A 57,671-nucleotide genomic window follows, 5' to 3' on the forward strand; every position below is an offset into this window, starting at 1 on the left:
TCTGCGAGGTGATCGCCGAGACCCTGGGCGCGGGGATGCCCGCCCCGCTCGCCGAGCTGCGTGACCGGGGCGTCGCCGTGGTCCCGCACGGGGTGGCACTGTCCCTCGGCGGCGCGGAGCCGGTCGACCCCGCGCGGGTGGAACGGCTCGCCCGGTGCGCCCGGCTGCTCGACGCCCCGCTGGTCAGCGAGCACGTCGCGTTCGTCCGGGCCGGTGGGGTGGAGGCCGGGCACCTGCTGCCGGTGCCGCGCAGCCGGGAGGCGCTCGCCGCGACCGTGGCCAACGTCCGGCGGACCCAGGCGGAGCTGGCGGTGCCGCTCGCGCTGGAGCCGATCGCCGCGCTGTTCGACTGGCCGGACGACGAGCTGACCGAGGCGCAGTTCCTCACCGAACTGCTCGACGCGACCGGCGCGCTGCTGCTCCTGGACGTCGCCAACGTGTACGCCAACGCCCGCAACCGGGGCACCGACCCGCTCGCCCTGCTCGACGCGCTCCCCCTCGAACGGGTCGCGTACGCGCACGTGGCCGGGGGCGCCGAGCACGCCGGCCTCTACCACGACACCCACGCGCACCCCGTGCCGCCGGAGGTGTTCGCGCTGGTCGGCGAGCTGTGCGCCCGGCACCGGCCGCCGGGGCTGCTCCTCGAACGCGACGACCGGTACCCGTCAGCCGTGGCGTTGCGGGCCGAACTCGACGCGCTGGCGGCGGCGTCCGGCCATCCCCGTGTCTGACCGGCCGTCGCCGGAGACGTCCGCGCCGCCCGCAACCGGGCCGGCCGAACCGGCGCAGCCACCACCCGAGCGGGCCGGTCTCGCCGAGCGGCAGGCCCGGCTCGTCGCAGCGCTGGTCGCCGGGGACCCGCCGCCGCCCGGCTTCGACCCGGCGCTGCTCGCCGCCACCACGGCCGGGCTGCTCGCCAAGCGGGCCGGAGACGCGGCCCGCGCCTGGCCGGAGCTCGCCGCGAGCCTCGGGACCGGGGCCGGCTGGGCCCGGTGGTTCGCCGCCTGGGCCGCCGGCCGCCCGCCCGGCGGGTCCTACGCCGACGGCCTGGCCGCCGCGCGGGACCGGGCCGCGTCGGGTGACCTGACCGGGGCCGCGGCCGTCGAGCTGGCCGTGCGGGAGGTCGCCCGGCTGCCGTGGCGGTCGGTGCGCTGGAACCGGGCGGCCCGGGTGCTGCGGGTCGCGGGGCGGACCTTCGTCCTGCGGGGACAGTGACGCCGGACCGGTACCGAAAATTCACGTCATACCGGGACGACAAAACCGTCAGATGCGTATGATGACGACGCCGAAGCCCGGTGACCTGCTGGTTCTCGACCGCGACGCCTCACCCCAGTTCGCCGGGCGGGCCCTGACCGTCCGGGTGATCCGGATGACGGACCGACACTCCTCCGTGGGCGGCTGGGGGTGGGCCGAGGTGTACGTGCTGGACAGCCGCGGGGACGCGACCGGCAGGCGCGAGGTGTTCGTCCATCTCGCGGGGCTCCGTCCACGGAAGAGCTAACCGAACCCGAATGATATTTTACGTTCGTTCATGATCGGCGATAAATGTACGGGGGGCGCGGTGGACGAGTTCGCCAACGTGCTGGACCTCGTCGGGGTGCCCGAACGCGCCCGGCCCGCCGACCACAACCCGCTGACGGTGTTCGCCGACCTGGGCGCGTGGCACGGGTACGCGCTGCCCGACGCCGGGCACGCCGGCGGCTTCACCGGCCCGTTGTACGTGGCCGAGGAGTACCCCTGGTGGCTGGCGACGGTGTTCAGCCGCCTGGGGCTGACCGACCTGGACACCGGCGAGCCGGTCGACCTGGTGCTGGAGAGCGCCGACGCGCTCCCGGGACGGCTGCGGCAGGTGTGCGTCGGGGCGGGGCTGACGGTGACGCTGGGCCTGTGGTACACGTCGCATCGCGGTGCCACGGTCGAGGCCCGGGTCCGGCACGACGGTGACGGCGCGCGGCGGCTGGCCGTGTCCTGGACCGGCGCGCTGCTCCCGCACGGGTACGCGCCGACCCTGCGCGCCACGGCCACCGGGGTCGAGGCCGTGTTCCGGGAGGTCCGCGACCGGCAGGCGTTCCTGTCCACGGCCGACGCGCGGTTCGAGGTCACCCACGACGCACCGGTGATCAGCGTCGTCACGGGCGACAGCTACCGCACCGACCGGGTCGCCCCGTTGGTCGTGACCGGCGAGGCCCGGCTGACCTGGCAGGAGAGCTACACGTTCACCGCCGCCGAACGCGACCGGCTCGCGGCGGTGCGCGCCGAGCCCCCCGACGCCCGCTGGGCCCGCTACCTCGCCCGGGCCCTCGACGGCGTCGCCCCCGACCGCCGCCGCCTGGCCGCCAAGGCCGTCAGCACGCTCGTCACCAACTGGCGCAGCCCGGCCGGGGCGCTGCGCCGCGACGGCGTCACCCCCTCCCTGAGTTCCGCCGCGCACAACGGCTTCTGGTCCTGGGACTCGTGGAAGCACGCCGCCGGGGTGGCCACGTTCGACCCGGCGCTGGCCGCCTCCGTGATCGAGTCCGTGTTCGACCACCAGCGCGACGACGGCATGGTGCCCGACGCGGTGTTCTACAACCGCGACGGCGCGAACTGGAACGAGCGCAACACCAAGCCGCCCCTGGCGGCGTGGGCGGTGTGGCAGGTCTACCACGCCGGCCGCGACCTGGCGTTCCTCCGCCGGCTCTACCCGCGCCTGGTCGCCTACCACCGCTGGTGGTACGACGCCCGCGACCGGCTCGGATCCGGCGTCTGCGCGTACGGGGCCACCCTCGACCCGGCCAACGACACCGACAAGGCCGTCGCCGAGGCCGCCACCTGGGAGTCCGGGATGGACAACGCGCCCCGGTTCGACGACGTGACCGTGCTGCCCGCGCGGGCCGGGTTCACGCTCGAGCAGCAGTCGGTGTGCCTGAACGCGTACCTGGCCGCCGAGAAGGACCATCTCACGCTGATCGCCCGTGCGGTGGGCTCCGCGGACACGTTCCCGTCGAAGCACGTGGCCGGCTATGTCCGCGACCGGATGTACGACCCGGCGACCGGCTGGTTCTACGACACCGTCGACGGCGAGCCCCTCGTCGGGCGGGGCAAGGGCATCGAGGGCGTCATCCCGCTGTGGGCCGGCATCGCCACCCTGCCGCAGACCGTGGCGGTGCGCGCGGCGCTGCTGGACCCGGGCCGGTTCGGCACCCCGGTGCCGTGCCCGACTGTGTCGGCCGACAGCGCGTCGTTCGCCCCGGACCGGCGGTGGCGGGGGCCGGTGTGGCTGGACCAGGTGGCGTTCGCCGTGGAGGGGCTGCGGCGGGCCGGGTTCTCCGGGGAGGCCGGGGCGCTGACGGAGCGGCTGTTCGCGCACGCCGACGGGCTGGCCGGGGACGCGCCGCTGCACGAGAACTACCACCCGTTGACCGGTGCCCGCCAGGGCGTGCCAAACTTCAGCTGGTCGGCGGCGGCGGTGCTCCTCCTGCTGCGCGGCTGAAAACCTTTTCCGGTTACGGTGGGGCCTGACCCGGGTTCCATCAGCCCCTCTCGTCGGGGAAAAAGGGCCCGGCCCTGGGTGTATCACTGCTTGCGGCCGGGATGTGCGGTCTGTCTACACATCTCGGCCGTAAACCGTGATCATCGAGGTAGTCAGGTCAGTCCAGCGCGCGGCGGTAGAAGCCCTTCAGGCCGGTCGCCGTGAGGACAGCCCCCGCCACGGTCAGCGCCGTCAGGCACAGCCACGGCGGCAGGTGCGGCACGTCGGGAACGAGCGCGGCGCGGACCCCCTCGGACAGGTAGGTCAGCGGGTTCGCCGCCGTCACCCACTGGAACCACGGCAGCGCGTGCAGCGACTTCCACGGGTACTGCGTCGCGCCTGTGAACATCAGCGGGGTGAGGATCACGGCGAACCCGACGCTGATCCGGTTCGGCGGCATCCAGGTGCCCACGTTCATGCCGAGCGCCCCGCCGACCCAGCCGCCGAGCAGCAGGGCCCCGACCAGCAGCGGCAGGCCGGCGGTCCGCCACGGGGCGTGGCCGAGGACCAGCGCGCCGATCGGGAACATCAGCACGGCGGCGACGATCGACCGGATGACGGCCATGCACAGCTTCTCCACCGCGACGAGCCCGATCGGCAGCGGGGCGAGCAGCCGGTCCTCGATCTCCCTGGTGAACGAGAACTCCATGACCAGCGGGAACGCCACGCTCTGCAACGCGGTGAGGAACGCCGTCAGCGCCACCATGCCGGGCAGCAGCAGCCGGCCGAAGCCGGCGGACACGTAGCCGGCGCTGCCGAGGACCTTGGCGAACACGAAGAGCATGAACAGGGGTTGCAGGGCCACCTGGAGCAGGAAGACCCAGAACTCCTTGCCCGTGACGAACAGGTCCCGCCACAGGATGGCGAGGAACGCCTTGCGGGTCACCGCAGCCCCCTTCCGGTCAGGTTGATGAAGACGTCCTCGAGGCTGGGTTCGCCGAGGTGCACGTCGGACAGGCCGGCGTCGTGCGCGCCGAGCAGGGTGGCGACGGGGGCGAGCAGGTCGGGGCCGGGTCTGGTCAGGTACAACCGGAGTCTGGAGTCCTTGACCTTCTCGACCCGGTCCACGCCGTCGAGGTCGGCGACGAGACCGATCAGCGCCGGATCGTCGCGGGTGACCGTGAGCTCCAGGATCGACTGTCCGGACAGGCTGTGGGTGAGCGCCGCCGGGGTGTCCAGGGCGAGCAGGCTGCCGTGGTCGATGATGCCGACCCGGTCGCTCATCTCGGCGGCCTCGTCCATGTCGTGCGTGGTCAGCACGATCGTGGTGCCCCGGTCGCGCAGGTCGCGGACCCGGTCCCAGAGGAAGAGCCGGGACTGCGGGTCCAGGCCGGCGGTCGGTTCGTCGAGGAACAGCACCTCCGGCTCGTGCATCAGCGCGCGGGCGATCATGACCCGCTGCACCATGCCCCCGGAGTACTGCTCGACCTTGTCGTCGGCCCGGTCGGCCAGCCCGAACTCGCCGAGCAGCGTCGCGGCCCGCTCGCGCCGCTCGGCCCGGGGCACCCCGTGGTAGGCGGCGTGGAAGACCAGGTTCTGCCGGGGGGTCAGCGAGCGGTCGAGGTTGCCGCGCTGGGGCACGACGGCGAGTTTCGTGCGGGCCAACACCGGGTTGGCGATCACGTCGACGCCGCCGACGCTGGCGGTGCCGCCGGTGGCCCGGACCCGGGTGGTGAGCACGCCGATCGTGGTGGACTTGCCGGCCCCGTTCGGGCCGAGCAGGCCGAAGATCTCACCCCGGCGGACCTCGAAACTGAGGCCGTCGACGGCGTTGACCTCCTTTTTCGGGTACCGCTTGACCAGGTCCTCGACGACAACCGTGGCGTCAGCCATCGAGCTCGACCTCCTCGCAAGTCAGAGAGATCAGCTCCATCAGGTACTCCCGGACCACCGCCTCCTTGGCCGGGTCGGCCTCGACGGCGCTCGGCGGGAACACGGTGCTCAACCGGGGCATGATCTGGCCGACCCTGGCCCGGCCCGGCTCGGTGAGGGAGATGAAGACGACCCGGCGGTCGCCCTCGTCGCGCTCGCGGGCGACGAGGGCGGACTTCTCCAGGGTGTCGACCACCCCGGTGAGGGTGGCCGGCTTGATCCAGCTCAGTTCGGCGAGGTCGCGGCTGGCGACCCGGTCGCCGTGCCGGGCGAGGAGGAGCAGGACGGAGGCCCCGGCCGGGGTCAGGCCCTCCAGGTCACTGAGTGCCGCGGCCCAGTTGCGGCCGACGGCGCTGCCCGCGATCGCGACCAGCCGGCGCAGGGGCGCGCCGTCCAGGCTGCGGGCGAGATGGGGTGGCAATGGCATGCCAAAAGATTAGCCCCCGAAAGATTTGGGGCCAAACTATTTAGCGGCCGGGTAGTTGATCCCCGCCGCGAGCAGCTCGAACGCCTCGTCGAGGTTGTCCGACAGCGGCCGGCCGCGGTCCGCCTCGTGCCAGGTCATCGCGACCTGGATCGCCGTGATCGCCATCGACGCCACCAGGTACGCCCGGCGGTCGTCGGCCAGCACGCCCATCCGCGCGGCCAGGCACCCGGCCAACTCGTCGGTGCGCACCGCGCTGACGGCCCGGCACCGGGCGGCCAGGGCCGGACTGGCGGCCATCAGGGCCTGCATGCACGAGACCTTCTCCGGGTCGAAGCCGTGGGTGCCCCGCTCGGCGGCGCGGACCACCTCGACCGCGGCGTGCCGGACGACGTCGAGGACGGCCTCGTGCGCCGGGCGGGCGCGGATCAGGTCGAAGAGCAGCGCGAACTGCTGCTCCTGGATGGAGAGGAGGAGGTCGTCCTTGCTCTCGAAGTACCGGAAGAAGGTGCGGGCGGAGACCTCGACGGAGTCAGCGATCTCGTCGACCGTCGCCGCCTCGTAGCCCTTGCGCTGGAACAGGTCGAACGCGGCGTCGACCAGCGCCTCCCTGGTGCGCTGCTTCTTGCGCTCGCGCAGGCTCGCCGTCTCCATGGCCCGAAGTGTATCCCATGGTCAGCCGATGACTAATGTCACAGCTTCGCCTTTGTCGGTTGACGGCAGATGTCAGTGGCTGACAAATTACCGGGTATGACACTCACGCTCGACGCCCCGGCCCCCGAGGCCGCCCGACGCGGCAGCCGCAACCCCTGGCTCACCCTCGCCGCCGTCGCGATCGGCATCGCGATGGTCGGTCTCGACGCGACCGTCGTCGCCATCGCCAACCCCGCCATCGCCCGCGACCTCGGCGCCGGCCTGTCCGGCCTGCAGTGGGTCACCAACGGCTACCTGCTCGCTCTCGCCGTCTCCCTGATCATCGCCGGCCGGCTCGCCGACCGGTTCGGCCGCAAGAAGCTCTTCCTGCTCGGCGTCGTCGGGTTCGCGGTCGCCTCGGTGGCGATCGGGTTCTCCGGCAGCATCGGCATGGTGATCTTCTGGCGGGTGATCCAGGGCCTCGCCGGGGCGCTGCTCCAGCCGGCGAGCCTCGCGATCCTGCGCAACGCGTTCCCGGCCGAGAAGCTCAACATGGCCATCGGCATCTGGGGCGGCACGTCGGCGCTGTCCATCGCCAGCGGCCCGATCGTCGCCGGCCTGCTCGTCGAGAACGTCGACTGGCAGAGCGTCTTCTTCCTCAACGCGCCGCTCGCCGTCGCCGCCGTCGTCCTCGGCTGGTTCGTGATCCGCGAGTCCAAGGACCCGGGCGCGGCCGGCTCCTTCGACCTGCCCGGGGTCGTCCTGCTGTCCGGCGCGCTGTTCTCCCTGGTCTGGGGCCTGATCAAGGCGCAGGAGCACGGCTTCGGCGACGCCCTGCCGCTCGGCTTCCTGATCGGCGCGCTCGTCCTGCTCGCCGGGTTCGTCGTCCGGGAGTCCCTGACCCGGCACCCGCTGCTGCCGCTGAGCCTGTTCCGCAACGTCTCACTGTCGGCCGGCACCGCGCTGGTCACCCTGGCGTTCTTCTCCCTGTTCGGCGCGTTCTTCTTCCTCACCCTCTACCTGCAGCAGGTGCACGGCATGGGACCGGTCGAGGCCGGCGTCCGACTGCTGCCGCTGACCGCCACGTTCATGTTCTCCGCGCCGGCGGCGGGTGCGCTGACCGCGAGGTTCGGGCCGCGCCTGCCGCTGGTCGCCGGGATGGGACTCACGGCCGTGGCATTGTTCGGACTGTCGCGGGCGGAGGTCGACGCGGAGTACGTGACTCTGTGGCCCTGGTTCGTGCTGCTCGGGCTGGGCTTCGGCCTGGTCATCGTCGCCGGCACCGAGGCGATCGTCGGCAACGCCCCGGTCGAGCTCGCCGGGGTGGCCGGCGGCCTGCAGCAGACCGGCGCGCAACTCGGCGGGGTGCTCGGCACGACGGTGTTCAGCACGATCATCGCCAGCCGGGTCGGGGACGTCCTCGTCCCCCGCCTGACCGAGTCGGGGGTGCCGGCCCAGGTGGCGCCGCAGTTCCAGGCCGCGGAGCAGTACGTCGCACAGGGGGTGGCCCCGGTGCCGCCGGGGACGCCGGCGGACCTCGCCCGGGCCGTCACGAACGGCGCGCACCTGGCCTTCATGGACGGATTCCACACCACGCTGACCGTGGGGGCGATCGTGGCCCTGGTCGGGGCGGTCGTGGCGCTCGTGGTCCGCAGGGGCGAGAACGCGGGAGCCGGCGTAGCACTGTAGACAAAGGCGCTTCGCATTGGTTACCGTCGATGCACCTTTAGTAAAGTTTCCTAAAGGTCACTTGATGGAGGACCCCTCATGCAGAAGCTCATCAGACACGGATGGGTCGTCGGCCTCCTGGCCGGCGCCCTGTTCCTGCTCGGGCTCGGCGTCACCGGTCACACCGCCACCGCGACCACGGCGGTCGGACCCGGCACGACGAGCACGGTCACCGGCGGCCCGGACACGTTCACGCAGGTCCAGCCGACCGGAGCTCCCTCGGAGTACGACAAGCCCCTCGAACGGTGCGCCAACGGGACCAGCCACCCCATCTCCGGACCGAACCCGATCCTGTCCGAACCGGCCACCACGAAGTTCACCAGCAACCTGCCGCTCACGCTCAGCGTGCGGACCAGCGGCGACATCTGGTGGGGCCAGACCGCACTCGTGTTCACCAACCGGTCGAACACCGCGTTCCACATCGACTGCGCCGTGATCACGTTCGTCGCGCCGTCCGGCTCCGGTGACCACAGCTTCCAGAACACCGTCACCTTCGGCCACCCGCAGCAGGACTACGTCGAGGTGCCCAAGGGCGGCGGCAACTCCTACTACATCATCCGGCTCGGGTTCCACGACGTGCCGCTCGCGCAGCGGATCGCGCAGCCGGGCAAGCCGTTCGAGTACCAGCTCAACGGGCCGGGCAGCTCGATCGCCCGCGAGGCCATCCGCGACTCCGTGCGCTTCTACGGCGACCTGGACCTCAAGGCCAACGACGCGCTGGTGAAGAAGTACGGCACCGACCGACTGACCAACTGACCGCGTGTGGACCGTGCCGGGTGGAGCGGCACGGCACACTGGTCGGATGGACATCATCGTGATCGGACTGGGCGTCGGCGGCGAGGAAGTGGCCGGCCGGCTGGCGGAGGCGGGGCTGGACGTGCTGGGCGTCGAGGGTCGCCTGGTCGGCGGCGAGTGCCCGTACTACGGCTGCATCCCCAGCAAGATGATGATCCGGGCCGGCAACGCCCTCGCCGAGGCCCGCAGGGTGCCGACGTACGCCGGGCAGGCCGCGGTGCGCCCCGACTGGGCCCCGGTGCACGCCCGGATCCGCGACGAGGCCACCGACAACTGGAACGACCAGGTCGCCGTCGACCGGTTCACCGGCAAGGGCGGCACGTTCCTGCGCGGGCACGCCCGGCTGATCGGCCCCGGCCGGGTCCAGGTCGGCTCCGACGTGTACGAGGCGGGCCGCGGCGTCATCATCGCCACCGGCACCACCCCCGTCATCCCGCCGATCCCCGGCCTGGCCGACAGCCCCTACTGGACCAACCGCGACGCCATCGAGGCCGCCGAGCTGCCCGGCTCGTTGACGGTGCTCGGCGGTGGCGCGATCGGCCTGGAACTCGCCCAGGTGTTCGCCCGGTTCGGCGTCGCCGTCACCGTCGTCGAGGCCGGCGACCGGCTGCTCGCGATGGAGGAGCCCGAGTCCTCGACGGTCGCCCAGCGGGCGCTCGCCGGGGACGGTGTGACCGTGCACCTCGGCCGGCGGGCCGTGAAGGTGGACGGCACGACCGTGTTCCTCGACGACGGCACCGAGATCACGTCGGAACGGGTCCTGGTCGCCACCGGCCGCAGGGTCGACCTCGCCGGCCTCGGGCTCGACACTCTGGGCCTGGACCCGGGTGCCCGCGCCCTCGAGGTGGACGAGTGGATGCGGGCCGGCGAGGGCCTGTGGGCCGTCGGCGACGTCACCGGGCGGGACGCGTTCACCCACATCGCGATGTACCAGGCCGACATCGCCGTCCGCGACATCCTCGGCCAGGGCGGGCCGGCGGCCGACTACAAGGCGCTGCCCCGGGTGACGTTCACCGACCCGGAGATCGGGGCGGTCGGGCTCACCGAGCACCAGGCCCGCGAGAAGGGGCTGGCCGTCGGCGTCGGACACACCCCGCTGGGCTCCTCCACCCGGGGCTGGATCCACGGCGTCGGCGACGAGGGGTTCATCAAGCTCGTCGTGGACACCGACCGGGGCGTGCTGGTCGGGGCCACCTCCGCCGGACCCGACGGGGGCGAGGTGCTCGCCGGGCTCGCCGTGGCCGTGCACGCCGAGGTGCCGTTGGACACGCTGCGCAGCATGATCTACGCGTACCCGACGTTCCACCGCGCGATCTCCGAGGCGGTCCGCACGATCCACTAGTGTCGGGGGGATGACGGGCAGGCGGGAGCAGGAACGGAGCCGGACCACCCGGTTGCGGCTCATGCGGGCCACCGCCGAGTGCCTGGTCGAGCTGGGCTGGTCGGGCACCACCACCACCGCGGTGTCCGAACGCGCCGGCGTGTCCCGCGGCGCGCAGCTGCACCACTACCCGACCCGGGCCGAACTCGTCGTCGCCGCCGTCGAGCACGTGGCCGTCGCGCGCACCGAGGAGCTGCTGCGCACCGCCGACACCCTGCCCCGGGACGGGCGACGGACCCTGGCGGTGCTGGAGCTGCTCGCCGAGCTGTACACGGGGCCGCTGTTCGAGGCCGCCGTGGAGCTGTGGGTCGCGGCGCGGACCGACCCGCAGTTGCACGCCGTGGTGATGCCGCTGGAGGACCGGCTGGGGCGGGAAGGGTACCGGCTGGCCCTGGAACTGCTCGGGGTCGACGACACCCGGGCCGAGATCCGCGACGCCGTCGGGGCGACATTGGACCTGGTGCGCGGCTTCGGGCTGGCGAACCTGCTCAGCGACGACCGGTCGCGGCGGAGCAGGCTGCTGCGGCAGTGGGCGGCGATGCTCGACGCCGTCCTCGCCGAGCCGGCGCCCGGCCGGGACCGGGAGCCGCCGACGGGGGCCGGGTCGGGGACCTCCGTACCCGTCTGAGGGTGTGATCGTGCCGGCCAACGGCGCCGGCGGGGCCCCACGGTCCGGGGCGGCGGCGCTGGCCGGCGCGCACAGGCCCTACGTCCTCGGGCGGGTGCCGATCACGACCGTGGCGTACAGCTCCTCGGACGTCGCGATCCGCGACACCAGTCCTGCGGCGGTGAACACGTCGAGGGTCCGGGGCGCCTGGTCCTCGCTCGTCTCGACCAGCAGGTGACCGCCCGGGGCCAGCCACTCCACCGCCCCGGCGGCGACCCGGCGCTGCACGTCGAGCCCGTCCGAGCCGCCGTCGAGGGTCACGTGCGGCTCGTGCAGCCGGGCCTCCGGCGGCAGGAACCCGATCTCGTCGGTGGGCACGTACGGGGCGTTGCAGACCAGCACGTCGATCCTGCCGCGCAGCGTGGCGGGCAGGGCCGCGTACAGGTCGCCCTCGTGGACCTCGCCGGAGGGGCCGAGGTTGCGGCGGGCGCAGCGGACCGCGTCCGGCTCGATGTCCGCGGCGTGCAGTTCGACGCCGGGCAGGGCTGTGACCAGGGCGGCGCCGACCGCGCCCGAGCCGCAGCAGAGGTCGACGACGACGGGGCGGGCGGCGGTGGCGTCCGCGGCCTCGCGGGCCAGGTCCGTGGCCTCCCGGGCCAGGAACATGGTGCGGCGACGGGGGACGAACACCCCGGGATCCACGGCGATGCGCAGGCCGCAGAACTCGGCCCAGCCCAGGACGTGTTCGAGGGGTAGTCCGGCGACCCGGCGGTCCACCATGGCGGCGAGCTCGACCGGGGACGCCCCGGCGGACAGGAGCAGGTCGGCCTCGTCCTCGGCGAAGACACAGCCGACGGCCCGGAGCCGGGCGACGATGGCGGACGCGGAGAGATGCGACAGTGCGAGTGACATGAGAGAACCTTTCGGGGGGTACCGACGGGGGCTCTCTCGGTCGACTACGTCAGGAGGACCGCGCGGCCGTACGAGGAGAGCACCCGGCCTGGACTAACGGTCATGGGTTCCCACCTCCTCGATATGTCCGGCACCGGCACACATGACACTACATGATCCATACCACCGCCCACAATCATCGCTACCGACCCAGATAGGCCCCGCCGTTGACGTGCACGACCTGGCCCGTGAGGTGCCCGGCGGCCGGCGAGGCGAGGAAGTCCACAGTCGCGGCCACGTCCGCGGTGGTGCCCGGCCGGCCGTTGCGGGTGGCCGCGACCCGCTGGGCGACCCCGTCGTCGGTGAGCCGGTCGCGGAAGAACTCGGTGGCGACGATCAGGCCCGGGGAGACCACGTTCGCGGTGATGCCGCGCGGGCCGAGCTGGGTCGCCAGGGACGCCGTCCAGGCCTCGACCGCCGCCTTGGCCGCGCCGTAGGAGTTGGCGCCCAGCCGGGCGGCGATCGAGCCGATCGTGACGATCCGCGCGTCGTCGGCGAGGCGGGGGGTCAGCGCCGTGGTGACCAGGACGGCCGACAGCAGGTTGGCGTCGAGGTTGGCCCGCCAGTTGGCGGCGAGGGCCGCCAGGTCGTCCCCGTCGTCCGGCCGGTCGAAGTCCGTGTTGCCGCCGGCGTTGTTGACCAGGACGTCGACCGTGGCGGGCAGGTCGGCCAGCGCCGCGGCGACGGCGGCCGGGTCGGCGGCGTCGAACGGCACGGCCGTGGCCCCGAGCCGGTCGGCGGCCTCGCGCAGCGCGGACTCCCGCCGGCCGGTGATCACCACGTGGTCGCCGGCTCGGGTGAAGGACTCCGCCACGGCGTACCCGATCCCGGTCGCGCCCCCGGTGACGACAACTGTCCGCATGCCAAACTCCTTTAGGCCTAAACTAGTATCCGGGGAGCACGTTAACACGAGGAGCGCGCCATGGACGATGCCGTCGACCTGATCCAGTCCGCCTGGGCCCGCGAACGCCCGGGCACCCCGGTCGAGTCCATCGGCGTGATCACCCGGGTCTGGCGGATCGGCAAGATCCTGTCCGACGAGCGCCGCAGGACCCTGACCCGGCTCGGCATCGACGCCGCGACCCTCGACCTGCTGAGCACCCTGCGCCGGTCGGGGACCCCCTACCGGCTGCCCCCGGGTGAACTGGCCCGGTTGTCGCTGGTCAGCGCGGGGGCCATCTCGCAGCGCGTCGCCCGGGCCGAGACCGACGGGCTGGTACGCCGGGAGAAGGGCGGGCCTGACGGGCGCTCGGTCCTGGTGACCCTGACGGCCGCCGGGCACGCGCTGCTGGACCGGTCGGTGGACGACCTGCTCACCCACGAACAGAGCCTGCTCGGGGCGCTCGCCCCTGACGAGCTGGGCCAGCTGTCCGCCCTGCTCAAGGCACTTCTCGCCGGGCTGAGCGAACCACTCGCCGACCCGGAGTGAAGGTGCGGTCACCCGGATTTTGCCTGAAGGTGGTCATTCGCTAGTCTCTCGGGACCGGGGACCCATCATGCGTCAGCATGCCCTCGCGCCAAGGAGCCGCACCGCGATGTCGTTCGCTTCCCCGATGTTCCTCTGGTATTTCATGCCAGCCGTCCTGGGGGCGTACTGGCTGCTACCGGCCCGGGCGCGCAACTGGGTCATCGCCGTGGCCAGCCTGCTGTTCTACGCATGGGGAGCCGGCAGTTTCGTCCTGCTGCTCCTCGGGTGCATGGTGCTCAACTTCGCCTCCGGCCTGGCCATCGACGGCGGATGGCTCAAGGCCCGGCGACGCCTGCGGTCGGCGCTCCTGGTCGCCACGGTGGGCGCGGACCTGTCGATCCTGGTGATCTGGAAGTACGCCGGCTTCGGCAGCACCCAACTGCACCACCTCTTCCCCGACGTCCCGATCCTGCACATCCTGCTGCCGATCGGGATCTCGTTCTTCACCTTCCACCACCTCAGCTATGTCGTGGACGTCTACCGTGGCTCCCGACCGGCACAGCGCAACCCCGTCCAGTTCGTCACCTATATCGCGATGTTCCCGCAGCTCATCGCCGGACCTATCGTGCGATACCACGAAATCTCCGAGCAGCTCGCCCAGTCCAGGGCGGGACAGCGGCTGCGGGACTTCGCCGACGGCTTCCCCCGGTTCGCGCTCGGTCTGGCCAAAAAGGTGATCATCGCCGACTCGATCGCGCCGATCGCCAACGCGGTGTTCGGCGCGCCCGTGGACCAGCTCGACTGGCGGACCGCGTGGATCGGGGCCCTGGCCTACACGATCCAGATCTACTTCGACTTCTCCGGATACTCGGACATGGCCATCGGCCTCGCCGCGATGTTCGGCTTCACGCTGCCGGAGAACTTCAACCGGCCGTACGCCGCGCTGTCGATCACCGACTTCTGGCGCCGCTGGCACATGTCCCTGTCCCGGTGGTTCCGCGACTACGTCTACATCCCCCTGGGCGGCAACCGCGGCTCGTCGATGGCGACCTACCGCAACCTGTTCACCGTGTTCGTGCTCACGGGCTTCTGGCACGGCGCCCAGTGGACGTTCCTGGTCTGGGGGCTGTTCCACGGCGGCATGCTGGCCCTGGAGCGGCTGACCGGGCTCGCCAGGATCGACGCCACCCGCTGGGTGGCGCCCCGCCGGATCCTGACCCTGCTCGCGGTGATCGTCGGATGGGTCCTGTTCCGCGCCGACAGCCTCCCGCACGGGTTGGGCATCCTGAAGATCATGGCGGTACCCCGGTTCACCGGCACGTCCGCCGTCCTGATCGACGCGGGGATCCGCAACCAGGCGCTGATCCTCCTGGCGTTCGGGCTGCTCGTGGTGTTCATCCCCGCGCGCTTCACGATGGGGCGGTTCCTCGAGGACAGCCGCACCCGACTCGCCGGGGCCGCGCGCCTGGCCTACAGCGTCGTGGCGGCACCCGCCGCCGCGATCCTGGTGGCGGCCGGCACGTTCAGCCCGTTCCTGTACTTCCAGTTCTGAGCCCAGACATCGTGCGTGACGTTGACGGAGCCATTGTGACCATCCGGGATATCTCCACCGAGCAGGAACACGCCACCCCGGACCTTCCCACCGGCGGGCGGGTCCGGCGGCGGTGGCCGGTCGGCAGGATCGCCGTAGGGCTGGTCGCGCTCCTGTTCTTCGGGGGCCCGGCCCTGGCCGGTGCCGCCGGCGAGCGGTCCGGGAACATCGAGAACCGCGCGCTGGCACCGCGGCCCTCGATCTCCGACGGGTGGGAGTTCTTCCCCGAACTCAACAAGTGGGCGATCGACCGCCTGCCGCTCCGCGACCGCGCCGTGCGGGCCAACGACGAGGTCAGCGAGGCCGTCTTCGACGAGCTGCCGGCCTCCGCCGGGGGCAAACCGCCGGTGATGATGGGCAAGGACGGCCGCCTCTTCCTCGCCGACGACTTCGGGTACGCGTGCCGGGGCAACGAGCACATGGCCGACGTGGGCGCGAACGTCGCACGGCTGGGCCGGCTCATCGTCCGGGCGGGCGCCACCCTCACCACGTTCGTGGCACCGGACAAGACCTCGATCGAGACGGAGCAACTGCCCGGCCGGTATCCGTCGGACACCTGCGGCAACGCCGGGAAGCTGGCCCTGCGGCAGAAGCTGGCGAGCACCCCGCCGCAGGGGTACGTCGACCTGTACGCCCCGATCGAGGACGTCCGGCGCGAACACGGCACGGCGTACCTGCGGTACGACACCCACTGGAACGACTACGGCCGGATCCAGTTCGCCAAGGTGTACGCGGGCCATCTCGACCCCGCGCTGCTGAACGGGGTCCGCACCGAGGTGGGGAGCCCGCAGCCGGTGCTCGGGGACCTGAATCTGCTGCGCGGCCGGCAGGAGAAGACGCCGATCGAACGCGCCTCCCTCGTCCGGCCCGGGGTCACGACCGTGGCCGGCGTCCAGACGGTGGAGAACACCGCGCTGGACGTCAGCGTCTCCCGGAGCACCGGGGCCCCGCTGCACCCGGGGCGGACCGTGATGATCGGCGACTCGTTCCTGCACAGCGCGACACCGGCGCTGCAGCCGTTCTTCAGCGAACTCGTCATCGTCGCCCCGACCTTCCGGAAGATCGACGCGGCGAATCTGGGCCGGCTCCTCCTGACGGCGGACACCGTCGCGTTCGAACAGGTCGAGCGGTACTACTACGGGGCCGACGCGGGGATTCTCTCGACGGAGTACCTCGACGAGGTGGAGCGGGCGATCGACGCTGGCCTGGCGGGCCGCTGAGTCACCAGCGGCCCGTGGGGCCAGGCCGGTCAGTAGGAGCGGGGCAGGCCCAGGGTGTGCTGGGCGACGTAGTTGAGGATCATCTCGCGGCTGACCGGGGCGACCCTGGCCACCCGGGAGGCGACGAGCAGGGCGGCGACGCCGTAGTCGACGGACAGGCCGTTGCCGCCCAGGGTCTGGATCGACTGGTCGACGATGCGCGCGGCGGCTTCCGCGGCGGCGTACTTGGCCATGTTCGCCGCCTCGCCGGCCCCCTCGTCGTCGCCGGCGTCGTAGAGCCACGCGGCCTTCTGGGTGAGTAGCCGGGCCTGTTCGAGTTCGATCGCGCACACCGCAAGGGGGTGCGCGATGCCCTGGTGCGCGCCGATCGGGCCCTGCCACACGGTGCGGGTCTTCGCGTAGTCCACGGCGGTGTCCAGGGCCTGGCGGGCCATGCCGAGGCTGAACGCTGCGACCATGATCCGTTCGGGGTTCAGGCCGGCGAACAGCTGTCGCAGACCGGCGTCCTCGTCGCCGACCAGCGCGTCGGCCGGCAGCGCCACGTCGTCGAGGAACAGCGCGAACTGTTTCTCCGGCGCGACGAGTTCCATCTCGATCGGCTGCCAGGTGAACCCGGGCACGTCGGTGGGCACGATGAACAGGGCCGGCTTGAGCCTGCCGGTGCGGGCGTCGGCGCTGCGGCCCACGACGAGGACGGCGTCGGCCTGGTCCACGCCGGAGATGAAGACCTTGCGACCGTTGAGAACCCACCCTTCCTCGGTACGGGTCCCCGTCGTCGTCAGGTTGTGGCTGTTGGAGCCCGCGTCGGGTTCGGTGATGCCGAACGCCATCGTGGTGGAGCCGTCCGCGATCCCGGGCAGCCACCTCTCCTTCTGGGCCACGGTGCCGAACCGGGCGATGATCGAGCCGCAGATCGCCGGGGAGACGACCATGAGCAACAGGGGACAGCCGGCGGCGCCGAGTTCCTCGCACACCGCCGCGAGGTCCGCGATGCCGCCGCCCCCGCCGCCGTACTCGGCCGGGATGTTGACGCCCAGGTAGCCGTACCGGCCGGCCTCTTCCCACAGTTCCGTGGCGCGGCCGTCGGTGCGGACCTTGTCGCGCATGTAGCGGTGGCCGTAGCGCTTGCCGAGCTCGGCGACCGCCGCGCGCAGGGCGCGACGCTCGTCGGATTCGTGGAAGTTCACTGGTGTGCCTCCAGTACCGCGAGAAGGGTGTCGGTGTCGACCTGGTCGCCGACGCGGACGTGCAGGGCCGTGAGTGTCCCGTCGGCGTCGGCCGTGACGGGGAAACGCATCTTCATGGCTTCCAACTCCAGGAGCAGCGCCCCGGCGGGCAGCCGTTGGCCGGCGGTGACGTGCACGGCGACCACGGTGCCGGGCATCGGGGCGAGCAGGGAACCGGCGGCGTGCGCGGCCCGGGGCGGCGGGAACCGGTCCACCGGGACCAGGGTCACCGCTCCGAGCGGCGAGTCCACACACACCAGGCCCGGGTAGGTCGCCACCTCGAACGTGTGCCGCAGGCCGTCGCGGGCCAGCACCACCCGGTCGGGGGTAGCGGAGACCAGTTCCACCCCCGACAGGTCGACACCCTGGTGGGTCGCGGCCAGGCCGGTGCGGGTCAGGCCGTAGGTCACCTCGTGGCCCACGAACACCTTCACCTGCTGGCTCGATGGCACGTTCCGCCAGCCGGACGGGATGCCGCCGAGCACCGGCGCGCCGGCTCGGTTCCGGGCGGCCGCGGCCAGAGCGGCGGCCAACACGGACAGCCTGTCGACCTCCGGGGCGGCGGTCAGGGCGTGCCGGGCGAAGAAGCCGGTGTCCGTGGCACCGGCCAGGAACTCCGGATGGCGCAGGGTGCGCACCAGCAGGTCCCGGTTCGTGGCCAGGCCGTGCAGGGCCGCGCCGGCCAGCGCCGAGGCCAGCCGCCGGGCCGCCTCCTCCCGGGTCGGGGCCCAGGCCACCACCTTCGCGAGCATCGGATCATAGTGGACACTGACCTGGTCGGCGCCCGCGTCGTCGACCCGCAGGCCGAATCCGACGGGCACCGCGAACCGCGCGTCGATCCCCGGAATCTCACACCGGTGCAGCGCGCCGGCCTGGGGCAGCCAGTCGCGGGCCGGATCCTCCGCGTACAGCCGGGCCTCGATCGCGTGCCCGGTCGGCTCCGGGGGCTCCGGGGGCAGCGCCGCGCCCTCGGCGATCCGGAGCTGCCATGCCACCAGGTCCAGCCCCGTGACGCACTCGGTCACCGGGTGCTCGACCTGGAGCCGGGTGTTCATCTCCAGGAAGAAGAACTCGCCGGTCGGGGCGACGAGGAACTCGACGGTGCCGGCGCCGGTGTACCCGATGGCCCGACAGATCCCGACCGAGGCTGCGGCGAGCTGGCCGCGCAGCGTCCCGGTGACGAACGGGGACGGGGTCTCCTCGATCACCTTCTGGTGGCGGCGCTGCAGGGAGCACTCGCGCTCCCCCAGGGTCCAGACCGTGCCGTGCGTGTCGGCGAGGACCTGGACCTCGATGTGCCGGCCGTCGGCGACATAGGGCTCGACGAAGACCTCGGCGTCGCCGAACGCCGCGGCGGCCTCGGCGCGGGCGATCGCGAGCTCGGCCTCCAGGCGGGCCGGGTCGTGCACGATCCGCATGCCCCGGCCGCCGCCGCCGGCGTCGGCCTTGATGAGGACGGGGAAGAAGGCTTCGTCTCCCGCACCGGGAGCGGCGTCGACCGGGCGGGCCGGGGTGGGGGGTGCCGCCTCGGAGGCCGGGCCCGACGAGGGCGGCCCGAGGGTCCGGGACGACAGGGTGGGGACGCCGGCGTCGATGGCCAGCTTCTTCGCCGCCAGTTTGGAGCCCATCGCGGCGATCATCTCCGCCGACGGCCCGACCCACGTCAGCCCGGCGTCGTGCACCCGCAGCGCGAACTCGGCGTTCTCCGACAGGAACCCGTATCCCGGGTGCACCGCGTCCGCGCCCGCGCCGAGCGCCGCCGCGATGATCAGGTCGCCCCTCAGGTACGTGTCCGCCGGCGTCACCCCCGGCAGCCCCACGGCCAGGTCGGCCTCCGCGACGAATGGCGCGTCGGCGTCCACGTCGGAGAACACCGCCACCGTCTCGATGCCCAGGTCACGGCACGTCCGGAGGATCCGGCGGGCGATCTCTCCCCGGTTGGCGACCAGCAGTCTGGTGATCACGGCCGGAACACCCCGTATCCGTCGGTGCCCTTGACCGGGGCGGAATGGATGGCCGACAGGCAGATGCCGAGGACCGTGCGGGTGTCGCGGGGGTCGATCACCCCGTCGTCGTAGAGGCGGCCGGACAGGAACATCGGCAGCGACTCCGCCTCGATCTGCGCCTCGACGGCGGCGCGCATCATGGCGTCGCGGCCCTCGTCGTACCGGTCGCCGGCCGCCTGGCGCGCGATGATCGACAGGACACCGGCCAGCTGCTGGGGACCCATCACCGCGGCCTTGGCGCTGGGCCAGGCGAACAGGAACCGGGGATCGAACGCCCGGCCGCACATCCCGTAGTGGCCGGCGCCGTAGGAGGCTCCCATCAGGACGGACAGGTGCGGCACCCGGCTGTTGGAGACCGCGTTGATCATCATGGCACCGTACTTGATGATGCCGCCCCGTTCGTACTCCGCGCCGACCATGTATCCCGTCGTGTTGTGCAGGAAGATCAGCGGGGTGTCCGAGGAGTTGGCCAGCTGGATGAACTGGGCGGCCTTCTGCGACTCCTCCGCGAACAGCACGCCGCGCGCGTTGGCGAGGATACCGACCGGGTAGCCGTGCAGCCGGGCCCAGCCCGTGACGAGACTTGGCCCGTAGAGGGGTTTGACCTCGTCGAACTCTGACCCGTCCACGATTCTCGCGATCACCTCGCGCGGATCGAAGGGGGTCTTGAGATCCTCGGGGATGAGGTCGAGGAGGTCTTCCTCGTCCTTCAGCGGGGGCCTCGATTCCTGTGGTGAGGGGCCATGCTTGCGCCAGTTGAGCCGCGCGACGATCCGCCGCCCGATCCGGATCGCGTCCCGCTCGTCCTCCGCCAGGTGGTCGGCCAGCCCCGACACCCGGGCGTGCATCAACGCCCCGCCCAGGGACTCGTCGTCGGACTCCTCCCCCGTGGCCATCCTCACCAACGGCGGACCGGCCAGGAACACCTTCGACCGGTCCCGGATCATCACCACGTGGTCGGACATTCCCGGGATGTACGCCCCGCCGGCCGTCGAGTTGCCGAACACCAGGGCGATCGTCGGCAGCCCCGCCGCCGACGCCCGGGTCAGGTCCCTGAACACCCGGCCACCCGGGATGAAGATCTCCTTCTGGCTCGGCAGGTCCGCGCCCCCCGACTCCACCAGGTTGATCAGCGGCAACCGGTTCTCCATCGCGATGTCGGCCGCCCTGAACGTCTTCTTCAGCGTCCACGGGTTGCTGGCCCCGCCGCGCACCGTCGGGTCGTTGGCGATGATGACGCACTCGACGCCCTCGACGACCCCGATCCCGGTGACGACGCTGGCCCCGACCGGGTAGTCGCTCCCCCAGCCGGCGAGGGGGGCCAGCTCCAGGAACGGGGAGTCCTCGTCGATCAGCAGCTCGATGCGTTCCCTGGGCAGCAGTTTGCCCCGCTGGTGGTGTCTGCCGGTGTACTTCGCGCCTCCGCCCGCGACGGCCTTGGCGTGTTCCGCGTCGAGTTCGGCGAGCTTGGTGAGCATCGCCGTGCGGTTACCGGTCATGGGTGGGTCCTGTTCGCGATGGGCGGGTGGGGCTGGTCGGATCGCCGTCCGGTCCGGGTCGGGGACTGTCCCGGGTCGCCGGATCCCGCTTCAGGAGGTCCTCCGGAATGTCCACGAGACGCGAGCGCAGCCATTCCCCGACCGCCTTGCCCTGCGGGTCGAAGCGCACGCCCTCGGCGACCCCGCTGCCGAGCAGGCCGTCGATGACGAACAGGACGGCGTGCAGGTTGGGCAGCAGGTGTCGCGTGACGTCGTGTGCGGCCGTCTCCGGGAGCAGGGTGCGGAGCCGGTCGGAGGTGAGGGTGGTGGTGAGCCACGGCCAGGCGCGCGGGTCGCGGACCCAGACGCCGAGGGTGACGGCCCCGCCCTTGTCCCCGGACCGGGCCCCGATCAGGGTGCCGAGCGGAACGCGGCGGGTGGGGCGGTCCGGGGCGCGGTCGGCAGCCGGTCCGGGCTCGGTGCTTCCGGCTTCCGGCGGCTCCGGGACGGTGGTGGTCGCGATCGGCGCGCGGCTGGCGGCATGGTCCTCCGCGACAGCGCCGGAGCCCACTGGGGCGGGCTGGACCTCGCGGCGGGTGGCGTCGGGGAGGACCAGTACCTGGGTGATCTCGGATGCCGGCAGGGACTCGGCGTGGTAGTCGCCGTACGGGACCGCCTCGCCCGGGAGGGACGCCAGGTGGAAGCCCGGGACACTGGCCAGGGCCAGTTCGACCACGCGGGAGCTGAACGCCCGGCCCACCGTCTTCGGGTCGCCGCCGCGGACCACGCAGCGCAGCAGTGCGCTGGCCTCCTCCTGGACATCGGCGTCGGGATGGTCTGTGCGGGCCAGGGTCCACCGGGCGTCGGGGAGGTCGAGCTGCATGCGGATCAGACCGGCCTTGGCGTCGACGTCCAGGCCGGTCAGGACGAAGAGCGCCTCGTTGCGGTATCCGCCGAGGGATGTCACCGCCACCTTCACCGTGTCGGGTGGTGGCTCGCCGCGCACGCCGCTGACCAGCACCCGATCGGGGCCGGCCTGCTCCAGGGCGATCGTGTCGAAACGGGTGGTCACGTCGGGGCCGGCGTAGCGGGGGCCGGTGATCTCGTACAGCAGCTGGGCGCGGACCGTGTCGACCGTGACCGCGCCGTCCGTGCCCGGATGCTTGGTGATCACGGCCGAGCCGTCGGCGTGGACCTCCGCGACCGGGAAGCCCGGGTGCCGCAGCGCCGGCAGCTCGGTGAAGAAGGCGTAGTTGCCGCCGGTGGTCTGGGTGCCGCACTCCAGCGCGTGGCCGGCGACCGTGGCCCCGGCGAGGGCGTCCCAGTCGTCGCGGGCCCAGCCGAAGTGCGCGGCGGCCGGGCCGACCACGAGCGAGGCGTCGGTGACCCGCCCCGTGATCACGATGTCCGCGCCGGCCGCCAGTCCCTCGGCGATCCCCCAGGCCCCGAGGTACGCGTTGGCCGTCAGCGCCCCGGGAAACCGGTCCCGGACGTCGTCGCCCTCGACGTGCGCGACCGTCGCGTCGAGTCCGAGGGTCGCGGCCAGGGTGCGCAGCGCGCGTGCGAGTCCGGCCGGGTTGAGGCCGCCGGCGTTGGTGACGATCCGTACCCGGCGGTCGAGAGCCAGGCCGAGGCACTCCTCCATCTGGCTGAGGAACGTGCGGGCGTAGCCCAGGCTCGGGTCCTTCAGCTGGTCACGGCCGAGGATGAGCATGGTCAGCTCGGCCAGGTAGTCGCCGGTGAGCACGTCGAGCTCGCCGCCGGTGAGCATTTCCCGGACGGCGGACCGCCGGTCGCCGTAGAACCCGGACGCGTTGCCGATCCGCAACGTCCTCACGCGTCGACCCCCGACCGGTCCGGCGCGACTGCGCCACTGGCCAGAGGGCCGCCAGCGCCCGGAAGGTGGGCGCCACCGGCCGGGGGGCGACCGGCGCCTGGGGGGCCTGCGAAGGCCTGGGCGATGTCCAGCCACCGGTCGGCGACCGCGCCCTCCGCGCGCAGAGCCAGGTCGGAACGGTGCCGGCGTTGCGTGACGAGGAGGCAGAAGTCCAGGGCCGGGCCGGTGACCCGTTCGGAGCTGTCGTCTGGGCCCCAGGTCCACAGGTCGCCGTCCGGGGCGGTCAGTTCGACCCGGGGCTGGCCGGCCGGTGGTTCGAGGCCGCGGACGGCGAACCCGAAGGACCAGGTGCGTACGCCCAGGTGCGCGATGTGCCGCAGTCGCGCGGTCGGTCGGCGGGCGACGCCCAGCGCCTCGGCCACGTCCTCGCCGTGCGCCCAGGTCTCCATGATCCGGGCTGTGGCCATCGATGTGCCGTTCATGGGCGGCCCGTACCAGGGGAACGTGGCCTTCGGGGTCGTGGCCAGGGCCTCGGCGAGTCGGGCGCGCGTGTCGCGCCAGGCGGCGAGGAGCGCTCGGGGTGTGCGGCGGGCCCCGGCGGCGGCGCCCTCGTCGACGAACCGGGCCGGGTCGATGTCCGCCAGGTCGGCGAGGAAGCCCGTCGGGTCGGTGACGGCCTGCAGTGCCCGCTCGTCCGTCCAGGCGAGGTGTGCGACCTGGTGGGCGATCGTCCAGCCGGGCGCGGGGGTCGGCCGGTGCCAGCCGGCGTCGTCCAGCGGCGTGACCAGGGCCTCGAGGCTCTCGCCCTCCAGGCGCAGGTCGGTCAGGACGTCGGCGAGCTCGACCATGGCGTCTCCACTGTGCCCGCGGGGCTACGACTCTTCGACCATCCCACTCCCGTACCCGAAAAACAAGCTGCTCTGACTGTTTATCTCGGCGGCTGTTCCCACATCGGCTCGTCCCCCTGCGGCCCGAGGTCCGCGGCGACCCTGGCCCGGACAGCGGTCAGGCCACGACCCACCGACGCCGACCCCCGACCGCCCCCGCCCCAGGCGCCCACGAGGCCGGCGGTCACACCGGGAAACCCGTCAGGCCCCCACAGCCCGGAAGCGTCACCGACAAACACCGAGCCCCCGACCGGAACGGCCAGGGGCTCGATGGACGTCGAGATGTCAGTCGCCGTCGAAGAGGTCGTCCAGGATCTCCCCCGCCACGAACCCGCCGACCAGACCGGCCGCGATCCCGCCGACCATGCCCGCCCCGCCGTGGTGCCCGTGCCGGTACCCGTGGCCGCCGTGGCCACCGTGGCCGTAGTGCGGCTGGTGGTGGCCGTAGTGCGGCTGCGGCGGGTAGTGCGGCTGGTGGTGGGTCTGCTGGTGCGGGCGGCGGGACATGGCCTGGCGGACCCAGCCGTCGACGACGCCGGCCCAGTCGGTGGAGTCCACCGAGCGGTAGTCGACCTGGTAGGTGTTGATGACGTCGTGGCCGCTGGTGAACAGCCCGCCGCGCTTGTCGAACTCCAGGACGACGGCCATGCCGTGCGGGCTGGCCACGAAGGTCACCTCGGCGGAGTTGATCCCGTGGTACTGCCCCGGCGGGTAGAACTCGATCTCCTGGTAGAACGGCAGGTGCTGCTGCACGCCCCGGATGTGGCCGCGCTCGCAGTCGGCGCCCTTGAACCGGAACCCGAGCCGCGCGAACGCCTCGACGATCCGCTCCTGGGCGGGCAGCGGGAACACGTTGACCTGGTCGAGGTCGCCCTTGTCCACGGCGCCGGCGACGGCCAGCTCGGTGCGCAGGCCCATCGTCATCCCGTGCAGCCGCTGGCCACCCTGGATGTTGGTCAGCGGGGTCTCCCACGGCACCGGGAACTGGAACGGGATGGAGATCGGCTGGCCCGGGTGGACGGGGAACCGGCCGGCGATGTTCAGCTTGTGGAACTCGGTGTGCTGGTTGTACTCACTGTCACCGCTTTCCACCTCGACCTTGGTGACGAGGCCCAGCGACACGTACTCAATGTCGACCATGTGGTCGCCACCGGTGATGTTCACCCGGCCCTCGAGATTGAGGCCTGGCCGGGTGTTCGGGTTGGTCAGGACCGTGTCCACGGACGGACCGCCCACGCCGAACGCGCGCATCATCTTCTTGAAGACCACCGGATGACTCCTCCTGTCGGACTACTACACCGAGGTTAGCGGAGCGTCGCAACGTTTCCAGTGGACGTAAGAGCAGGCTGAGGCTTTCGGCAGCACTTGCCCCGCTGTCGAAATGCGTCAGGAATCCGACGGGCACCCGAGCACTGAGCGTGACAGCCGCCAGGAGTGAACGCGAGAAAGTGTCACAGGCGGCGGTTAGTCTGCGGGCGAATCCTGGAGGAGGAACCCATGCACAGCCTGTCCTTGTCCGGCCCCCACCTGCCCGAAGCCCGGGTCCGGTGGTTCGACCTGCCCGGTGACGACGAGCGCCCGACGCGGGTCTTCGTGCCCGGCCCGGACGACGCGGCCGGCTATGTGGAGGCGGCCCTGCACCCGGCCCTGGCCGGATCCCGCACCCTGCTGGTGGACCTGCCCGGGGCGGGCGCGAGCGACAGACCCGAGCTCTTCGGGTACACGGTGCCGGAGCACGCCGCGACCCTCGCCGCCCTCCTCGACCACGTCGGGGTGGCCGGGGTGGAGCTCGTCGGGCACGGCACGGGCGCGGCGGTGGCGATCGCCCTCGCCGGGCACCGGCCCGAGCTGGTCGGCCGGCTCGTGGTGGCCGGGCCGGAGCTGGCCTCCGACGGGTTCGCCGACCTGAAGTGTCCGCGGGCGTTCCTGGTGGGTGGCCGGGACCGGCCGGCTGGCGGGGAGGCTGTGGCGAAGGCCGCCGGGGTGCCGATCGTGGAGGTGCTCGACGCCGGGCACGACCTGGTGGCCGACAACCCTGCCGGGTATCCGGAGGCGGTCGCAGCGGCCCTGCTGGTGGCCCGCTGAGCCGCGAGGCCGTCGGGCCCGCCCGACCCGCCGGCCACAGAGGCCCTGGTGAGGCCCCACATGCCACACCTCAGAGGACGGACAGCCATCGACTGCCGTTGTCCGCCCACCTCCTTGACCCGGGGTCGGGCTGGCGATAGATTGCCCTCACTGTTTATTTAGGAAACCTATCTATTTATTAACAGTGAGGCCCCTCATGCAGCTCCGTACCCCTCTTCTGGCAGCGTTGAGTGCGGCGGTCGTCTCTGTCGGCGCGATCCTCGCCGTCTCGACCCCCGCACAGGCCGCGAATCTCGTGGCGAACCCCGGCTTCGAAACCGGGAACCTCTCCGGCTGGTCCTGTTCAAACGGCTCCGTCGTGTCCAGCCCCGTGCACGGCGGCGGCAAGGCCCTCGCGGGCGGCGTCACCGCGTCCGACACCGGGCAGTGCACGCAGACCGTCAACGTCGCCCCCAACACGGCGTACACGCTGTCGGCGTGGGTCAAGGGCAGCTACGTCTACCTCGGAGTGACCGGCGGGGCGTCCACGTGGACCCCGTCGGCGGCGTCGTACTCGCAGCTCAGCGTCGCGTTCACCACGGCGGCCGGGCAGACCTCGGTGCAGATCTACCTGCACGGCTGGTACGCGCAGGGCGCCTACAACGCCGACGACGTCGCGCTCGACGGCCCCGGCACCCCGCCGACCACGGCGCCGCCGACCACCCCCACGAGCACCCCGCCGACCACGCCGAACACCAGCCCGAAGCCGTCGACGCCGCCGCCGTCGACCCAGCCCCCGGGCACCTGGCACGAGGCCGCGCCGTACCTGTACTTCGGCTGGGGCGAGCCGCCGGCACCCTCGACCGTGATGACCGCGACCGGGATCAAGCACTTCACCCTGGCGTTCATGCTCTCCGGCGGCGGCTGCGTGCCGAAGTGGGACAGCCAGCGCGCGCTGACCGGCGGCGTCGACCAGCAGAACATCAACGCGATCCGGGCGGCCGGCGGCGACATCGAGATCTCGTTCGGCGGCTGGAGCGGCACCAAGCTCGGCCCGAACTGCGCGGACGCCGCGGCGCTGGCGGGGGCGTACCAGCAGGTCATCTCCGCATACAACCTCAAGGTGATCGACATCGACATCGAGAACACCGACGAGTTCGAGAACTACACGGTGCAGGACCGCATCCTCGGCGCGCTGAAGATCGTGAAGGCGAACAACCCGGGGCTGCGGACCGTGGTCACCTTCGGCACGACGACCACCGGCCCGTCCGCCGACGGCATCCGCCTGATCAACCAGGCCAAGGCGCTCGGCGCGAACATCGACGTGTTCACCCAGATGCCGTTCGACTTCGGCGGCGGCGCGAACATGTACACCAGCACGGTCAACGCGACCGAGGGGCTGAAGAACCAGCTCAAGTCGACCTTCGGCTGGTCGGACGCGACGGCGTACTCCCACATCGGCATCTCCGGGATGAACGGCGTCAGCGACCAGCAGGAGACCACCTCCGTGGCACAGTGGACCCAGGTCAAGGACTACGCCAACAGCAAGCACCTCGCCCGGTTGGCCTTCTGGTCGGTGAACCGGGACCGGCCTTGCCCCGGCGGCGGCGTGGTGGAGAACTGCTCCGGCATCGCCCAGCAGAACTGGGAGTTCACGAAGATCTCCGCCGGCTTCACCGGCTGACGGTTGGGTGGCCCCTGAAACGGGGCCACCCAACCTGCTTCGCCATCGGTCAAGGTCCGTGCCGCCGCGGCGACGTCGCCGGGTCTCCGGCGGGCGGGGGAGGGTCAGGCCGCCCGGGAGCCGTTGCGGGCGCGTTTGATCCGGTACAGCGCCTCGTCGGCCGCCCGCAGCGCCGCCTCCCCGTCCTCGCCCAGCGGCGCCCACCCGATGCTCACCGACACGGGCGTGCCCGGCACCAGGGCCGCCCAGTCCTCGGCGTCGACCGCCGTGCGGATCCGGTCGCCGATCTCGTCGGCCTCCTCGGCGGACGTGGCGGGCAGGATCACCACGAACTCGTCGCCGCCGTGCCGGGCCAGCAGGTCGCCGTGCCGGACGGCGCGGGCCAGGATCCCGGCGACCCGTTGCAGGACCAGGTCCCCGGACGGGTGGCCGTGGGTGTCGTTGACGGCCTTGAAGCCGTCGAGGTCGAGTACCCCGAACATCGCGCTCACGCCCCGACGGCCCAGGCCGGCGACGAACGCGGCGATCCTGCGCCGGTTCGGAAGGCCGGTGAGCGGATCGGTGGACGCGGCACCTGCGTACTGGGCCGCGACCCGGCGGAGTTTCTCCTGGTCGAGCCGGGCGCTGATGCTGTCGGTGAACAGTTCCCGCAGCTGGCGGTCCTCGGCGTTCATCATCCGGATCGCGGCCCGCTCGGCGGCCAGCGCGCCGGAGTCGTCGCCGGCCACGGACAGCGCGATCGACCGCAGCCGCATCGGCTCGACCGCGCCGAGGGTGTCGACGGCGTGCGGGGCGGAGTCCAGCAGCAGCAACGCGCGGGCCGGGTCGCCGGCGGCGATCGCGTCGCACACGTCGGCCAGGTCGTTGACGTGCGCGAGGGTCAGGTCGATGTCCTCGTCCCGGGGGACGTGCAGGTCCACCCGGTGGCCGAGGGCCCCGAGCCGCTTGACCGCGTACCGGAGGAACACCCGCTCCATCACCACCAGCTCACCGGCGAGGGGCCGGCCCACCTCGACCAGGGCGCGCAGGTCCCGCACGCAGCCCTCGGTGTCGCCGCGCTGGTCGAGGTAGAGCGCCGCCTGCACCGGGGTGGCCATGTTCGCCGCGAACGCCGCGCCGAGCCCGGCCGCCGCGCAGATCCTGGCCCCCTGCCGGGCGGCGGCCATGGCCTCGACGTGGAACCCGAGCCAGGAATACGCGCCGGACAGGTCGTGCCAGGTGTCCACGGCCGCGAGGTTGACCTCGGTCATCTTGCGCAGGGCGCGCTCGGAGTGCACGAGGTGCGTCATCGCGGTGCCGAGCGAACCCTGCTCGTAGGCGATCATGCCGGCCATGGTGTGGAACTCGCCCACGAGCCGGGGGGCCGGGGCCTTGCGCAGGGCCACGTAGATCTCGTCGAGGAGCGGGCCGAGGCCGGAGGTGTGGCCCATGTTCATGTAGGCGACGAGCTTCTCGATCAGCGCCTGGGCGATCCGGCGCGGGTCGTGCGACTCCGCGACGACGCGCTCGGCGAGGGTGATCACCTCGGCCGAGCGACCCGCGCCCGTCAGGTCCCGGAACACCACCCATTCGGCGGCGACCGGGTCCTGCTCGTTCCCGTGCGACATAGGCAACTACTCTACGCAACCTAACGACAACTGTACGTGAACTCCCCGGCCGCCTCGGTCGGGGTCGGCCCGAGCACCTTGAGGGTGGCCTTCGCCTGGTACTCGCCCTTCCCGCTGAACTTCCAGTGCAGGTGCAACGGCACCGACCTGGTCCCCGACGACACGCTCTGGCTCAGCTCCTGGGTGGCCTCGCCATCACTGCGCAGCCACTGGTAGGTGATCGTGCCGGGGCGGCCGTTCGTGGTCACCGTGCCGACGACGTCGACCGTGACGTCGCACCCGTTGCCGGGCGGGCTCGCCGGCGCGACGGCCGCGGCGGTCACCTTCAACGGATGCGCGTTGTACCACCAGAAGTAGCCCACCACGCCGCCGATGATCGCGCCGGTGACCAGGCCGCCGACGATCCGCCGCCACCGCTTGACCGGCTTCTTCCCCGGCTTCGGCGGCACGGGCGGACCGGTCTTCCAGGCCTCCTCGACCCCGGCCGGGATGCCCCCGCCGAACCGGAGCCGCACGTCGGAACCGCCCCCGGTCGGCGGCACCGTGGGCGCCGCCCTGGTCCCCACCTGGGTGGGGAACCCGGTGGCCGTCCCCGGCTGGGTCGCCTGCCCTGGTTGGGTGGCGTGGCCGGGCTGGGTCGGGAAAGCGGTCGGGGCGCCCAGGTGGTCGCCGGCCGGCCGGGTGACCTCGCCGAGGCTGGCCCCGGGCTGGGCGACCGGGACCGGGCCGGGCCGGATGACGGTCGATTCATCGGTACGCGTCGTCAGCTCGTCGATGGCCCGCGCGGCCTCGGCGGCATTCGGTCGCCGTCCCGGATCCGGGGCCGCCCCCGGCGCGGACGCCGACCCGACAACGGGCGGGACCGCCGGGCCGGGCGCGGGAACCTGGCCCGCCGGCGCAGCGGGACCAGCTGGCGGAACGCTTCCGGCGGGCACCCCGACCGGCGGGACCTGGGGACCCTCCACCCGGACGGTCGGCGCCGCGCCCAACGTCATCGTGGGCCCCCCACCGGGCGGCTGGGGCGGCGGCGGGACGATCCGTGCCGTCGAGCCCAGCCCCACGGTCTGGTCGGGCAGGAACTGCCGGGTCTGCTCCACCTGGCCGGCGGCCGGCACGGGCCCGGTACCCGAAGAAGGCCCCGGTCCGGGCCCACCCACCGCGAGCCGCACGGTCCGCTCCGGCTCCCCGGGCGTCGCGCCCGGCGCGATCCGCACCGTCAGCTCGGCCGGCGAGGTCCCCGGCCGCAGCACCACGGTCGGCTCGGCGAGCGCCGGCCCGGTCAACGCCGGCCCCGGGTCGATCCTTGCCAGTTCCTCCAGCCCTGCGGCGAGCCCCGAGGCGTCGGTGACGGCGGCGGCCCTGGTCAGCCCGGGATCGCCCCACCGCCCGGCGAGGACCCGCAGCAGCGCGGCCCAGGCCCGCACGTCGGCCGCCGGGTCGCCGGGGGCCAGGGCCACCTCGATCAGCGCCGCGGCCCCGCTGGCGGCCAGCACGACGCTGTGCGCGCCGAAGTCGCCGTGCGCGAGCCCGCCGGAGTGCAGGGACAGCAGGGTCTGCCCGGTCCACAGTGCGACGGCGATCGCGTCGTCGCCGTCGTGCGCGGAGTCCGACGCGAGCAGCTCGGCGACCGTGGGGGTGGCGGGCTCGGCGGTGACCATCCAGACCTTGCCGTACTCGGAGAGGACGTCGACGACCGGCAGCACGCCCGGCACGGCCAGGCCCCGGACGGCGACGACCTGCGCGACGACGTGGTCGAGGGCCGGGCCCTGGCTGAGCGCCGGGTCGAGGAGCAGCGCGCCCCGGGTGGCGCCGGCATGGGTGGTGGCGGACCACCAGGTGCCGAATCGACTGCGCCGGGAGGGTCCGGCGAGCCGCAACCCTGAGACGACGGTGGGCTCGTCGGTCATCGGAACACTCCAGCGACTCTTCGTCCCAGCCTGAGCCAGACGGGGATCAGGGCGACCATGATGACACAGCCTAGGGCGACGGCGCCCCACGGCGGTGGAAGGTGACGCTGAGTGAACTCGGCGAGACGGGATCGCCAGGCCAGCAGGGCCAGCAGGACGATTCCGGCGGTTCCGAGCGCAGCGGCCACGGCGTACCCGGCGAGGCCCAGCTCGCGGCGGCCGGGGCGGGCGCGCAGCCAGGCGCCGGAGAACAGGTACCCGAAGGACTCCTCGCGCAGCCGGGGCATCCGTAGCGCGTCGGCCAGCGCCTGGTACCCGTCGAGCGGGAGCAGCGGGTTGAGGTTGTACAGCGTGTTGATGTACAGGCCGAAGGCCAGCTGGTAGCACAGCCCCGAGGCGACCGGGGACGGCAGGGCCGCGGCGCCCAGGGCAGCAGTGCCGGCGAGCGCCGCCGTGGACAGTGGCCCGGCGAGGGTGACGACGAGCCGGGACCGCCGGTCGCCGAACCACATGTCGCTGGTGTCGACGAACGCGAACGGCAGCCCGAACACCAGCATGAACCCTGCCCGGGTGACGGTGCGGCCGTAGGACTTGACGGCCAGGGCGTGCGCGGCCTCGTGCAGCACGAGCGCGACCAGGTAGGCGAGCGCGACGCCGACCGCGCCCAGGTAGCCGGCGCCGGCCGTGTCGAACAGCCGCTGCCGGGTCGCCGCGACCCCGAATCCGGCCAGGCCGACCACGATCACCACCCACGACACCACTGTCGAGGTACGCGTGAAGAACCGCCACCCGAAGCCCCGGTAGACCCGCTCGAACGCCGCGTCGAGCCCCGTGATCGCCAGTTCGATCCGCGCCCACCGCCGCCAGGCGCTCCTGGTGGCGGCCTGTCCGTGCAGCCCGGCCACGAACTCGTGCCCGCCGAGGGTGTGCAGGGTGTTCTCGATCCGGGGCAGGGCGAGTTCCCCGTACTCCTCGGCGAACGCGAACAGCAGGTCGCGCACCGTGTTGCGGCCGTCGAGCAGGTGCCAGAGGAAGACGTCGCGGTCGTCGAGTTCGAGATAGCGACCGGTACGGGTGTTGCGCAGCACCCAGGTGCCGCCGCCGGGCACCTCCTTGAGCGCCCAGTGCCCGCGCCGCCGGGGGCGGACGTTGAGGGGCTCGGTGGCGGTGGCGGCCGGCTCCGGCGGCGCGTGGCCCGCGTGCCCGGCCGGCGGGGCCAGGCCGGTGTGCTCGGTGCCCCACACCACGGTCCGACCGCCCACGGCCGCCGACCGGGGCTGCTCGAACCGGACCGGCACGTCGCCGATGTGCAGCTGGGTACTGTCGGACAGCACGGCGGAGGCCGCGAACAGAGTCTGGTCGGCGACCCCGGTGCCGTTGAACGAGCCCAGGTCCTCCACCGCGTAGCCGTCCGGGGTCCTGGCGACGTGAGCGTGCCGGCGGGACACGCTGGGGTGGTCGATGACCAGGTCGTTGTCGCCGGCCCGCCCGATGGTGGTGACCTCGCGGTCCAGGGGGTACGCCCGGCCGGCGTGCCTCAGGTGCGGCGCCTCGTACTCCGTGATCCGGACCCCGGTGCGTAGGGTGCCACACCGCAGGCAGTACGGAAAGTCCCGCCGCAGGTGCACGTGGCAGGCGTGGCAGAGCATCCGTGGGCCTTTCCGGGACGGGTGTGCGGGGCGCGGTGAGCCTAGATCGTCCTCACGGTGGGTGAGGTCGCCAAGCTGACAGTCTCCTGCCTCACACCCCTCCCCCACAAGGCGGGACCGGGCACGGTGATCGATCAGCGGCCCGGGCGGGGCAGCTCGCCCGAAAACGGAAGAGAGCGCTCTCTCACGGTGTCGAAACCGGTGAAACATCACCGGGAAACATTGACGAGACAGTGTGCCGGCGCTAGCGTCCCTCGCAAGAGAGCGCTCTCACCTCCTACCCCTCGGGAGGCACCATGAAACCGTCTGGCATCCTCGTCTCCGCCGTCGCCGCCGCCCTGCTCGCCGGCACCCTCACCCAGGTCCTGTCCACCGGGGCCCAGGCGGCCCCGGTCGGGGCCGGCAGCTACACCACCACGCCGGCCGGCCCCCTGCCGACCGGCTGCGGGAACCTGTCGACCAACCCCCGCCAGTTCGTCACGGCCAACGCGCCGGCCGGCCCCGTGCCGACCAACGACTGGTGGTCGAACATCCTGTTCAAGCGGACCGACTGCGCCTTCGGGGAGCCGCTGCACGCGCACCCGGTCTCGTTCGACACGCTACCGGGCGGGCTGGGCCTGTCGGCCAACACGACCCCGCAGATCAGCGGGACCGCCACCGGGGTGGGCGAGTACCACTATCCGTACGTGCAGGACCTCCAGGTGGGCGTCGCCGGGCTCGACGCGCCGAACGTCAAGGTCGACGGCTGGACCGACTGGACCGTCAGCCCCTTCTGGACGGACGGCGCGCGCACCCTGCGGGCCACGATCGGCCACGGCCTGCCGTTCAGCTACTACCAGGTCACTGGCGGCGACGCGCAGCTCACCGTGGCCGCGCCCCAGGTGTGGTCCCACTCCGGCCCGACGATCGGCTTCACGGCCAACGGGCACGAGTACGCCGCCTACGCGCCGGCCGGGGCCACCTGGACCGTCAGCGGCGGCACATTCACCTCCACGCTGGCCGGCAAGGGCTACTTCTCCGTCCTCGCCCTGCCGCCGGGCGACCGGGCGGCCCTCGCGACGAGCCTCGGGAAGTACGCGCACAACCACGTCACCGGCACCCGGGCGAGCTACTCCTACAACCCGGCGACCAGCACCGTGACCACCACCTACGCGTTCACGACGACCGCGAGGGAGGCAGGGGCCGCCGGCACCGTCGCCGCGCTCTACCCGCACCAGTGGCGGGCCCTCACCGGTGCGACCCCGCTGTCCAACACCTATGTCTCGGCCCGCGGCCCGATGAAGGTCCTTGCCGGGGTCGGCCAGTTCACGACGAGCATGGCCTTCCAGGGCGTGCTGCCCGAGATCCCGGCCGTGGCGGACAACGCCGGAGCCGACCGCGCGACCCTCGACGGGTACCTCGCGCAGGTCGCCGGCAACCCGGCCGACTTCCGGGGCGACGACACGTACTGGACCGGCAAAGGGCTCGGTCGGGCCGCCCGGATCGCGGAGATCGCCGACCAGCTGGGCGACACGGGCACCCGGGACGCGGCCCTGACCGCGATCCGGACCCGGCTGACCGACTGGTTCACCGCCAGCCCGGGCAAAACATCACGACTGTTCTACTATGACCAGAACTGGGGGACCCTGATCGGCTACCCGGCCTCCTACGGCTCCGACCAGGAACTCAACGACCACCACTTCCACTACGGGTACTTCGTCGCGGCGGCGGCCACCCTCGCCAAGTTCGACCCGCAGTGGGCCACGAGCGGGAAGTACGGCGGCATGGTCGACCTGCTGATCCGCGACGCGAACAACTACGACCGCGCCGACGGCCGGTTCCCGTACCTGCGCGACTTCGACATCTACGCCGGGCACGACTGGGCGTCGGGGCACGGCTCGTTCGGGGCCGGCAACAACCAGGAGTCCTCCTCGGAGGGGATGAACTTCGCCAACGCCCTGATCCAGTGGGGCCAGGCGACCGGGAACACGGCGGTCCGCGACGCTGGCGTGTTCCTGTACACGACCCAGGCGGCGGCGATCCAGGAGTACTGGTTCGACAGCCGCGACGCCAACTTCCCCGCCGGGTTCGGCCACAGGGCGGTCGGCATGGTGTGGGGCGACGGGGCGGCGTACGCGACCTGGTTCAGTGCCGAGCCCGAGATGATCCAGGGCATCAACATGCTCCCGGTGACCGGCGGGCACCTGTACCTGGGTGACAACCCCGGCTACGTCCGGGCCAACTACGCCGAACTCGTCGCCAACAACGGCGGCGCGCCGAGCGTGTGGCAGGACGTCCTGTGGGAGTTCCAGGCCCTCGGCGACGGGGACGCGGCGCTCGCGAACCTCCGGAACAACAGCGGCTTCACCAGCGAGGAGGGCGAGAGCAAGGCGCACACCTTCCACTGGATCCGCAACGTCGCGGCCCTCGGCACTGTCGACGCCACGGTCACCGGGAACCATCCGCTGTCGGCGGTGTTCACGAAGAACGGGGCCAGAACCTACGTGGCCGCGAACATCACGAACGCGCCGCTCACGGTCACGTTCTCCGACGGGCACACGCTGGGCGTCGGGGCGGGGCGGACGGCGACGAACGGCGCGTACACGTGGAGTGGTGGAAACGCCGGGGGCGGCACGCAGCCGACGCCGAGCCCCACGCCCAGCCCCACCGGAAGCCCGAGCCCGACACCGACCCCGAGTCCCACCGGCTCCCCGTCGAATTCGACGCTCTACCTGCGCTCGGACGGCACCCTGGGCAACCCGGCCCCGGCCGGCACCGCGCAGATCGCCTCGGCCGGCGGGACCAACCACGACGGCGTACCCGCCAATGCCACGGTCTTCACCGCCTCCGGCCTGACGCTGACCCGCTCGGCCGGGACCACCACCTTCGACCTGTTCGTCGACGCGGGGACCACCGTGGCCAACGGCACCCAGGTCCGGGTGTCCTACGACCTGACCGGGGACGGCTCCTGGGACCGGGTCGAGACCTACCGGTACTTCGCCACCGACCCGGCCCCCGGCTGGGAGCACTACACCACCTCGGTCGGCCTCTCCTCGGCCACCGGCACGCCCGGCGACCTGACCAACGGCCGGGTGCGGCTCGAGGTGTGGAACGCCATCGGCAACGGGCCCAGCACCGTGGGCACCGGCAACCAGTCCGTCATCCACCTCTAAGGAAGGTCGTCATGCGTCGCGTCCTCGCCCCGCTCCTCGCGTTATGCCTGCTCACCTCCGCCGCCGCCTGTGGTTCCGAGGCGGCGAAGGACGAGAAGGTCAAGCTCACCATCGGGCTCTTCGGCGACTTCGGCTTCAAGCCGCTGTACGACGAGTACAAGGCCACCCACCCGAACATCCAGATCGAGGAGCGGGTCTCCGAGTACGCCGCCCACCACCAGAACGTCACCGCGCACCTGGCCACGAACACCGGCGCGTCGGACATCGAGGCGATCGAGGTGGGCTACATCAGCCAGTTCACCGCGCAGCCGGGGAAGTTCCACAACCTACTCGACCTGGGCGCGGGGAACCTGGAGGGCAAGTTCCTGCCGTGGAAGTGGCAGCAGGGACTGTCCGGCGACGGCAAGTCCCTGGTCGGGCTCGGCACGGACGTGGGCGGCATGGCCATGTGCTACCGCAACGACCTGTTCGCCCAGGCTGGGCTGCCGACCGACCGGGACGCCGTGTCCAAGCTGTGGCCCACCTGGGCCGACTACGTCAAGGTCGGCAAGGAGTTCAAGGCCAAGCGCCCCGAGGCGTTCTTCGAGAGCTCCGGCAACATGTTCCGCGCGATGGTGGAGCAGGGCTCCCAGGGCGTCTACGACAAGCAGAACAACCTGGTCGTGGACTCCAACCCGGGCGTGCGCGCCGCGTGGGACACCTCGGTGGACGCGATCAACGCCGGGATGTCGGCGAAGCTGACCGCCTGGACCCCGGAGTGGACGGCCGCGTTCGAGAAGGGCTCGTTCGCCACGATCGTCTGCCCGGCGTGGATGACCTCCTACATCCAGACCAACGCCAAGAACGCGTCCGGCAAGTGGGACGTGGCAGCGGTGCCCGGCGGGGCCGGCAGCATGGGCGGCACGCACCTGACGCTGCCGAAGCAGGGCAGGCACCCGAAGGAGGCGTACGAGCTGATCTCCTGGCTCACCGCCCCCGCCCAGCAGGCCAAGGTGTTCAAGGCGACCGGCAACTTCCCGTCGGCCCCGGAGCTGTACTCCAGCCCCGACATCACCGGCTTCACGAAGGACTTCTTCAACAACGCGCCGATCGGGCGGATCTTCTCCGACTCCGCGAAGGCCGTGAAGCCGCAGTACATGGGGCCGCGCACCGGGGACGTGTTCACCGCGATCGGGTCGGGCCTCGGCCGGATCGAGAACGGCCAGCAGAAGCCCGACGAGGCGTGGAAGCAGGTCCTGTCGGATGTGGCCAAGCTGAAATGAGCGACCGCCTCTACCGCTGGGACCTGAGGGCCTCGCCGTACCTGTACATCGCCCCGTTCTTCGTGCTCTTCGCGGCCTTCGGGGTGTTCCCGCTGCTCTACACGGCGTGGGTGTCCCTGCACGACTGGACCCTGCTGTCGGATGAGCACCCCTTCGTCGGGGTGGCCAACTACCGGGAACTGTTCGGCGATCCGTACTTCTGGAACGCGCTCGGCAACACGCTCTCGATCCTGGTGCTGTCCACGGTCCCGCAACTGCTGTTCGCGCTGCTGCTGGCGCACCTGCTCAACCGGCCGCTGCGGGGCCAGACGTTCTTCCGGCTCGGGCTGCTGCTGCCGAACGTCACCTCGGTGGTGGCGGTGGCGGTCATCTTCTCGCAGCTGTTCGGGAGGGACTTCGGGTTGATCAACGCCATCCTGGAGTCCCTCGGGGCTGGCCGGATCGACTGGCAGAACGGGACGGCCAGCTCGCACGTCGCCATCGCCACGATGATCATCTGGCAGTGGACCGGCTACAACTCGCTGATCTACCTGGCGGCGATGAAGGCCGTGCCCCGGGACCTGTACGAGTCGGCGACCCTCGACGGGGCCACCGGCCTGCAACAGCTGACCAGGATCACGATCCCGATGATCCGGCCCACGATCATCTTCACGGTCGTGGTGTCCACGATCTACGGGTTGCAGGTGTTCGCCCAGCCGCAGCTGTTCGGGGGCGGCGGGCCGACCGGGATCACCGGGGGCAACGACCGGCAGTTCCAGACCCTCTCCTTGTATCTCTACGAGCACGCGTTCACGAACGGCTTCCAGTTCGGGTACGCCTCGGCGACCGCCTGGGTGATGTTCGCCGTGATCGTGCTCGGGGCCGGGCTGAACTACCTGTTCGTCCGCAAGATCCGGAGCACGTCGTGACCCGCCGGCTGGTCTACCTGAGCCTGACGGCCGTGGTGTTCTTCTCGGCCTTCCCGCTGTACTTCAGCGTCGTCGTCGCGTCGTCGGACACCTCGGCACTCAGCGACGCCCGACTGTTGCCGGGCGCGCACCTGTGGGACAACGTCGTGCGGGTGTTCGACACCGTGCCGTTCGGGACGGCGATGCTCAACTCGGTGCTCGTCTCGCTGTCGATCACCGCCTCGGTGGTGCTGTTCTCCACCCTGGCCGGGTTCGCGTTCGCCCGGCTGCGGTTCCGGGGGCGCACGGCGTTCCTCGTGTTCATCGTGGGCACGATGATGGTGCCGACCCAGCTGGGCATCATCCCGCTGTACATCCTGATGGCGAAGATCGAGTGGACGGACTCGCTGCGGGCGGTCGTGGTCCCCGCGCTGGTCAACGCCTTCGGGGTGTTCTTCATGACGCAGTATCTTTCGGAGGCGCTGCCGAAGGAGCTGCTGGAGGCCGGCCGGATGGACGGCTGCTCCACCCAGCGGCTGTTCTGGCACGTGGTGCTGCCCGTGGCCCGACCGGCGGCGTCCGTGCTCGGCATGCTCACGTTCCTGGCCGCCTGGAACGACTACTTCTGGCCGCTGGTCGTGCTGTCCTCGCCGGAGAACCACACGGTGCAGGTCACGCTGTCGCAGCTGCGCAGCGGCTACGTCACCGACTACGCGCTGTCCCTGACCGGCACGGTGCTGGCCACCCTGCCGCTGCTCGTCGTGTTCGGCCTGCTCGGCAAACAGATCATCGGAGGAATCATGCAGGGGGCGGTCAAGGGATGATCACTTTTCCGGAGGGTTTCGTGTGGGGGGCAGCCACGGCCGCCTACCAGATCGAGGGCGCGGTCGGCCTCGACGGGCGCGGACCGTCCATCTGGGACACCTTCAGTCACACGCCGGGCAGGGTGGCCGGCGGCGACACCGGAGACGTCGCGTGCGACCACTACCACCGCTATCCGGCGGACGTGGCGCTGATGGCCGAGCTGGGCCTGCCGGCCTACCGGTTCTCCGTGTCCTGGGCCCGGGTCGCACCCGACGGCCGGGGGCTCAACCCGCGCGGCCTGGACTTCTACGACCGCCTCGTCGACGAGCTGGTCGCCCGGGGCATCGAACCGATCGTGACCCTGTACCACTGGGACCTCCCCCAGGCCCTCGAGGACACCGGCGGCTGGACGGCCCGGGACACGGCCGAACGGTTCGCCGACTACGCCGCCGCCGTCCACGACCGGCTCGGAGACCGGGTGCCCACCTGGACGACCCTGAACGAGCCGTGGTGCTCGGCGTACCTCGGCTACGGCAACGGCGTGCACGCCCCCGGCCAGCGCGACCCGGGCAAGGCGTTCGCGGCCGTGCACCACCTGCTGCTCGCGCACGGGCTCGGCACCCAGGCGCTACGGTCGGCCGGAGCGCGGTCGATCGGACTCACCCTCAACCCGGCCTCGGTGTCCCCGGTGGACCCGGCCGACCCTGCCGACGTGGCCGCCGCGCGCCTGGTCGACGGGTTGCAGAACCGGATCTTCCTCGACCCGGTGCTGCGGGGGGAATACCCCGCCGACGTCGCGCACCTGGTCCGGGCGCACATCCGCGACACCGACCTCAAGGTGATCTCCGAGCCGATCGACCTGCTCGGCGTCAACTACTACATGCCGCTCTACGTCCGCGCGAGACCGGGCGCGACCGGTGGCGGCGAGGCCTACCCGGGCACGCGGGACATCGAGTTCCTGCCGGCGGAGGGCCCGGTGACCGAGATGGGCTGGCTGATCGAGCCCGCCGGCTTGACCCGACTACTGGAACGCATCGGCCGCGACTACCCCGGCACCCCACTGATGATCACGGAGAACGGCGGGGCGTTCCCCGAGGGCACGGCCGACGCCGACCGGATCGGGTACCTCGACGGGCACCTGCGGGCCGCGCACGAGGCCATCTCCCGGGGCGTGGATCTGCGCGGCTATCTCGTATGGTCACTCCTGGACAACTTCGAGTGGGCCGAGGGCTACCGTAAGCGGTTCGGGATCGTGCACGTCGACTACGACACGCAGCGCCGGGAGCCGAAGGACAGTGCCCTCTGGTACCGCGACGTGATCCGCCGGAACGGCCTGGAGGGCTAGAGATGAACGCGTCACGGGGGCGGCCCACGCTGGAGCAGGTCGCGGCGCGGGCCGGCGTGTCGCGGGCGACCGTCTCGCGGGTGGTCAACGGCTCCACGTCGGTGGCCGAGTCGATCCGTGAGGCGGTGAACCGGGCGATCGGCGAACTCGGCTACGTGCCCAACCTCGCCGCCCGCAGCCTCGTCACCCAGCGCACCGACTCGATCGCCCTGGTCCTGCCGGAGGCCGCCACCCGGGTGTTCTCCGACGACCAGTTCTTCCCGAGCGTGATCCGGGGCGTCAGCCAGGAGCTGGAGGCCGCCGACAAGCAGCTCGTCCTGATGCTCGCCGGCTCCCCGGCCAGCCACGACCGCGTCGAGCGGTACGCGGCGGCCCGGCACGTCGACGGCGTGCTGTTCGCGTCCATGCACGGCTCGGACCCGCTGCCGGGCAAACTGGCCCGGATGGGCATCCCGGTGGTGTGCAGCGGCCGACCGCTCGGCCCGGCCACGGTGCCCTACGTCGACGTGGACCACATCGGCGGCGTCACGGCGGCCGTGCACCACCTGCTCGCCCTGGGCCGGACCCGGATCGCGACCATCGCCGGCCCGCAGGACATGGTGGCCGGCATCGACCGGCTCACCGGCTACCGGGGCGCGTTGAAGGACTCCCCCAGCCGGTCCATCGTCGCCGTCGGTGACTTCACCCGGGAGTCGGGGGCCGTGGCCATGCGGCAACTGCTCGACGACGATCCCGCCCTCGACGCCGTGTTCGTCGCCTCGGACCTGATGGCGCACGGCGCACTGGGGACCCTGCGCGAGGCGGGGCGACGGGTGCCGGAGGACGTGGCCGTGGTCGGGTTCGACGACATCGAGCTGGCCCGGTACACCGATCCGCCGTTGACGACGGTGCGGCAGCCGATCGTGGACATCGGGCGGGAGATGGCCCGCCAGGTGCTCCGGCTGGCGGCCGGCCTCCCGGCGGAACCGGCGATCGTGCTCCCCACGGAACTGGTGGTCCGCCAGTCCGCGTAGCGGCCGGGTGCGGCAGATCAACATCCTTTTCCGGTTGCGGAGGAGCCTGACCGGATCCGACCGGCTCGCCGACCCGGGGCCCGGGTGAACAGCCCGCGCAGCCGGGGCGCCACCGGCCGCTCCACCCACGCGTGGATCCCCCACGCCACCACTCCCATCGCCACCATCAGCCCCACCACCAGCACATACCTGTTCACGGTCGGGCCCAGCCAGGCCAGAACCACGAACCCGAGGTGCGCGTGCGCCAGGTACAGCGGATACGTCAGCGCCCCGGCGTGCGCCATCCACGGCCGTCCGAGGGACTCCGTGCGGCGCAGCGCCACCAGGATCATCACCACGAAGATGGCCGTGATCACCGCGCACACCACCACGGTCGAGAACCCGGTCCGGTAGCGTTCCCCGACCCCGGCCGCGAACCCCGCCCCGCGGTAGAGGGCGTTGCCCCAGCACAGGGCCAGGATCACGCCCAGTTCCCAGGTCATGCCGGACCGGTGGATCACGCCCAGGGCCATGCCTGCGACGAAGTAGTGCGCGAACGTCGACTGGCCGAGCAGGTCCACGAAGCCGGGCAGCAGGCCGAGCTGGGTCGCGGCCGTGACGGCGAGCCAGGCCCACAGGGCCAGGAGCACCCGGCGGCGGGTCAGGCCGACGACCGCGAGGACGAACACCAGCAGGTAGAAGCGGATCTCGGCCCACAGGGTCCAGTACACGACGTCGATGTTGGCGATGCCGGCGACCGGGTTGAGCATGGTCAGGTTCGCGAGGTACTGGCCGAACCCGACCCGGAACCGCCCGGACGCCACGGAGACGAGGGCCGTGAGGGTGACCGCCACCCAGAAGGCCGGGTAGAGCCGGACGATCCGGGAGACCACGAAGCCGCGCGCCGGGCGGCCCCACGCGCTGAGCGACACGACGAAGCCGCTGATCACGAAGAACAGGTCGACGCCGAGGTAGCCGTATCTCGACACCTGGCCGAGGCCGGGGAAGCGGGCGGGCGAGTGGCCCTGCATCCAGCCGGAGAAGGTGTAGTGGAACACCACCACTGCGACGGCCGCGCCGATCCGGAGCAGGTCCAGCTCGTGCAGCCGCCGGGCCGCCGGCCCCGGGGCGGCCGGCTCCGCGCTCACCGGTCGACGGGGCCGTAGCGGGTGGCGGGGGCGCGGGTGGTCAGGGCCCAGTACCGGTCGCCGAACGACCAGTGCCACCACTCCGTCGGATAGTTCACGAACCCGGCCGCGCTGAGGACCGCGCCGAGCAGGTCCCGGTTCGCCCGGGCGGCGGCGGGTACGGGTGCCCCGGTGAAGCAGGCGTCGGCGCTGGCCAGGGGGCTGTCGTTGACGAGGGTGCCCATGTCCAGCTCGGTGCCCTCGGCGGTGCACAGGGTCAGGTCGACCGTGCCGCCGGTGCTGTGCGGGGCGACCTCCGGCGGGGAGACGTACTTGCTGGCCTCCACGTGCAGCCGCGCCGGGTCCCAGTCGGGATGGCTGCGGCGCAGCTCGTCGCGGTACCCGTCGAAGTAGGTCTTCTGCAGGCCCAGCGGGCGGTAGCCCTCGACGATCAGCAGCCGCAGCCCGGCGGGCAGGGCGCGCTGCGCGGCCAGGAGCCGGTCGACGGCGTTCTCCCGCAGGTGCGCGTACGCGCCGTCGGGGTCGGCGAGCCGGGGGTCGACGCGCAGTTCGGACACCTCGCGCAGGTCGACGAGCGGCTCGCCGTTGTCGCGCAGCGGGACGGCCGCGACCCGGCGGTCGGACAGCAGGATCACGCCATCCCCCGCTTGCGGGCGTGCCGCTCGAACGCGAGGGCGATCAGCCGGTCGAGGAGGTCCTGGTAGGACACTCCGGAGGCCTGCCAGACCTTCGGGTACATCGAGTGCGCCGTGAAGCCGGGCATCGTGTTGAGCTCGTTGACGTAGAGCCGGTCGGCGGCCTCGTCGTAGAGGAAGTCGACCCGGGCGAGGCCCCAGCCGCCGACCGCCCGGAACGCGGCGACCGACAATGCGCGCACCTCGGCCTCGACGTGCGGGGGCAGCACGGCGGGCACGATCATCGGGTCGACGGTGCCGAGGTACTTCTGCTCGTAGTCGAACCAGCCGCCGCTGACCGTGACCTCCCCGACGCGCGACGCCTCGGGCGCGAAGCCGCCGAGCACCCCGCACTCGATCTCCCGGCCGGTGACGCCCTGCTCGACGATGACGACCGGGTCGTATTCCAACGCCTTGTCCACGGCCGCCGCCAGGCCCGACGGGTCGGTCACCCGGGTGATGCCGATCGAGGAGCCCATGTTGGCGGGCTTGACGAACAGCGGGTACTCCAGGCCGTCGATCACGGCCGACCCCTTCGCCCAGGACACCTCGTCCACCCAGATGTGCGGGGTGACGGGCACGTTCTCGGCGACGAAGGCGCGCTTCATCGCGACCTTGTCCATCCCGACGGCCGAGGCGGCGATGCCGCCGCCGACGTAGGGCACGCCGAGGAACTCCAGCAGGCCCTGCAGGACGCCGTCCTCGCCGAACGGGCCGTGCAGCAGCGGGAACACGACGTCGAGGTGCGCGACGACGTCCCCGTCGGCGAGCACGGCCACCCCCGGCCGACCGGGTCGCAGCTCGACCAGCGGGCCGACGACCTCGAGGTGGTCGTCGATCGCCCGCACCCCGTCGGGCGGCGACATCTTCCCCTCCAGGACATTGTCGGGTACGAGCCGGAAGTCCCCCTCCCGCGTCACCCCCACGACGACCGGCGCGTACCGGTCCCGGGGCAGCGCGCGCACCACCGCGAGGGCCGAGGAGCAGGACACGTCGTGTTCGGCCGAGGGTCCGCCGAAGAGGACCCCGACCCGGATCCGCGCGTCGCCGGTCATGCCGCCTCCTCCTGGTCGTGGGCGCCGGCCGGGCGGCCGGAGCGGTCGTGGCCGGTGTGGTGGCCGGTGCCGGCGGGGCCGCCGGTCGTGTCGCGGCCGCCGGTGCCGGTCACGTCGGCCGGGCCTGCGAGGATGCCGCCCAGCGTGCCGGGGTCGATGTTGCCGCCGGTGAGGACGACGCCGATGTCGCCGAGCCCGCCGGCCGCAGCGAGCAGCAGCGCCCCCGCGAGAGCCGCCGCCGCCGACGGTTCGACGAGGAGTTTCGCCTCGAACAGCACGAGGCGCACGGCGTGGGCGATGGCAGCGTCGTCCACCCGGACCACCCCGGCCACGGCGTGCTGGACGATCCGGAACGGCAGCCGGCCCACCTGCGCGGGCCGCAGGCCGTCGGCGAGGGTGGGCCCGGGGACCACCGTCACCCGGTTGCCGGTGACCAGGCTGCGGGCGAGGGAGTCGTTGCCGACCGGCTCGACGCCGTACACGGAGAGGTCGTGGCCCTCGGCGGCCAGGCAGGCCCCGGCGAGGCCACCGCCGCCGCCGACCGGCAGCACCACGGCGTCGAGGCGCGCGCCCCGGTCGCGGACCTCGTCGAGGAGTTCCAGGGTGGCGGTGCCCTGGCCGCGGATCACGTCCGGGTGGTCGTACGCGTCGAGGACGGCGTGCCCGGTGGACACCCGCAGCCGCTCGACGGCGGCGAGCCGGTCGTCGAGGGTGTGCCCGGCAAGCATCACGTCGGCCCCGGCGGCGTGGGCGAGGGCGATCTTCGCGGGGGCCGCGTCCACGGGCAGGACGGCGACGGCGCGCAGGCCGCGTTCGCGGGCGGCAAGCGCGACGGCCACGGCGTGGTTGCCGGTGCTCTGCGCGATGACGCCGGTGTGCCGGCCCTCGTCGGCGATCCGGCCCACGGCGAGCGTCGCGCCCCGGTACTTGTAGGACCCGCCGCGCTGCAGGTTCTCCGCCTTGAGCCACAGCCGGGCCCCGGCCAGGGCGTCGAGCGCCGCCGACCGGACCACCGGGGTCCGCACCACCCGGCCGGCGAGCCACGCCCCGGCCGCGCAGACATCCTCACCACTCAGAGTTGTCAGATCTGTCGCCACTGTCACCGCGATGTGCCTTCCCGGTCCCGAAATCGGCTGGTGAGGCCACACTGCCGGCGCAATATGCCCGCCCCGTCCCCGCCGTGTCATGAACCGGTAACAACACACGGAGAGTGACCGGGGCCGTTGGCACGAAGCGGGGAGCAGTCAGCTGGCCGGGATCTCCTATGGTGGGCGCACACGCGAGAGGGAGCAGACATGTCAGAGACAGCGATGGACGACTGGAGCGAGGACACCCCGGCCCACGAGGTCGTCGTCGACTACGCGAACGGCGGCCACGAGGTGACCACGGACCTCGACGGGGACGGCTACGCGGACTCGGTCGCCGTCGACACCGACGGGGACGGGCACTACGAGGCGGTCTACACCCACGAGCACGGCCCGGGCCACGCGCTCGACACGGTCTCCGTGGACTCCGACGGCGACGGCAGGGTCGACGCCGTCTTCTCGGACACCGACCACGACGGCCGGATCGACACCGCGGTGCTGGACCGCGACCACGACGGCCGGGTCGACGCGATGTACGTGGACTCCAACCACGACGGGGCCGTCGACCAGGTCGTCCTCGACAGGGACCTCGACGGCCGCGCGGACTTCGCGACCGCCGACACCGACTTCGACGGGCGCGCGGACGTGACGGTCACCGACACGGACGCCGACGGCACGTACGACACGGTGCACTACGGCGACGCCGCGCCGCGCGGGTTGGACCCGTTCGGGGCGAACTGACGCTGTCAGCCGAGGCGCATCCGGCGGCGGTTCGTCACGAACAGGGTCGCTCCGACCCCGAGGAAGGCCAGGCCGGCGGCCGACCCGCCCAGGATCCACGGGCTGCCCGTGTCGCCGCGCGCCGCCGGCCGGCGGGGCGGCGCGGCCGTGGGCGGGGGCGTCGCCGGCGGCGGGAGCTGGTAGCCCGCGCCGTGGGTGTGGTCGTTGACCCCGGGCGCGCCGCTGGTCAGGTTCACGACCGGGCCGTCGGAGTCCACGGCGCGTTCGGTGCCCCGGGCCGCCGGGGCGGGGACGAGTGCCGCGGCGTCCGGCCGGTCGGGGATCCCCGAGGTGTCGGCGGTGGTCGCGTCGAACCGCAGCTGGTAGTCGGTGTCGGGCCGGACCGGGAACCGGTACTCGCCGCGCTGGTCGGTGGTGGCGGTCCGCGCGCCCGCCGGGTCGGTCAGGGTGACCGTCGCGCCGGGCAGCGGCTCCTCCGACGGGTCCTGCGACCCGTCGCCGTCCCGGTCGAACCACACCCGGCCGCCGGTCCACAGCGGGGGCGGCGCGCAGAGCAGTTCCAGGTCGCCGAAGCCGTTGGCCCGACCGAAACCGTTGTCGACCGCGAAGTCGCCGTTCGCCCGGCCGGTGGCGTTGTCGAACGTGCGGGTGCCGGTGGTGGTCGTCGAGGCGGTGTCCCGGAACCGGGGCGCGAAGGCCAGGCCGCCGGACGCCCGGCCGGCGTCCGGGTAGTACTCGTGGACGCCCGGCTGCTGCGGGCCGGTCGGGGGGTGTCCGGGGCAGGTCAGCGCCTCGCCGTCCCAGACGTAGCCGTCGGCGGTCAGGCAGACCCGGGTCACGTCGCCCATCGCCGGATCCAGGGAACGTCGCTGCTGGTCGACCGCGCCGACCGGGCCCGGGGCGTCGCGGCCGGCCTGGTCGCCGAGCCGGTCGCGGAAGCCGAGCACCATCGAGCCGTCCCGGTCGAAGACCAGGTCCGACAGGATCGGCTGCGGGCGGTTCGCCTGCCGGAACCATCCCCTTCCGGGTACGTCCGGATCGTCGAAGGTCCCGTCGGCGCTGTTGTACGGCTCGTACGTCGGCTGCCACGGCCGCCAGTAGGTGTCCCCCGGCCGGGTGCCGCGCCGGTGGTCCAGCGGATGGGCGACCACTGTGGTGAAGGCCGTGCCGTCGAACCGGAGCACGTACGCGCGCAGGTCCTCCCGTTTCTGGCTGCGCTCGGCGGTGCAGGTGCCGCCCACGTACACCGCGCCGTCGTGGTAACCGAGGCCGTAGGGCCTCCAGTCGTCGGGGCCGGTCGGGCAGCCCGGGTCGGGGACCGGGACGATCCGCTCGGGGGCGGCGGCCGTGGGGCCGGCGGCGTCGTAGAGGTACAGGGCGCGGGCCCGCAGGCCGACGACGTACAGGGTCCGGCCGTCGGCGGACAGCTCCAGGTCGCCGAGCCCCTCCCTGCCGACGGCGTTGTTGACCGCGAGACTGTCGCGGTCCAGGTCGGCGGCGTGCGCGGCGGTACCGGCGTCCGGCACGGTCGCGAACGTCGACACCGTGTGCGCCGCCCGGTCGACGACGTACACGCCACCGGGGCCGGCCGGGCCGTAGCCGGCCATCCGTCGGGTGAGCGCGCCGACGAACAGCCGATCGCGGTCCCGCTGGTACGCCAGCCCGTACGTCGCGCCGACCTGGCCGGTGACCGCCTCGACCGTCGGGGTCCCCGCCCGGTCGTAGGGCCAGGAGACGACGGCCCGGCTGTCCGGGGTGCCGGCCGCGCCCTGCCGGGGGCACGGGGTGACAAGGAGCGGGGTGGCGTGGCAGTAGTCGGCCGGATCGTGCACGCCGGCGAGGACGGTGGCGTTCCGCCCGCCGCGCACGTCCACGAACGCGACCGGTGGCGACAGGCTCGGGGCGGGGCCGCCGGCCGGAGCGGGGCGCAGGAAGGACCTCGCCGCCGGGATGACGACCTCGACCCGGTACCGGCCGCCGGTCAGCGGGCCGGCCGCCGGGTCGACGGTGGCCACCCCGCCGGCGTCGGTGGTGGTGTCCTGGGTGCCGCCGGCGTCGTCGGTGAGCCGGACCAGGATGCCCGGCTCGCCGAGCTCCAGCCCGGGGGTGTGGCTACCGTCGGAGTTGACGTCGCGGACGACGGTGACCGTGACGGTGCCGTCGGCCGCGGCGGCCCGGGCGGGGGCGGTGCCGGCCAGGGCGAGTCCGACGAGGAACGCGGTCGCGGCGGCGTTCCGTGGCCCGTGTCCCCGCGCTACCGGCATCCGCCCGACCAATCCTTCGGAGTGATCTAAACAGACTTACGGTACATTTCCCCACCCGGAATCGCGGCGGGACACGCCTGTGCCGACCAGGCCCGGTCCGATCAGTGGGGTGCGGCCGAAGCGGACCTGGGCGCTGGCGGCGTCCGGGGTCCGGGGTCCACCGTGGCCGCGACGATCTGGACGTGCTCGGCCTCGACCTCCGCGAACGGGGCAGCGGCCGGCTCCGAAGGAAGGTTAGGATCCTGTGCCCCACACCCCCGGCTGAAATGAACCCTCCTGTGAATCGCACGCTCTCCCGGTCGGCGCGTACCCGGGCCGCCGGCGTAGCCGTGGCCACCGTCGTCGCCGCCCTCAGCGCCTTCGGCTCGCCAGCGCAGGCCGCTGCCCCGACCGTCGACCTCAAGGTGCAGGTCGGCGCCGTCTCGTTCGGAGCGGGTAGCTCCGTCTCCATCGACAAGCTCACGGTGACCAACGCCGGCACGGCGAAGGCCACGAAGGTCACGGCAACCATCGAGTTGATCGACGGCGGCGCGACTCCCCCGCTGACGTTCACGACCCAGCGGGCCTGGCGTGCGCCGAGCGCCTGCGTCCTGGTCGGCCCGGCCAAGGTGACCTGCCCGCTGGACGACCTCGACGCCGCCGGCTCCACCTCCCAGGGGCTGAACCTCCCCGCCGACGAGCGCAGCCATGTCCCCGGCGGGCCGAACCCGGTTCCGATGCCGGTCAAGGCGAAGGTGACGGTCGCCGCCGAGCAGACCGACGCCGCCCCGACCGACAATGCGGCGACCTCCGGTCAGGTTCAGCGCACCGTGACGGCCAGCGCTGTGGACTGGACCGCCCGGGCACTGCCCGTGCACGGCAAGGTCGGCGATGTGGTGAACGTGCCCGTGAGCGCTTTCTACCCGTCGCCGAGCGGGGGTGGCGCCCTCGGCTACCCGGTCGCGGAGCTGATCGACCGGCGGGTGGCACCGCCCGGCACCGAATGGGCCTGGGCGCTTCCCGCCTTCTGCCTGGACATGAAGCCCGGTGTCGAGCGCCGCTGCAACTCGATCACCGAGATCCCCGCGACGGCCGGCGAGCCGGACTCCTTCCAGCTCCCGCTGCGGATCGTCTCCCAGGAGGTCGGAGAGGGCGAGTTCCGGGTCGAGGGCATGGGCGGCGACCCGAACCCGGCCAACAACTGCGCCCGGATCATCGTCACGGTCGACGGGGCCCCGGCGAGGACGACGCCCGTCACCCCGGCCTGCGCCCAGCCCGCCCCGAAGCCGAGCGGCTCCGCGTCGCCGACGGCCACCGGTGCTCTGCCCGTCACGGGGACGAACACGACGGCCTTCGTCGCGGCCGGTGCGGCGCTCGTCCTGGCCGGTACCGCCGTGTTGTTCGCGCTGCGCCGCCGTCGCCGCGCCTTCACCGCCTGACAGCTGGCGGTCGCACGCAGTGTGCCGGCCGGTTGTGGGATCTCCCGTGGCCGGCCGGCACGCGTTCGTCCATGGTCCGCCAGCGGCAGCGGTCTGGTGTCGGACCTGGTCAGGTGGTGCTCTCAGGCTGGGCGCCTTCGGTCGCGGGTCAGCCGATGATGATCGTGCAGTCGTTCGTGTAGGGCCCGGCGGTCTCTCCCGTGCTGGACGAGACCAGGAGCCGCACGTTCGTCTGCGCCGCCGGCCACTTGAAGCCAATGCCGTTGGGTACGCCGATGTCGTATTTTGTGCTGCCGCTGCGGTTCAATGTCGCGCTCCCGGTCGTGGACCACGTCCGGCCGGTGCGGACCTGCACCGTGTAGGTGATGGTCACCGCCTTGGCGTCGGAGGCCGCCATGGTGCCCCGGATGACGACGTTGGGGGTCGAGCAGTTCCACACCACGGTCAGCGGGTTGAACGTCACCGTGGTCGGCGGAGCGGGCGGCGTCGTGGGCGGCTTGGTGGGCGGGCCGGCGGTCGGGGGCTTGTTCGGGTTGCCGGTGGGCGGGTTCGGCCCGGTGGTCGGGTCGGGGGTCGCGTCCGGCGAGGGCGACCCGGACGGGGTCGGGGTCGCCGACGGGGTCGCCCCGGGCGTGCCGGTCGGGTCGCCGGGGCTCGGTGGCCCGGTCACCACGGTCTCGCCCGAGCCGAGCGGCGGCGTGGTCGTCTCGCCCGCCGACAGCGCGTACCCGGCGGCCCCGCCCCCGACGACGATCAGCAGCACGATCGCCCCGGCGGCGAACCAGGCCCGCTTCGGCCCGCCGACGACGGTCTTGCCCAGCACCGTGGTCCCGACCGCGCTGCTGTTGGCCTCCGGCCCGGCGAGGGGGAACAGCAGGGCGAGCAGGGCGGCGCGTTCGGCGAGCTTGTTGCGGCCCTTCTCCTCCCAGCCGGGGCCGTAGCCGGCCGTGGCGACCGCGTCGAGTTCGGCGACGAACTCCGCAGCGTCGGCGGGGCGTTGCAGGGGATCCTTGGCCATGCCCTTGCGGATGAGCGCGCGGACCGGTTCGGGGGCGTCGTCGACCGGGATCGGGGCCTGCTCGTGCTGGAGCTGCATGGCGGCCTGCACGTCGGCGGCGTACGGCTTGCGGCCCACCACGCACTCGAAGAACGTGGCCGTGGCCGCGTAGATGTCGGTGCGCGGGCTGGCCGGCTTGCCCTTCCACTGCTCGGGGGCCATGTAGGACGGGGTACCGGCCGCGACGCCGGTGGCACCGGTGCGCGCGGAGATGCCGAAGTCGGCGAGTTTGCTGTTGCCGGCCGCGTCGATGAGGACGTTCTCGGGCTTGTAGTCGCGGTGCACGACCCCGGCGGCGTGCGCGGCGGCCAGGCCCAGCAGGGATCCCTTCAGGACGTACAGCGCCGCCTCGGGGCCGGTCGCGCCGTGTTCCTTGAGCAGGGCGCGCAACGCGACACCGTCGACGAGTTCCATGACGATCGCCGCGGAGTGGTCGGTCTCGACGTACTCGAACAGGCGCACCACATTGGGGGCCGTCAGCTCGGCGAGGAGTCGGGCCTCGCCCCGGAAGGCGAGCAGGAAGTCCTTCTGCCCGCACAGCTCGGCCGCGAGGTACTTGATCGCGACCCGCACCCCGGTCACGTCGTGGGTGGCGAGAACGACCCGGCCCGCGCCGCCGCGGCCCAGTTCGCGCACCTCTGTGTAACCCTGCACCATCCAGGTGTCGGTCATGGCTGATACTCCGTCCACGGCGGTCGATGGCGAGGGCGTCGGCGGGATTCTGCCTGGAAACCCGCCCGCACGCAATTCAGCTCTTCCGGGGACCGGTCGGCCGGCGGATCAGGCTGGCCGCCCCGCCGCCGATGACCCCGCCGGCCGCGACGCCGGCCGCGCCGTACAGGACGCCGGTGACCGGGCTGTCGTCGTCGGCGGCGGTGGGCAGCAGGCTGTGGGCGGCGCCGGAGACGCCGGGGGTCGGTGCGGGAGGCAGCACCTCGTAGGTGGTGGGGACGCCGCCGGCGGGGGTGAGGACGCCGGTCTGGGCGGGTGCGTCGAGTGGCGGGGCGGAGGCGTCGACCGGGGCGGCGGAGGGGGACGCGACCGGCAGATCCGGCGGATCCACCGGCGGGACTGTCGGGTCGGTCCCGAGCGCCGGCCCGGCCGGGCCCGCCGGGCCCACGGGCAGGTGCGGGTCGAGCGGCCCCACGGTCGGCCCGCCGGCCAGCGGCGGGTGCGGATCGACGACGACATGCGGATCCAGGCCGATCGGCCCCACGGCGGGGCCCACGACATGCGGGTCCACGACGACGTGCGGATCCACCGCGAGGTGCGGCGGCATGCTGATCAGGGGCTGGTGCACGGAGCCCAGCTCGGCGCTCCAGTCGAGGCCGTGCGGGATGAGGGACACCGACGCGCCGCCGAAGCCGGTCTTGGACAGCCGCGCGCCCAGCGCCGTCGGCCCGGCGTCGGTGCGGGCGTCGACGAGCTTGCGGAGCTTTTCGGTCTCGTCCGCGCCGAGTCGGTAGATTCGAGCGACCTCGTCAGGGTTCGTCCGGGCGTGGACGGCGAATTCGTCGTCGATCGCCATCCGCGCGATCAGGTCTCGGTAGAGCGACATCTGCGGCCTCCTCCTTCTATGCTGAGCGAGCCTAGGGAGCACGGGGGGCGTGCGAACATCCGGTTGAGTACGGATCTTTCCCGGGGACCGGACATCCGTAGCCTGGGGAGGCGTCGTGGATCTCGTGGGTCGGGAGCGGGAGCTGACCCTGCTGCGCACCCAGGTCCAGGCCATTAAAGACGGACAATTCCGATGTGTACTGGTTGGTGGCGACCCGGGCGTCGGCAAGTCCCGCCTGCTCGCGGAGCTGGACGACGGCATCCGGTACGTACGCGGCGTCTGCGTACCGAGCCCGGACGCCCCTCCGCTGTGGCCTTGGCGGTACGTGTTGTCCGCCCTCGGCCGGCCGGTCCCGGAGGGCTCCGGTTTCGACCTCCTCGTCCGGTACGCCGACGAGTTGCTCGCCGCCGCCGACGAGCCGCTCCTCGTGGTGGTGGACGATCTCCAGCACGCCGACCCGGCGACGGCCAGCCTGTTCGCCCACCTGGCGGCGCTGTCCCCGGCCCGTCCCCTGGGCGTGCTCGGCGCGTACCGGGGCGAGAGCAGCCCCGTGCAGGCCACCGGCCCGGCCGTGGCGCGGATCCGGCTGCGCGGGCTGGACGCGGCGGGCGTGGGCTCGTACCTGGAGAAACTGCTGCACCGCCCCGTGCCGGCGCCGGTCGTGGCCGAACTGCGCCGCCGCACGGAGGGCAACCCGCACCTGCTCGCCGAGATCGTGCCGCACCTGACGCCCGCGGACCTCGACGGCCGGGGGGACCGGCTGCCGATCCGGTGGCCGGCGGAGGCCCGGGCGGAGGCCGTGGCCCGGATCGACGCGCTAGCGCCGGGGACCCGGCGGATGCTGGCGACGGCGAGCGTGATCGGCCGCGAGTTCGACCTGGCGATCCTCGAGAAGGTCGGCGCGGCCGCGACCCCGTCGGCCGCCGAACTCCTAGCCGCGGGCGGCCCGGCCACCCCGGAGGCCCACGACGGGATCGACCCGCTCACCGCCCTCGACGAGGGCGTCTCCGCCGGCCTGCTCACCGCACTCCCCGGCCAGGTCTACGCCTTCGACCGCGCCGTCACCCGCGAGGTCCTCTACGAGTCACTTCCGGCCCGCGACCGCGCCCTCGTCCATGAGGCGACCGCCGACGCGCTGACGGCGTTCAGCGCCGACGTCGGCGAGCGCGGCCCCACGGCGGCCGAGCTGGCCCACCACCTGGTCGCGGCGGCCGTCCTCGGTGGCGACGACCGGCTCGACCGGGCGATCTCCTACTCGGTGGCCGCCGGTACCACCGAGGACGTCGGCCCGCACGAGGCCGCCGGACACTTCGCGGCGGCCGTCCGGCTCGCGGTCCGGGCGGACTGGCCACCGGCGGCGCTCGGCCGGCTCGTCGTGGCGCTCGGCAGGGCCCGGCTGGCCGTCGGCGACCTCGCGGACGGCAGGGGGGTGCTCGCCGCCGCCGCCCGGCACGCCCGCCGGGCCGGGGACGCCGAGCTGCTGACCCAGATCGCGCTCAGCCACGGGCCGCGCGCCGGCCTGGGCGACACCGCTCCCCCACCGGACCAGGCCCTGGTCGCCCTGCTGCGCGAGGCCCTGGCCGGCGAGGTGGCGGACCCCGCCCCGCTGCGGGCCCGGCTCGCGGTCGAGCTCGTCGGTACCCCCGAAGCGGCCCCCCTCGCGGAGACGGCGGGCGACGGCCCGGAGGCGCTGCTGGCGCTGTACGCGGTGGACCCCCGCCCCGGGTACGCCGCGGCGGCCCTGCGCGCCGCCACCGACCCGTTGACGGAGTGCCGGGCCCGGCTGGCCGTCGCGCACCACCAGCTCGAGCTGGGCGCGGTGGCCCCGGCCCGCCGGGAACTGGACGAGGTGACCCGGCTGCGCCTCAAGACCCCGCTGGGCCGGTGGTGGTCCGCCCAGGCCGAGGCGCACGTGGCGATCCTGTCCGGCGACCTGGAACGCGCCGAACCGCTGGTGGACGCCGCGCGCGAGATCGGCAGGGGCGCCGACGCGCACGCCGCGGCCCTGGGCCATCTGGCGCAGCTGACCACGTTGCGCGCGTTGCAGGGCCGGCTGCCGGACCTGGCCCCGGCACTGGCCGACCTGGACCACCCGGCGCCCCGTCCACCGTGGCTGGCCGCCGCCGCGGCGCTGGTCGCCGCGCACCGGGGCGAGTCGGCGATCGCTGAGGCCCTGCTGGAGGCGGCGCTCGGCGACGAGCGCGGCAGCCTGTGGACGTCGGTGCTGCTCCTGGAGGTCGCGGCCCTCGTCGGGCACGCGGCGGCGGCCGAGCGGCTGACCAGCGCCCTGAGCCCGCACGCGCACCGTTGGATCGTGATCGGCCCGGCGGTCAGCTCGGCCGGCCCTGTGGCGCTGGTGCTGGCCCGGGCGGGCGTGGATCCGCGGCGGACCGCCGGCTGGTTGGAACTGGCGGGCACGATGGTCGCCGGGACGCCGTGGGAGGTGCCGGAGGCCCGCACGCCGGGGCTGACCCGGCGCGAGCAGGAGGTGATGGAGCTGGCCGTGGGGGGCGCGTCGGCGAAGGACATCGCCGAACGCCTGTTCATCGGCGAGCGCACGGTGGAGACCCACCTGGCGAACATCTACCGCAAACTCGGCGTCCGGTCCCGGATCGAACTCCTCGCCCTGCACAGACCCTGAGAGCGCCGGTCAGCTCATCGGCATCCGGTCACCGGAGGGGATCACCAGCGCCGGGAGCATGTCGGGTGCCACGAGCACGAGGATCCCGAGCACGAGCAGCACCGCCGATGTCGCGTAGGTGACGACCTTGCGGTGCCAGGGAACCGTCTTCTCGACGGCGATGATGCCGGCGACGAGCGCCATCCACGGGACGCTCATGACGCCGAGGGCGAACAGCGACGCCATCAACGCCCAGCAGCACCCGACGCACCAGGCCCCGTTCCGCGCGCCCATCCGGACCGCGCCGGCGTTGCCCTCGCGCCAGGAGCCCAGCAGCACGCCGAGCGGGCTGCGGCACTTGCCGAGGCAGACGTCCTTGAGCGGCGTCACCTCGTAGATCGCGGCGACGATCAGGGTCGTGCCGGCGAGGGCGCGACCCGCGTTGTGCCAGGCGAGGGCGTCCCCCAGGATCCTCGTGGCGGTGACGCCGACGGTGTAGGCGATCAGGCCGGCGACGGTCCAGGTGAGCAGGTAGCCGGCGGAGAACAGCCACGGGCGCAGCGGCGAGCGTCGCTTCGTCATCCGGGCGTACAGCGCGACGGTCGGCGCGACCGACGGGAACATCATCGCGGCCATCATGACGGTCCACACGCCGAGGAACCAGCCCAGGCTCCCGAGGCTGGTCCACGGTCCCGCGTCCATGCCCCGCATCTGGCGGGCCGTCCACACCCAGCCGACGGCGGCGACGACCCACAGTGCCGCGACGAGACCCAGTCGCGCGCGGGCCGCGGTGTACACCGGCGCGAGTCCCGTCGCCGGCCCGTTTCCGCCAGAGGTCGCCATCGGTCAGGCGGCCCAGGAGAACGAGGACTTCGACAGGCCCGTCTTCCCTTCGTAGGAGATCCCGAACGCGTCGATCCGCGTCCGTTTCGCCTCGGCCATCGTGAGGTCCGATCCCACCGGGTGGAACATGCCCTGGAAGCGCACCGGCTCGCCGGTCTCCACGCCGAACGGGACGATGTCCTCGATGTCGAAGTCGATCGTGTCACCGATGCGGACGCTGTGCCGCAGCCCTTCGTCGATCACCTCGATCGGGGCCCGCTCGACGCCGAGGATCTCGCCGACGAGCGGGGCAAGGGCCGCCATCGGTCCGCCCAACTGTCCGCTGAACACCTTGACGAGCAGGTCCAGCTGCTGGTCGCTGGCCCCGTCGTCGACGTACACGCCGAGCCGCCAGTTCCCCTCCGTCATGACCTTGGGAGCGTCCGCGATGATCGCGACCCTGCGACCCGCGATGTCGGTGCCGTCGACCTGACCCCGCTGGATGTCGAAGACCAGAGTCACCCGGCAGTAGTCGTAGGTGGCTCCGTGGTCGAACGACAGATTGCACGGACACATCAGCTCACACGAGCACGTCTCGACATAACTTCCCGTGAGATCCCACGCCATCACACGCCTCCTTCGGGAGGGCCTGCCAGTCCTCCACCGCCGGGACGCGCACGCCACCACGCCGACCGTCCGCGCCGGTCGCCGGACGGGTCGTCACCACGACGACCGTCTCGCGCCCCGACACGCCCAGATCGGCCTCGCCGGAGTCCGGCGACGGGCAATACGGTCCCTACTTAGGCAAAATTGATCATATACCCTCGAGCCATTCGGTGGCTCCGCGTGATCCTGCCGCCCGTAGGCTGGGCGGATGGAGTTCGCGCAGCTCGCGGCGACGTCCGCGGCCGTGGCCGTCACCGCGGCCCGCAAACGGAAGATCGCCCTCCTCGCCGGGGCCCTGCGCGGCCTGTCCCCCGAGGAGACGGTGCCGGGGACGGCGTACCTGGCCGGGGAGCTGCGCCAGCGCCAGATCGGCGTCGGCTGGGCGAGCCTGCGGGATCTCCCGCCGCCCGCCGAGGTCCCCACCCTGACGGTCGCCGGGGTCGACGCGGCCCTGCAGGCGGTCGGCGACCTGTCGGGCCCGGGCTCCCAGCAGGCGAAGCGCGACGCCGTGGCCGCGCTGTTCGGCCGCGCGACGGCCGACGAGCAGGCGTTCCTGCGCGGCCTGCTGACGGGTGAGGTCCGGCAGGGCGCGCTGACCGGGGTCCTCACCGACGCCGTCGCCCTGGCCGCCGGCCGCCCGGTCGCGGACGTCCGCCGGGCGCTGCTGCTCGCCGGGGACCTGCGCCAGGTGGCCGCCGAGGCCCTGCACGGCGATCTGGGCACGATCCGGCTGGCCGTGGGCCGGCCGCTCGCCCCGATGCTGGCGAGTCCCGCGTCGGACGTGGCCGACGCGCTGGGCCGAATCAGCCCGGCGGCCGTGGAGCCGAAGCTGGACGGGATCCGGATCCAGGCGCACCGCGACGGCGACGACGTGGCGGTGTTCAGCCGCAGCCTCGACGACCTGACGGCGCGGGTGCCCGAGGTGGTGGCGGTGGTGCGGTCGCTGCACGTGCGGTCGGTGATCCTCGACGGCGAGGGCCTGGGCCTGGCGGACTCGGGCCGGCCGCTGCCGTTCCAGGACACGGTGCGCAAGGGCGGCGTGCTGCTGCCGTACTTCTTCGACGTCCTGCACCACGACGGCGACGACCTGGTCGACGAGCCGGCGGCGTGGCGGTTCGGGGTGCTCGACGCGCTGGTCCCCGACGGGCACCGGGTCGGCCGGACGATCGTGGACACCCCCGAGGAGGCCGGTCAGGCGTTCCGCGCGGCCCTCGACGCCGGCCAGGAGGGCGTCGTCGTCAAGGACCTCACGTCCGGGTACGACGCCGGCCGGCGCGGCGGAGCCTGGCTGAAGGTCAAGCCCCGGCACACCCTCGACCTGGTGGTCCTGGCCGCCGAGTGGGGCCACGGCCGCCGGCAGGGCTGGCTGTCGAACCTGCACCTGGGCGCGCGGGACCCCGAGGGCGGGTTCGTGATGCTGGGCAAGACGTTCAAGGGCATGACGGACGAGGTGCTGCGCTGGCAGACCGAGCGGCTGCGCGCCCTGGCCACGGACGAGACGGAGTGGGTGGTGCACGTGCGCCCCGAGCTGGTGGTGGAGATCGCGTTCGACGGGGTGCAGCGCAGTACCCGTTATCCGGGGGGTGTCGCTCTGCGGTTCGCCCGGGTGTTGCGGTACCGGGAGGACAAGCGCCCGGCGGACGCGGACACGATCG

The 57,671-nt window shown here is 72.7% G+C and carries 46 protein-coding genes and 1 pseudogene (2 of these 47 running past the window's edge); 23 read left to right on the forward strand and 24 right to left on the reverse strand.

Features of this window, described 5'->3' with window-relative positions:
• The 4 genes from IW245_RS17465 to IW245_RS17480 all read left to right on the forward strand — a co-directional run.
• Positions 1 to 731: the 3' portion of an MbnB/TglH/ChrH family RiPP precursor modification enzyme gene (locus IW245_RS17465; protein ID WP_197008553.1), read on the forward strand. The gene continues 70 nt to the left of window position 1, outside the view; the window shows 731 of its 801 coding nt (coding positions 71-801); its start codon lies off the left edge, out of view; its stop codon occupies positions 729 to 731.
• A complete protein-coding gene (locus IW245_RS17470) occupies positions 724 to 1,215 on the forward strand; it encodes an SCO6045 C-terminal-like domain-containing protein (RefSeq protein WP_197004241.1) in 492 nt (163 codons plus the stop codon). The genes IW245_RS17465 and IW245_RS17470 overlap by 8 nt, the downstream gene beginning before the upstream one ends.
• Positions 1,216 to 1,276: 61 nt before the next feature.
• Entirely contained in the window at positions 1,277 to 1,501 is a 225-nt protein-coding gene (locus IW245_RS17475) for a hypothetical protein (protein WP_197004242.1), read from the forward strand.
• Positions 1,502 to 1,561: 60 nt separating this feature from the next.
• Positions 1,562 to 3,472 (forward strand): MGH1-like glycoside hydrolase domain-containing protein, encoded by a 1,911-nt coding sequence (locus IW245_RS17480; protein WP_197004243.1) that lies wholly within the window; start codon positions 1,562 to 1,564, stop codon positions 3,470 to 3,472.
• Between the two features lie 157 nt (positions 3,473 to 3,629).
• Here IW245_RS17480 and IW245_RS17485 read toward each other — a convergent pair whose 3' ends face one another.
• From IW245_RS17485 to IW245_RS17500, 4 genes are read right to left on the reverse strand one after another with little or no spacing between them, the layout of a single operon-like run.
• Positions 3,630 to 4,397: an ABC transporter permease gene (locus tag IW245_RS17485; protein ID WP_197004244.1), complete on the reverse strand. Its 768-nt coding sequence runs from the start codon at positions 4,395 to 4,397 to the stop codon at positions 3,630 to 3,632.
• On the reverse strand, positions 4,394 to 5,344 hold the full coding sequence (locus IW245_RS17490) for an ABC transporter ATP-binding protein (protein ID WP_197004245.1): 951 nt from the start codon (positions 5,342 to 5,344) through the stop codon (positions 4,394 to 4,396). Before IW245_RS17490 ends, IW245_RS17485 begins: the two co-directional genes overlap by 4 nt.
• Positions 5,337 to 5,810: a MarR family winged helix-turn-helix transcriptional regulator gene (locus IW245_RS17495; protein ID WP_197004246.1), complete on the reverse strand. Its 474-nt coding sequence runs from the start codon at positions 5,808 to 5,810 to the stop codon at positions 5,337 to 5,339. The genes IW245_RS17490 and IW245_RS17495 overlap by 8 nt, the downstream gene beginning before the upstream one ends.
• A gap of 36 nt (positions 5,811 to 5,846) precedes the next feature.
• Complete coding sequence (locus IW245_RS17500) at positions 5,847 to 6,461, reverse strand: TetR/AcrR family transcriptional regulator (protein WP_197004247.1); 615 nt, start codon at positions 6,459 to 6,461, stop codon at positions 5,847 to 5,849.
• A gap of 96 nt (positions 6,462 to 6,557) precedes the next feature.
• On the opposite strand from IW245_RS17500, the gene IW245_RS17505 reads away from it, so the two are divergent.
• The 4 genes from IW245_RS17505 (at position 6,558) to IW245_RS17520 (ending at position 10,972) form a co-directional block, all read left to right on the forward strand.
• The gene (locus IW245_RS17505) at positions 6,558 to 8,129 is read left to right on the forward strand and encodes a DHA2 family efflux MFS transporter permease subunit (RefSeq protein WP_231398837.1); all 1,572 of its coding nucleotides are present in this window, start codon (positions 6,558 to 6,560) and stop codon (positions 8,127 to 8,129) included.
• A 78-nt stretch (positions 8,130 to 8,207) separates the two neighbouring features.
• On the forward strand, positions 8,208 to 8,924 hold the full coding sequence (locus tag IW245_RS17510) for a hypothetical protein (protein WP_197004249.1): 717 nt from the start codon (positions 8,208 to 8,210) through the stop codon (positions 8,922 to 8,924).
• Between the two features lie 46 nt (positions 8,925 to 8,970).
• The gene (locus IW245_RS17515) at positions 8,971 to 10,305 is read left to right on the forward strand and encodes a dihydrolipoyl dehydrogenase family protein (RefSeq protein ID WP_197004250.1); all 1,335 of its coding nucleotides are present in this window, start codon (positions 8,971 to 8,973) and stop codon (positions 10,303 to 10,305) included.
• Between the two features lie 10 nt (positions 10,306 to 10,315).
• Positions 10,316 to 10,972, forward strand: a complete 657-nt coding sequence (locus tag IW245_RS17520; protein ID WP_197004251.1) for a TetR family transcriptional regulator — start codon at positions 10,316 to 10,318, stop codon at positions 10,970 to 10,972.
• 78 nt (positions 10,973 to 11,050) lie between these two features.
• Here IW245_RS17520 and IW245_RS17525 read toward each other — a convergent pair whose 3' ends face one another.
• Together IW245_RS17525 and IW245_RS17530 are read right to left on the reverse strand one after the other, a co-directional pair.
• Positions 11,051 to 11,863, reverse strand: coding sequence for a putative protein N(5)-glutamine methyltransferase (locus tag IW245_RS17525; RefSeq protein WP_197004252.1), 813 nt, complete (start codon positions 11,861 to 11,863; stop codon positions 11,051 to 11,053).
• 181 nt (positions 11,864 to 12,044) lie between these two features.
• A complete protein-coding gene (locus IW245_RS17530; RefSeq protein ID WP_197004253.1) occupies positions 12,045 to 12,764 on the reverse strand; it encodes an SDR family NAD(P)-dependent oxidoreductase in 720 nt (239 codons plus the stop codon).
• 60 nt (positions 12,765 to 12,824) lie between these two features.
• Between IW245_RS17530 and IW245_RS17535 the strand changes: the two genes are divergently transcribed.
• The 3 genes from IW245_RS17535 (at position 12,825) to IW245_RS17545 (ending at position 16,121) form a co-directional block, all read left to right on the forward strand.
• Positions 12,825 to 13,331 carry a MarR family winged helix-turn-helix transcriptional regulator gene (locus IW245_RS17535; RefSeq protein WP_197004254.1) on the forward strand — a complete coding sequence of 169 codons (507 nt, stop codon included), beginning with the start codon at positions 12,825 to 12,827 and terminating at the stop codon, positions 13,329 to 13,331.
• Positions 13,332 to 13,437: 106 nt separating this feature from the next.
• Positions 13,438 to 14,862: an MBOAT family O-acyltransferase gene (locus tag IW245_RS17540; RefSeq protein ID WP_197004255.1), complete on the forward strand. Its 1,425-nt coding sequence runs from the start codon at positions 13,438 to 13,440 to the stop codon at positions 14,860 to 14,862.
• A 35-nt stretch (positions 14,863 to 14,897) separates the two neighbouring features.
• A complete protein-coding gene (locus tag IW245_RS17545; protein WP_197004256.1) occupies positions 14,898 to 16,121 on the forward strand; it encodes an alginate O-acetyltransferase AlgX-related protein in 1,224 nt (407 codons plus the stop codon).
• Positions 16,122 to 16,150: 29 nt separating this feature from the next.
• On the opposite strand, the gene IW245_RS17550 is transcribed toward IW245_RS17545, so the two are convergent.
• The 6 genes and pseudogenes from IW245_RS17550 to IW245_RS17575 form a co-directional block, all read right to left on the reverse strand.
• Positions 16,151 to 17,308: an acyl-CoA dehydrogenase family protein gene (locus IW245_RS17550; protein WP_197004257.1), complete on the reverse strand. Its 1,158-nt coding sequence runs from the start codon at positions 17,306 to 17,308 to the stop codon at positions 16,151 to 16,153.
• Positions 17,305 to 19,311, reverse strand: coding sequence for an acetyl/propionyl/methylcrotonyl-CoA carboxylase subunit alpha (locus IW245_RS17555; protein ID WP_197004258.1), 2,007 nt, complete (start codon positions 19,309 to 19,311; stop codon positions 17,305 to 17,307). The genes IW245_RS17550 and IW245_RS17555 overlap by 4 nt, the downstream gene beginning before the upstream one ends.
• Positions 19,308 to 20,852 carry an acyl-CoA carboxylase subunit beta gene (locus IW245_RS17560; protein WP_197004259.1) on the reverse strand — a complete coding sequence of 515 codons (1,545 nt, stop codon included), beginning with the start codon at positions 20,850 to 20,852 and terminating at the stop codon, positions 19,308 to 19,310. The genes IW245_RS17555 and IW245_RS17560 overlap by 4 nt, the downstream gene beginning before the upstream one ends.
• Positions 20,842 to 22,668: an acyclic terpene utilization AtuA family protein gene (locus IW245_RS17565; RefSeq protein ID WP_197004260.1), complete on the reverse strand. Its 1,827-nt coding sequence runs from the start codon at positions 22,666 to 22,668 to the stop codon at positions 20,842 to 20,844. Before IW245_RS17565 ends, IW245_RS17560 begins: the two co-directional genes overlap by 11 nt.
• A gap of 68 nt (positions 22,669 to 22,736) precedes the next feature.
• Positions 22,737 to 23,516 (reverse strand): annotated as a pseudogene (locus IW245_RS17570) (TIGR03084 family metal-binding protein); the annotation flags it as partial.
• Positions 23,517 to 23,840: 324 nt separating this feature from the next.
• Positions 23,841 to 24,824 carry a sporulation protein gene (locus IW245_RS17575; RefSeq protein ID WP_197004262.1) on the reverse strand — a complete coding sequence of 328 codons (984 nt, stop codon included), beginning with the start codon at positions 24,822 to 24,824 and terminating at the stop codon, positions 23,841 to 23,843.
• 228 nt (positions 24,825 to 25,052) lie between these two features.
• Between IW245_RS17575 and IW245_RS17580 the strand changes: the two genes are divergently transcribed.
• Complete coding sequence (locus IW245_RS17580) at positions 25,053 to 25,640, forward strand: alpha/beta fold hydrolase (RefSeq protein ID WP_197004263.1); 588 nt, start codon at positions 25,053 to 25,055, stop codon at positions 25,638 to 25,640.
• Positions 25,641 to 25,836: 196 nt separating this feature from the next.
• Positions 25,837 to 27,303, forward strand: a complete 1,467-nt coding sequence (locus tag IW245_RS17585) for a carbohydrate binding domain-containing protein (RefSeq protein ID WP_197004264.1) — start codon at positions 25,837 to 25,839, stop codon at positions 27,301 to 27,303.
• Between the two features lie 104 nt (positions 27,304 to 27,407).
• On the opposite strand, the gene IW245_RS17590 is transcribed toward IW245_RS17585, so the two are convergent.
• The 3 genes from IW245_RS17590 to IW245_RS17600 are packed head-to-tail and all read right to left on the reverse strand — an operon-like array spanning position 27,408 to position 32,466.
• On the reverse strand, positions 27,408 to 28,910 hold the full coding sequence (locus IW245_RS17590; RefSeq protein ID WP_197004265.1) for a GGDEF domain-containing protein: 1,503 nt from the start codon (positions 28,908 to 28,910) through the stop codon (positions 27,408 to 27,410).
• A 20-nt stretch (positions 28,911 to 28,930) separates the two neighbouring features.
• Complete coding sequence (locus IW245_RS17595) at positions 28,931 to 30,817, reverse strand: protein kinase family protein (RefSeq protein ID WP_197004266.1); 1,887 nt, start codon at positions 30,815 to 30,817, stop codon at positions 28,931 to 28,933.
• The gene (locus IW245_RS17600) at positions 30,814 to 32,466 is read right to left on the reverse strand and encodes a PqqD family peptide modification chaperone (RefSeq protein WP_197004267.1); all 1,653 of its coding nucleotides are present in this window, start codon (positions 32,464 to 32,466) and stop codon (positions 30,814 to 30,816) included. The genes IW245_RS17595 and IW245_RS17600 overlap by 4 nt, the downstream gene beginning before the upstream one ends.
• A 296-nt stretch (positions 32,467 to 32,762) precedes the next feature.
• Between IW245_RS17600 and IW245_RS17605 the strand changes: the two genes are divergently transcribed.
• The 6 genes from IW245_RS17605 to IW245_RS17630 are packed head-to-tail and all read left to right on the forward strand — an operon-like array spanning position 32,763 to position 40,929.
• On the forward strand, positions 32,763 to 35,618 hold the full coding sequence (locus IW245_RS17605) for a glycosyl hydrolase (RefSeq protein ID WP_197004268.1): 2,856 nt from the start codon (positions 32,763 to 32,765) through the stop codon (positions 35,616 to 35,618).
• A gap of 11 nt (positions 35,619 to 35,629) precedes the next feature.
• A complete protein-coding gene (locus IW245_RS17610) occupies positions 35,630 to 36,880 on the forward strand; it encodes an ABC transporter substrate-binding protein (RefSeq protein ID WP_197004269.1) in 1,251 nt (416 codons plus the stop codon).
• Positions 36,877 to 37,788 carry a carbohydrate ABC transporter permease gene (locus IW245_RS17615; RefSeq protein ID WP_197004270.1) on the forward strand — a complete coding sequence of 304 codons (912 nt, stop codon included), beginning with the start codon at positions 36,877 to 36,879 and terminating at the stop codon, positions 37,786 to 37,788. Before IW245_RS17610 ends, IW245_RS17615 begins: the two co-directional genes overlap by 4 nt.
• Entirely contained in the window at positions 37,785 to 38,591 is an 807-nt protein-coding gene (locus IW245_RS17620; protein ID WP_197004271.1) for a carbohydrate ABC transporter permease, read from the forward strand. Before IW245_RS17615 ends, IW245_RS17620 begins: the two co-directional genes overlap by 4 nt.
• On the forward strand, positions 38,588 to 39,916 hold the full coding sequence (locus IW245_RS17625; RefSeq protein ID WP_197004272.1) for a GH1 family beta-glucosidase: 1,329 nt from the start codon (positions 38,588 to 38,590) through the stop codon (positions 39,914 to 39,916). Before IW245_RS17620 ends, IW245_RS17625 begins: the two co-directional genes overlap by 4 nt.
• A 2-nt stretch (positions 39,917 to 39,918) precedes the next feature.
• Positions 39,919 to 40,929 carry a LacI family DNA-binding transcriptional regulator gene (locus IW245_RS17630; RefSeq protein ID WP_197004273.1) on the forward strand — a complete coding sequence of 337 codons (1,011 nt, stop codon included), beginning with the start codon at positions 39,919 to 39,921 and terminating at the stop codon, positions 40,927 to 40,929.
• Positions 40,930 to 40,946: 17 nt separating this feature from the next.
• Here IW245_RS17630 and IW245_RS17635 read toward each other — a convergent pair whose 3' ends face one another.
• From IW245_RS17635 to IW245_RS17650, 4 genes are read right to left on the reverse strand one after another with little or no spacing between them, the layout of a single operon-like run.
• Positions 40,947 to 42,056 (reverse strand): acyltransferase family protein, encoded by a 1,110-nt coding sequence (locus IW245_RS17635; protein WP_197004274.1) that lies wholly within the window; start codon positions 42,054 to 42,056, stop codon positions 40,947 to 40,949.
• A complete protein-coding gene (locus IW245_RS17640) occupies positions 42,053 to 42,691 on the reverse strand; it encodes a M15 family metallopeptidase (protein ID WP_197004275.1) in 639 nt (212 codons plus the stop codon). The genes IW245_RS17635 and IW245_RS17640 overlap by 4 nt, the downstream gene beginning before the upstream one ends.
• The gene (locus IW245_RS17645) at positions 42,688 to 43,785 is read right to left on the reverse strand and encodes a D-alanine--D-alanine ligase family protein (RefSeq protein ID WP_197004276.1); all 1,098 of its coding nucleotides are present in this window, start codon (positions 43,783 to 43,785) and stop codon (positions 42,688 to 42,690) included. The genes IW245_RS17640 and IW245_RS17645 overlap by 4 nt, the downstream gene beginning before the upstream one ends.
• Positions 43,782 to 44,882, reverse strand: a complete 1,101-nt coding sequence (locus IW245_RS17650; protein WP_233473092.1) for a threonine ammonia-lyase — start codon at positions 44,880 to 44,882, stop codon at positions 43,782 to 43,784. The genes IW245_RS17645 and IW245_RS17650 overlap by 4 nt, the downstream gene beginning before the upstream one ends.
• 198 nt (positions 44,883 to 45,080) lie before the next feature.
• On the opposite strand from IW245_RS17650, the gene IW245_RS40780 reads away from it, so the two are divergent.
• Positions 45,081 to 45,611: a hypothetical protein gene (locus IW245_RS40780; RefSeq protein WP_231398838.1), complete on the forward strand. Its 531-nt coding sequence runs from the start codon at positions 45,081 to 45,083 to the stop codon at positions 45,609 to 45,611.
• 5 nt (positions 45,612 to 45,616) lie between these two features.
• On the opposite strand, the gene IW245_RS17660 is transcribed toward IW245_RS40780, so the two are convergent.
• Complete coding sequence (locus IW245_RS17660; RefSeq protein ID WP_197004278.1) at positions 45,617 to 47,875, reverse strand: SdrD B-like domain-containing protein; 2,259 nt, start codon at positions 47,873 to 47,875, stop codon at positions 45,617 to 45,619.
• Between the two features lie 278 nt (positions 47,876 to 48,153).
• On the opposite strand from IW245_RS17660, the gene IW245_RS42250 reads away from it, so the two are divergent.
• Entirely contained in the window at positions 48,154 to 49,293 is a 1,140-nt protein-coding gene (locus tag IW245_RS42250) for an LPXTG cell wall anchor domain-containing protein (RefSeq protein WP_197004279.1), read from the forward strand.
• A 148-nt stretch (positions 49,294 to 49,441) separates the two neighbouring features.
• Here the strand turns inward: IW245_RS42250 and IW245_RS17670 are convergent, their stop codons facing one another.
• Both IW245_RS17670 and IW245_RS17675 read right to left on the reverse strand, forming a co-directional pair.
• Positions 49,442 to 51,022 carry a serine/threonine-protein kinase gene (locus tag IW245_RS17670; protein WP_197004280.1) on the reverse strand — a complete coding sequence of 527 codons (1,581 nt, stop codon included), beginning with the start codon at positions 51,020 to 51,022 and terminating at the stop codon, positions 49,442 to 49,444.
• 76 nt (positions 51,023 to 51,098) lie between these two features.
• The gene (locus tag IW245_RS17675) at positions 51,099 to 51,908 is read right to left on the reverse strand and encodes a hypothetical protein (protein WP_197008950.1); all 810 of its coding nucleotides are present in this window, start codon (positions 51,906 to 51,908) and stop codon (positions 51,099 to 51,101) included.
• Between the two features lie 115 nt (positions 51,909 to 52,023).
• Between IW245_RS17675 and IW245_RS42255 the strand changes: the two genes are divergently transcribed.
• On the forward strand, positions 52,024 to 54,549 hold the full coding sequence (locus IW245_RS42255; RefSeq protein ID WP_197004281.1) for a LuxR C-terminal-related transcriptional regulator: 2,526 nt from the start codon (positions 52,024 to 52,026) through the stop codon (positions 54,547 to 54,549).
• 9 nt (positions 54,550 to 54,558) lie between these two features.
• On the opposite strand, the gene IW245_RS17685 is transcribed toward IW245_RS42255, so the two are convergent.
• Both IW245_RS17685 and IW245_RS17690 read right to left on the reverse strand, forming a co-directional pair.
• On the reverse strand, positions 54,559 to 55,326 hold the full coding sequence (locus IW245_RS17685; protein ID WP_197004282.1) for a DUF2182 domain-containing protein: 768 nt from the start codon (positions 55,324 to 55,326) through the stop codon (positions 54,559 to 54,561).
• 48 nt (positions 55,327 to 55,374) lie between these two features.
• Entirely contained in the window at positions 55,375 to 55,977 is a 603-nt protein-coding gene (locus IW245_RS17690; protein ID WP_197004283.1) for a DUF1326 domain-containing protein, read from the reverse strand.
• A 247-nt stretch (positions 55,978 to 56,224) separates the two neighbouring features.
• Here IW245_RS17690 and IW245_RS17695 point away from each other — a divergent pair, with 247 nt between their 5' ends.
• A protein-coding gene (locus tag IW245_RS17695; RefSeq protein ID WP_197004284.1) for an ATP-dependent DNA ligase crosses the window boundary here: on the forward strand, positions 56,225 to 57,671 show its 5' portion. The gene runs 26 nt beyond the window's last position; only the first 1,447 of its 1,473 coding nucleotides appear in the window; the start codon lies at positions 56,225 to 56,227; the stop codon falls past the right edge of the window.

Origin of the sequence: Longispora fulva (genome assembly GCF_015751905.1) — a bacterium.
Taxonomy (GTDB): domain Bacteria; phylum Actinomycetota; class Actinomycetes; order Mycobacteriales; family Micromonosporaceae; genus Longispora; species Longispora fulva.

Coding starts and splice junctions, on each gene's coding strand:
- IW245_RS17530 (WP_197004253.1), bottom strand. CDS start 12,764: ATGCGGACAGTTGTCGTCACCGGGGGCGCGACCGGGATCGGGTACGCC.
- IW245_RS17615 (WP_197004270.1), top strand. CDS start 36,877: ATGAGCGACCGCCTCTACCGCTGGGACCTGAGGGCCTCGCCGTACCTG.
- IW245_RS17475 (WP_197004242.1), top strand. CDS start 1,277: ATGACGACGCCGAAGCCCGGTGACCTGCTGGTTCTCGACCGCGACGCC.
- IW245_RS17610 (WP_197004269.1), top strand. CDS start 35,630: ATGCGTCGCGTCCTCGCCCCGCTCCTCGCGTTATGCCTGCTCACCTCC.
- IW245_RS17490 (WP_197004245.1), bottom strand. CDS start 5,344: ATGGCTGACGCCACGGTTGTCGTCGAGGACCTGGTCAAGCGGTACCCG.
- IW245_RS17630 (WP_197004273.1), top strand. CDS start 39,919: ATGAACGCGTCACGGGGGCGGCCCACGCTGGAGCAGGTCGCGGCGCGG.
- IW245_RS17675 (WP_197008950.1), bottom strand. CDS start 51,908: ATGTCGCTCTACCGAGACCTGATCGCGCGGATGGCGATCGACGACGAA.
- IW245_RS17535 (WP_197004254.1), top strand. CDS start 12,825: ATGGACGATGCCGTCGACCTGATCCAGTCCGCCTGGGCCCGCGAACGC.
- IW245_RS17690 (WP_197004283.1), bottom strand. CDS start 55,977: ATGGCGTGGGATCTCACGGGAAGTTATGTCGAGACGTGCTCGTGTGAG.
- IW245_RS17605 (WP_197004268.1), top strand. CDS start 32,763: ATGAAACCGTCTGGCATCCTCGTCTCCGCCGTCGCCGCCGCCCTGCTC.
- IW245_RS17670 (WP_197004280.1), bottom strand. CDS start 51,022: ATGACCGACACCTGGATGGTGCAGGGTTACACAGAGGTGCGCGAACTG.
- IW245_RS17625 (WP_197004272.1), top strand. CDS start 38,588: ATGATCACTTTTCCGGAGGGTTTCGTGTGGGGGGCAGCCACGGCCGCC.
- IW245_RS17495 (WP_197004246.1), bottom strand. CDS start 5,810: ATGCCATTGCCACCCCATCTCGCCCGCAGCCTGGACGGCGCGCCCCTG.
- IW245_RS17580 (WP_197004263.1), top strand. CDS start 25,053: ATGCACAGCCTGTCCTTGTCCGGCCCCCACCTGCCCGAAGCCCGGGTC.
- IW245_RS17585 (WP_197004264.1), top strand. CDS start 25,837: ATGCAGCTCCGTACCCCTCTTCTGGCAGCGTTGAGTGCGGCGGTCGTC.
- IW245_RS17590 (WP_197004265.1), bottom strand. CDS start 28,910: ATGTCGCACGGGAACGAGCAGGACCCGGTCGCCGCCGAATGGGTGGTG.
- IW245_RS17600 (WP_197004267.1), bottom strand. CDS start 32,466: ATGCTCTGCCACGCCTGCCACGTGCACCTGCGGCGGGACTTTCCGTAC.
- IW245_RS17515 (WP_197004250.1), top strand. CDS start 8,971: ATGGACATCATCGTGATCGGACTGGGCGTCGGCGGCGAGGAAGTGGCC.
- IW245_RS17560 (WP_197004259.1), bottom strand. CDS start 20,852: ATGACCGGTAACCGCACGGCGATGCTCACCAAGCTCGCCGAACTCGAC.
- IW245_RS17505 (WP_231398837.1), top strand. CDS start 6,558: ATGACACTCACGCTCGACGCCCCGGCCCCCGAGGCCGCCCGACGCGGC.
- IW245_RS17540 (WP_197004255.1), top strand. CDS start 13,438: ATGTCGTTCGCTTCCCCGATGTTCCTCTGGTATTTCATGCCAGCCGTC.
- IW245_RS40780 (WP_231398838.1), top strand. CDS start 45,081: ATGTCAGAGACAGCGATGGACGACTGGAGCGAGGACACCCCGGCCCAC.
- IW245_RS17525 (WP_197004252.1), bottom strand. CDS start 11,863: ATGTCACTCGCACTGTCGCATCTCTCCGCGTCCGCCATCGTCGCCCGG.
- IW245_RS17595 (WP_197004266.1), bottom strand. CDS start 30,817: ATGACCGACGAGCCCACCGTCGTCTCAGGGTTGCGGCTCGCCGGACCC.
- IW245_RS17510 (WP_197004249.1), top strand. CDS start 8,208: ATGCAGAAGCTCATCAGACACGGATGGGTCGTCGGCCTCCTGGCCGGC.
- IW245_RS17660 (WP_197004278.1), bottom strand. CDS start 47,875: ATGCCGGTAGCGCGGGGACACGGGCCACGGAACGCCGCCGCGACCGCG.
- IW245_RS17500 (WP_197004247.1), bottom strand. CDS start 6,461: ATGGAGACGGCGAGCCTGCGCGAGCGCAAGAAGCAGCGCACCAGGGAG.
- IW245_RS17645 (WP_197004276.1), bottom strand. CDS start 43,785: ATGACCGGCGACGCGCGGATCCGGGTCGGGGTCCTCTTCGGCGGACCC.
- IW245_RS17520 (WP_197004251.1), top strand. CDS start 10,316: ATGACGGGCAGGCGGGAGCAGGAACGGAGCCGGACCACCCGGTTGCGG.